General features: G+C 70.9%; 38 protein-coding genes (2 of these 38 running past the window's edge). 15 read left to right on the top strand and 23 right to left on the bottom strand.

The annotated features are described in order from the left end of the window. Window positions 1–309 carry the 3' portion of a pyruvate kinase gene (pyk, locus tag OG607_RS13800; protein WP_405723030.1) on the top strand. Its footprint begins 1,113 nt before the window's first position, so only the last 309 of its 1,422 coding nucleotides appear in the window; its start codon lies off the left edge, out of view; the stop codon is at window positions 307–309. Window positions 310–394: 85 nt separating this feature from the next. On the opposite strand, the gene OG607_RS13795 is transcribed toward pyk, so the two are convergent. The 3 genes from OG607_RS13795 to OG607_RS13785 all read right to left on the bottom strand — a co-directional run bounded on the left by OG607_RS13795 (window position 395) and on the right by OG607_RS13785 (window position 3,962). Next, the gene (locus OG607_RS13795; RefSeq protein WP_405723027.1) at window positions 395–1,381 is read right to left on the bottom strand and encodes a chitinase; all 987 of its coding nucleotides are present in this window, start codon (window positions 1,379–1,381) and stop codon (window positions 395–397) included. Window positions 1,382–1,617: 236 nt separating this feature from the next. Then, window positions 1,618–2,340, bottom strand: coding sequence for a response regulator (locus OG607_RS13790; RefSeq protein ID WP_405723026.1), 723 nt, complete (start codon window positions 2,338–2,340; stop codon window positions 1,618–1,620). Beyond that, complete coding sequence (locus OG607_RS13785) at window positions 2,337–3,962, bottom strand: ATP-binding protein (RefSeq protein ID WP_405723024.1); 1,626 nt, start codon at window positions 3,960–3,962, stop codon at window positions 2,337–2,339. Before OG607_RS13785 ends, OG607_RS13790 begins: the two co-directional genes overlap by 4 nt. 132 nt (window positions 3,963–4,094) lie before the next feature. On the opposite strand from OG607_RS13785, the gene OG607_RS13780 reads away from it, so the two are divergent. Together OG607_RS13780 and OG607_RS13775 are read left to right on the top strand one after the other, a co-directional pair. Further along, window positions 4,095–5,474 carry a cation:dicarboxylate symporter family transporter gene (locus OG607_RS13780; RefSeq protein ID WP_405723022.1) on the top strand — a complete coding sequence of 460 codons (1,380 nt, stop codon included), beginning with the start codon at window positions 4,095–4,097 and terminating at the stop codon, window positions 5,472–5,474. 130 nt (window positions 5,475–5,604) lie between these two features. Continuing rightward, complete coding sequence (locus tag OG607_RS13775; protein WP_405723020.1) at window positions 5,605–6,360, top strand: metallophosphoesterase family protein; 756 nt, start codon at window positions 5,605–5,607, stop codon at window positions 6,358–6,360. A gap of 62 nt (window positions 6,361–6,422) precedes the next feature. Here the strand turns inward: OG607_RS13775 and OG607_RS13770 are convergent, their stop codons facing one another. Then, window positions 6,423–9,197 (bottom strand): Tat pathway signal sequence domain protein, encoded by a 2,775-nt coding sequence (locus tag OG607_RS13770; protein ID WP_405723017.1) that lies wholly within the window; start codon window positions 9,195–9,197, stop codon window positions 6,423–6,425. Beyond that, window positions 9,190–9,909 carry a DUF6250 domain-containing protein gene (locus tag OG607_RS13765; RefSeq protein WP_405723014.1) on the bottom strand — a complete coding sequence of 240 codons (720 nt, stop codon included), beginning with the start codon at window positions 9,907–9,909 and terminating at the stop codon, window positions 9,190–9,192. Before OG607_RS13765 ends, OG607_RS13770 begins: the two co-directional genes overlap by 8 nt. Window positions 9,910–10,160: 251 nt before the next feature. On the opposite strand from OG607_RS13765, the gene OG607_RS13760 reads away from it, so the two are divergent. From OG607_RS13760 to fxsT, 6 genes are all read left to right on the top strand, one after another. Next, window positions 10,161–11,825 (top strand): rhamnogalacturonan lyase B N-terminal domain-containing protein, encoded by a 1,665-nt coding sequence (locus tag OG607_RS13760; RefSeq protein WP_405723011.1) that lies wholly within the window; start codon window positions 10,161–10,163, stop codon window positions 11,823–11,825. 374 nt (window positions 11,826–12,199) lie between these two features. Continuing rightward, a complete protein-coding gene (gene fxsA, locus OG607_RS13755) occupies window positions 12,200–12,394 on the top strand; it encodes an FxSxx-COOH cyclophane-containing RiPP peptide (RefSeq protein WP_405723009.1) in 195 nt (64 codons plus the stop codon). Window positions 12,395–12,460: 66 nt separating this feature from the next. Next, window positions 12,461–14,809: an FxsB family cyclophane-forming radical SAM/SPASM peptide maturase gene (locus OG607_RS13750; RefSeq protein WP_405723006.1), complete on the top strand. Its 2,349-nt coding sequence runs from the start codon at window positions 12,461–12,463 to the stop codon at window positions 14,807–14,809. After that, the gene (locus OG607_RS13745) at window positions 14,799–15,617 is read left to right on the top strand and encodes an aminoglycoside N(3)-acetyltransferase (RefSeq protein ID WP_405723003.1); all 819 of its coding nucleotides are present in this window, start codon (window positions 14,799–14,801) and stop codon (window positions 15,615–15,617) included. The genes OG607_RS13750 and OG607_RS13745 overlap by 11 nt, the downstream gene beginning before the upstream one ends. Window positions 15,618–15,728: 111 nt before the next feature. Next, window positions 15,729–17,135 (top strand): TIR-like protein FxsC, encoded by a 1,407-nt coding sequence (locus OG607_RS13740; protein WP_405723001.1) that lies wholly within the window; start codon window positions 15,729–15,731, stop codon window positions 17,133–17,135. Then, a complete protein-coding gene (gene fxsT, locus OG607_RS13735) occupies window positions 17,119–21,042 on the top strand; it encodes an FxSxx-COOH system tetratricopeptide repeat protein (RefSeq protein ID WP_405722999.1) in 3,924 nt (1,307 codons plus the stop codon). Before OG607_RS13740 ends, fxsT begins: the two co-directional genes overlap by 17 nt. Here fxsT and OG607_RS13730 read toward each other — a convergent pair. Both OG607_RS13730 and OG607_RS13725 read right to left on the bottom strand, forming a co-directional pair. Beyond that, the gene (locus OG607_RS13730; protein WP_405722997.1) at window positions 21,030–21,911 is read right to left on the bottom strand and encodes an alpha/beta fold hydrolase; all 882 of its coding nucleotides are present in this window, start codon (window positions 21,909–21,911) and stop codon (window positions 21,030–21,032) included. The two genes, fxsT and OG607_RS13730, sit on opposite strands and share 13 nt — an antisense overlap. 42 nt (window positions 21,912–21,953) lie before the next feature. After that, on the bottom strand, window positions 21,954–22,850 hold the full coding sequence (locus tag OG607_RS13725) for a DUF4231 domain-containing protein (protein WP_405722995.1): 897 nt from the start codon (window positions 22,848–22,850) through the stop codon (window positions 21,954–21,956). A gap of 183 nt (window positions 22,851–23,033) precedes the next feature. On the opposite strand from OG607_RS13725, the gene OG607_RS13720 reads away from it, so the two are divergent. The 3 genes from OG607_RS13720 to OG607_RS13710 all read left to right on the top strand — a co-directional run bounded on the left by OG607_RS13720 (window position 23,034) and on the right by OG607_RS13710 (window position 26,767). Beyond that, window positions 23,034–24,569: a cellulase family glycosylhydrolase gene (locus tag OG607_RS13720; protein WP_405722993.1), complete on the top strand. Its 1,536-nt coding sequence runs from the start codon at window positions 23,034–23,036 to the stop codon at window positions 24,567–24,569. An 85-nt stretch (window positions 24,570–24,654) separates the two neighbouring features. Further along, on the top strand, window positions 24,655–25,857 hold the full coding sequence (locus OG607_RS13715) for a YncE family protein (protein WP_405722991.1): 1,203 nt from the start codon (window positions 24,655–24,657) through the stop codon (window positions 25,855–25,857). 151 nt (window positions 25,858–26,008) lie between these two features. Next, window positions 26,009–26,767, top strand: a complete 759-nt coding sequence (locus OG607_RS13710; RefSeq protein ID WP_405722989.1) for an SDR family oxidoreductase — start codon at window positions 26,009–26,011, stop codon at window positions 26,765–26,767. On the opposite strand, the gene OG607_RS13705 is transcribed toward OG607_RS13710, so the two are convergent. The 8 genes from OG607_RS13705 to OG607_RS13670 all read right to left on the bottom strand — a co-directional run bounded on the left by OG607_RS13705 (window position 26,764) and on the right by OG607_RS13670 (window position 39,510). After that, window positions 26,764–27,207 carry a GNAT family N-acetyltransferase gene (locus tag OG607_RS13705; protein ID WP_405722987.1) on the bottom strand — a complete coding sequence of 148 codons (444 nt, stop codon included), beginning with the start codon at window positions 27,205–27,207 and terminating at the stop codon, window positions 26,764–26,766. The genes OG607_RS13710 and OG607_RS13705 overlap by 4 nt on opposite strands. A 32-nt stretch (window positions 27,208–27,239) precedes the next feature. Further along, window positions 27,240–29,597 (bottom strand): 1,4-alpha-glucan branching enzyme, encoded by a 2,358-nt coding sequence (gene glgB / locus OG607_RS13700; protein ID WP_405722986.1) that lies wholly within the window; start codon window positions 29,595–29,597, stop codon window positions 27,240–27,242. 118 nt (window positions 29,598–29,715) lie between these two features. Then, on the bottom strand, window positions 29,716–31,119 hold the full coding sequence (locus tag OG607_RS13695; protein ID WP_405722984.1) for a maltokinase N-terminal cap-like domain-containing protein: 1,404 nt from the start codon (window positions 31,117–31,119) through the stop codon (window positions 29,716–29,718). Between the two features lie 214 nt (window positions 31,120–31,333). Continuing rightward, complete coding sequence (treS, locus tag OG607_RS13690; protein WP_405722981.1) at window positions 31,334–33,034, bottom strand: maltose alpha-D-glucosyltransferase; 1,701 nt, start codon at window positions 33,032–33,034, stop codon at window positions 31,334–31,336. Further along, window positions 33,031–35,028, bottom strand: coding sequence for an alpha-1,4-glucan--maltose-1-phosphate maltosyltransferase (locus OG607_RS13685; protein WP_405722979.1), 1,998 nt, complete (start codon window positions 35,026–35,028; stop codon window positions 33,031–33,033). Before OG607_RS13685 ends, treS begins: the two co-directional genes overlap by 4 nt. A 379-nt stretch (window positions 35,029–35,407) precedes the next feature. Continuing rightward, on the bottom strand, window positions 35,408–36,616 hold the full coding sequence (locus OG607_RS13680; RefSeq protein WP_405722976.1) for a S8 family peptidase: 1,209 nt from the start codon (window positions 36,614–36,616) through the stop codon (window positions 35,408–35,410). 133 nt (window positions 36,617–36,749) lie between these two features. Next, window positions 36,750–37,541 carry a pectate lyase gene (locus tag OG607_RS13675; protein ID WP_405722974.1) on the bottom strand — a complete coding sequence of 264 codons (792 nt, stop codon included), beginning with the start codon at window positions 37,539–37,541 and terminating at the stop codon, window positions 36,750–36,752. Between the two features lie 70 nt (window positions 37,542–37,611). Continuing rightward, window positions 37,612–39,510, bottom strand: a complete 1,899-nt coding sequence (locus OG607_RS13670; RefSeq protein WP_405722972.1) for a rhamnogalacturonan lyase — start codon at window positions 39,508–39,510, stop codon at window positions 37,612–37,614. Window positions 39,511–39,713: 203 nt separating this feature from the next. On the opposite strand from OG607_RS13670, the gene OG607_RS13665 reads away from it, so the two are divergent. The 3 genes from OG607_RS13665 to OG607_RS13655 all read left to right on the top strand — a co-directional run bounded on the left by OG607_RS13665 (window position 39,714) and on the right by OG607_RS13655 (window position 44,851). Further along, window positions 39,714–42,332 (top strand): glycosyltransferase family 1 protein, encoded by a 2,619-nt coding sequence (locus OG607_RS13665; RefSeq protein ID WP_405722969.1) that lies wholly within the window; start codon window positions 39,714–39,716, stop codon window positions 42,330–42,332. Between the two features lie 204 nt (window positions 42,333–42,536). Then, window positions 42,537–44,150, top strand: a complete 1,614-nt coding sequence (locus OG607_RS13660) for a protein kinase domain-containing protein (RefSeq protein ID WP_405722967.1) — start codon at window positions 42,537–42,539, stop codon at window positions 44,148–44,150. After that, the gene (locus OG607_RS13655; RefSeq protein WP_405722965.1) at window positions 44,147–44,851 is read left to right on the top strand and encodes a hypothetical protein; all 705 of its coding nucleotides are present in this window, start codon (window positions 44,147–44,149) and stop codon (window positions 44,849–44,851) included. The genes OG607_RS13660 and OG607_RS13655 overlap by 4 nt, the downstream gene beginning before the upstream one ends. A gap of 18 nt (window positions 44,852–44,869) precedes the next feature. Here OG607_RS13655 and OG607_RS13650 read toward each other — a convergent pair whose 3' ends face one another. From OG607_RS13650 to glgX, 8 genes are all read right to left on the bottom strand, one after another. Continuing rightward, the gene (locus OG607_RS13650) at window positions 44,870–46,468 is read right to left on the bottom strand and encodes a DEAD/DEAH box helicase (RefSeq protein ID WP_405722964.1); all 1,599 of its coding nucleotides are present in this window, start codon (window positions 46,466–46,468) and stop codon (window positions 44,870–44,872) included. Continuing rightward, a complete protein-coding gene (locus tag OG607_RS13645; protein WP_329312023.1) occupies window positions 46,383–46,586 on the bottom strand; it encodes a cold-shock protein in 204 nt (67 codons plus the stop codon). The genes OG607_RS13650 and OG607_RS13645 overlap by 86 nt, the downstream gene beginning before the upstream one ends. Window positions 46,587–46,771: 185 nt before the next feature. Further along, window positions 46,772–49,159: a M4 family metallopeptidase gene (locus OG607_RS13640; RefSeq protein WP_405722962.1), complete on the bottom strand. Its 2,388-nt coding sequence runs from the start codon at window positions 49,157–49,159 to the stop codon at window positions 46,772–46,774. A 257-nt stretch (window positions 49,160–49,416) separates the two neighbouring features. Continuing rightward, a complete protein-coding gene (locus OG607_RS13635) occupies window positions 49,417–51,138 on the bottom strand; it encodes an ABC transporter ATP-binding protein (RefSeq protein ID WP_405722959.1) in 1,722 nt (573 codons plus the stop codon). After that, entirely contained in the window at window positions 51,135–52,892 is a 1,758-nt protein-coding gene (locus OG607_RS13630) for an ABC transporter transmembrane domain-containing protein (protein ID WP_405722956.1), read from the bottom strand. The genes OG607_RS13635 and OG607_RS13630 overlap by 4 nt, the downstream gene beginning before the upstream one ends. Next, window positions 52,889–54,784 (bottom strand): ABC transporter ATP-binding protein, encoded by a 1,896-nt coding sequence (locus tag OG607_RS13625; protein ID WP_405722954.1) that lies wholly within the window; start codon window positions 54,782–54,784, stop codon window positions 52,889–52,891. The genes OG607_RS13630 and OG607_RS13625 overlap by 4 nt, the downstream gene beginning before the upstream one ends. Further along, window positions 54,781–56,574 carry an ABC transporter ATP-binding protein gene (locus OG607_RS13620; RefSeq protein ID WP_405722953.1) on the bottom strand — a complete coding sequence of 598 codons (1,794 nt, stop codon included), beginning with the start codon at window positions 56,572–56,574 and terminating at the stop codon, window positions 54,781–54,783. The genes OG607_RS13625 and OG607_RS13620 overlap by 4 nt, the downstream gene beginning before the upstream one ends. Window positions 56,575–56,624: 50 nt before the next feature. Further along, window positions 56,625–57,671, bottom strand: the 3' portion of a protein-coding gene (gene glgX / locus OG607_RS13615; RefSeq protein WP_405736747.1) for a glycogen debranching protein GlgX. Its footprint extends 1,149 nt past the window's final position; only the last 1,047 of its 2,196 coding nucleotides appear in the window; its start codon lies off the right edge, out of view; it ends in the stop codon at window positions 56,625–56,627.

The raw sequence follows: 57,671 nt of genomic DNA, 5'->3' as shown, positions 1-57,671 counted from the left end.
CTGGTCGCCTTCACCAAGTCCGGCGACACCGCCCGCCGCCTCGCCCGCTACCGCGTCCCGCAGCCGGTCATCGCCTTCACCACCGACGAGTCGACCCGCAACCAGCTCGCGCTGACCTGGGGCGTCACCACCATCGTCGTCCCGCACGTCCAGACCACCGACGAGATGGTCCGGATCTGCGGCAGCGAGATGCTCAAGCTCAAGGAGTACGGCGAGGGCGACACCGTGATCATCACGGCCGGCTCCCCGCCCGGCATCCCCGGCACCACCAACATGGTCCGCGTGCTGCACCTCGGCGAGAACGTCTGACGCGGCGGGTTGCGCAGCCCGCCGGCTGCGCTGTGTCCTCAATCGCCGGACGGGCTGAATTCAGCCCGTCCGGCGATCTCGTCGGTCAGCCCGTGTAGCCCGCCAGGGCCTTCGTGAAGTCGTACGTGCCCTGGCTGATGCCGCTGCACGAGTCCGCGTCGGAGCCGGAACCGCAGGGGCGGTCGCGGTTGACGGACCAGAAGCTGACGCGGGCGAGGTGGTGGCTCTTGGCGTAGCCCAGCATCGACTTGAAGTCGGCCAGGGTGATCTTCTCGCCGTCGACGTCGGTGATGCCGTTCATGGACGAGAAGCCGACCTTGCGGTAAGCGGCGTCGGAGGACAGTCCGTAGGCGGCTGCCACGTCGTTCTTGAGGCCGTTGACCGCCGACTTGGTGGCGGCGGCCATGTCGATCGCGCCCTCGTCGTAGTCGAAGGGCATGACGGCCCAGCCGTCGAGGTTCAGGCCCTTGGCGGCGCCGCGCTTGATGAGGTCCTGGCCGTTGGAGTCCGGGCCGGTGGTCGTGGTGCCGAAGGTGATGTAGATCTTCAGGCCGGAGTTGTTGTTCCGGACAATCTTCAGGGCGTCGATCACCCGCTGGCGTACGGTCGCGCTCTCGAACTCCGTCGACTCGATGTCGATGTCGATCGACTTGAGCCCGTACGCGTCGATGACCTTCTGGTACGCCGCCGCCAGCTTCGAGGCCGACGAACAGCTCTCACCGAGCTTGTTGCCGCTCCACCCGCCGAAGGACACGGTGACGTCCCCGCCGGCGGCGCGTATCGCCTTGATCGTCGACTGGTCGGTGCCGCCGGTCAGCGGGCGGGAGCCGTCCCACGCGGGCTTGCAGGTGCCGTCGGAGAGGATGAAGGCCATCGTGAACTGCTGGATGCCGGTCGCCGACATCACCGAGGTCGCGGAGGGCGGATTGCCCCAGCCGAGGTAGAGGTAGGGCGCGGCCACGCCGCTGGGCAGCGCGGTGGCGTGCGTGGTGGCGGCGTGAGCGGTGGTCGTGCCGAGCGCGGCGACGGCGGTGACGGCTGCTGCCGCCGCCTTCAGGGCGTGACGATTCATCAGGCCTCCAGCCTGGGTGGGGGGAGTGCGTCTGTGGGCGCGCTGTGCACGCCAGGGTCTGGGCGCTCCGGCGCCTTGCGATCGCAGGCGCCGCAGTGACATCAGCCGCTGGCGCGGCGGGCCGCTCCTTCTCCCACGGAGACCCGCCGGACAGACCCTAGCCACCCCGTCATGCCCGCGACAAGGAGTTGGTTAGGAAAGTTTACTGTTGTTTACGGAGCCGGAGCTGCCAGGTGTCAACGCCCCCGGCCCGCCCACCGGTAGCTCAGCTCCGGCCGCCCCACCGCCCCGTACTGCGGAGCCCGTACCGCCTGCCCCGTGTCGACCAGGTGCTCCAGATACCGCCGGGCGGTGATCCGGGAGACGCCCACCGCCTGCGCCGCGGCATTCGCGGAGATGCCGTCGCCGTCCTCCGTGGCGCGCCGCAGGGCGACCGTGACGGCCTCGAGGGTCGGGCCACTGAGCCCCTTCGGGAGCACCGAGGCCTCCGGGTTGCGCAGCGCGGCCAGCGCGCGGTCGACCTCGTCCTGGCCGGAGGCCTCGCCGCCGGCGAGCTCGCTGCGGTAGCGGGCCCAGCGTTCGAGGCGGTCGCGGAGGGAGGGGAACGTAAAAGGCTTCAGGAGGTACTGGACGACGCCGACGGAGACGGCCTGGCGGACCACGCCGAGGTCGCGGGCGGAGGTGACGGCGACGACATCGGCGGTGTGGCCGGCGGCCCGCATCTTGCGGACGACCTGGAGCCCGTGGCCGTCCGGGAGGTTGAGGTCGAGCAGGATCAGGTCGACGGACTGCTTCTCCAGGAACCGCAGCGCCGCGCCGCCGGTGTGGACGACGGCGGCCACCTGGAAGCCGGCCAGCCGCTGCACGTAGAGGCGGTGGGCGTCCGCCGCTACGGGGTCGTCCTCGACGACGAGGACGGTGATGGGGCCGGGACCAGGTCCAGGGCCAGGGGTGCTCACGCGCGTACCTCCAGGTGCAGCGGCAACCGTACGGTGAACTCCGCGCCGCCGCCCGCCGCCCGGTCCAGCCCGACCGTGCCGCCGGCCCGGCGGGCGGCCTGCTCGACGAGGGCGAGGCCGAGGCCGCGGCCCTCGCTCTTGGTCGTCCAGCCGCGCCGGAAGACCTCGCGGATGGTGGCCGGGTCGACGCCGGTGCCGGTGTCGGTGACCCGGAGCAGCAGTTCGCCGCCGTCCACGCGGGCGGTGACCGTCACCAGTGGCCGCCCGCCGGCCCCGGCGCCCTCGATCGCCGCGTCGATCGCGTTGTCGATGAGATTGCCGAGCATCGTGACGAGATCCCGGGCCACCAGCGCGTCCGGCAGCACGCCGTCGTCGATCGAGCTGTCCTCGGTGACCGTCAGCTCGACGCCGCGCTCGCTCGCCTCGGCCGCCTTCCCCAGCAGCAGCGCCGCCAGCACCGGCTCACCGACCGCCGCGACCACCCGGTCGGTGAGCGCCTGGGCCAACTGCAGCTCGGCGGTGGCGAATTCGACCGCCTCCGCCGCCCGGCCCAGCTCGATCAGCGACACCACCGTGTGCAGCCGGTTGGACGCCTCGTGCGCCTGCGAGCGGAGCGCCTCGGCGAAGCCGCGTACGGAGTCCAGCTCGCCGGTCAGCGCCTGCAGGTCGGTGTGGTCCCGCAGGGTCACCACCGTGCCGCGCCGCTCCCCGCCCCGCACCGGCGAGGTGTTGACCACCACGACGCGCTCCGCGGTCAGGTGCACCTCGTCCACGCGCGGCTCGGCGGCCAGCAGGGCGCCGGTCAGCGAGGTGGGCAGCCCGAGCTGGTCCACGTATGAGCCGACCACGTCCTCGCCGAGTCCGAGCAGCTCGCGGGCGGCGTCGTTGCACAGCGCGACCCGGCGGTCGGCGTCCAGCAGGACCAGGCCCTCGCGCACCGCGTGCAGAGTTGCCTGGTGGTAGTCGTGCATGCGGCTGAGCTCGGCGGCCGACATCCCGTGGGTGTGCCTGCGCAGGCGGCGGTTGGCGACATACGTGCCCAGGCCGCCGACGGCGAGGGCGGCCAGCGCGACGGAGAGCAGGACGGTGAGCTGGCCGCGCACCTGGTCGCTGATCGCGGTGACGGTGATGCCGACGCTGACCAGGCCGACGATCTTCCCGTGGTCGCGGATCGGCGTCACGGCCCGCACGGAGGAGCCGAGCGTGCCGGTGAAGGTCTCGGTGAAGGTCTCGCCCTTCAGGGCCGGACCGATATGGCCGAGGAAGACATGGCCGATCTGCTTGGTGTCCGGGTGCGTCCAGCGGATGCCGTGCGTGTCCATGATCGTGACAAATGCCACACCGGTGTCCTTGCGGACCTGCTCCGCGTACGGCTGGAGCAGCGTGGTGGGCTTCGGGGTCCTGATGGCCGCCGCGACCGACGGGGCGTCCGCGACGGTCAGGGCGGCGGTCGTGACCTGCGCGACGGCCGCGTCCTCGGCCCTGTTTCCGGCGTTCACGTAGACGAGCGCGGCGAGCCCCGTGACCACCAGGGCCATGATCACGACCTGCAACGCGAAGAGCTGCCCGGCGAGGCTGCGCGGGCGCGAGGGGGTGTGGCGGACTGCTGACATGCGCGGCATGCCAACAGTGTGCACGCCGCGCGCGAACTCAATGAACGCAAACGTGACCCCGGTCACGACTCGAGCGCATAGTCACCGAGACCTATCCAATCGAGGGCGTTGGGGACGACGCCGGGTCGGACCGAGGAGACAATGGTGTCAGTGCCGGGCCAGAGCCGCAGTGAGAGCAGCACGGGTCGAAGAGACCGTACCCACTACCTCTACTTGGCCGTGATCGCGGCCGCGATCGCCGGTGCCGTGCTCGGCCTGGCCGCGCCGGACGTGGCGGTGGAACTGAAGCCGATCGGGACCGGCTTCGTGAACCTGATCAAGATGCTGATCGCCCCGATCATCTTCTGCACGCTCGTCCTGGGCATCGGCTCGGTGCGCAAGGCCGCGAAGGTCGGCAAGGTCGGCGGGCTCGCCCTCGGCTACTTCCTGGTCATGTCGTTCGTCGCGCTGGGCATCGGCCTGGTGGTCGGCAACATCCTGCACCCCGGTGCCGGACTGGACCTCACCAACGCCCTCAAGGAGGCCGGCCAGGCCCAGGCGACCGCAGCGCCCGCGGAGAGCGGCTGGGACTTCGCGCTCAGCATCATCCCCGCCACCCTCGTCTCGGCCTTCACCGAGGGCCAGACCCTCCAGGTCCTGCTGATCGCGCTGCTCGTCGGCTTCGCGGTGCAGGCCATGGGCAGCACCGGCGAGCCCATCCTGCGCGGTGTCGAGCACATCCAGCGGCTGGTCTTCCGGGTCCTCGGCATGGTCATGTGGGCGGCCCCGGTCGGCGCCTTCGGCGCGATCTCGGCGGTGGTCGGCTCGGCGGGCGTGGACGCGCTCAAGGCCCTGGCCACGATCATGATCGGCTTCTACATCACCTGCCTGATCTTCGTCGTGATCATCCTCGGCACGATCCTGCGGCTCTTCGCCGGGGTCAACCTCTTCCAGCTGCTCAAGTACCTCGGCCGTGAGTTCCTGCTCATCGTCTCGACCTCGTCCTCGGAGTCGGCCCTGCCGCGCCTCATCGCCAAGATGGAGCACCTGGGTGTCAGCCGCCCGGTCGTCGGCATCACCGTGCCGACCGGCTACTCGTTCAACCTCGACGGCACGATGATCTACCTGACGATGTCCTCGCTCTTCATCGCCGAGGCCATGGGCGACCCGCTCAACTACGGCCAGCAGATCTCGCTGCTGCTGTTCATGATGATCGCCTCCAAGGGCGCCGCCGGCGTCACCGGCGCCGGCATGGCCACCCTCGCCGGTGCCCTGCAGTCCCACCGCCCCGCCCTGGTCGACGGCGTCGGGCTCATCGTCGGCATCGACCGCTTCATGAGCGAGGCCCGCGCCGTCACCAACTTCGCGGGCAACGCGGTCGCCACGGTGCTGGTCGGCACCTGGACCAAGGAGTTCGACCGCGAGCGGGCCAAGAAGGTCTTCGCCGGCGAGCTGCCCTTCGACGAGGCCACCCAGATCGACGACCACGCCCCCGCCGACGCCCCGGCGGAGGCCTCCAAGGAGCCGGTGGCGGCAGTCTGACCCCTGCCCCCACTCGCCCACCGCCGGTCCCGCCGAGCCTTCCCCCTTCGCTCGGCGGGACCGGCGTTTCCGCGTTCCGCCCTGGGCGGACCGGCCGCCCCGGTGCGGAGAGCCGGTGCACGGTGGTGACATGCAGCCGTACGAAGTCGTAGCCGTCCTGTCCGACATCCACGGCAACCTGCCCGCCCTTGAAGCCGTGCTCGCCGAGCCCGACCTGCGGGCCGCCGACCGCGTCGTCCTCACCGGCGACCACGCCGCCGGGCCGCTGCCCGTGGAAACCCTCGACCGGCTGCACGCCGCGCTCGGCGACCGTGCCGTCTGGATCAGCGGCAACGCCGACCGCGAGCTGGTCCAGGCCCGCCGCGACGGCAAGCCCACCGGCTACCCGGTGGACGACTGGGCCGCCGCCCAGCTCCGCGACGACCAGGTCGCCTTCCTCGCCGCCCTCCCGCCCACCGTCGAACTCGACATCGGCGGCCGCACCCTCTTCTGCCACGCCACCCCGCGCGACGACGAGGAGATCGTCCTCGTCGACTCCCGCGCCGCCCGCTGGGCCGAGGTCATGTCCGGCGTCGACCCCGCCGTCGCCACCGTCATCTGCGGCCACACCCACATGCCCTACGCCCGCATCGCCCACGGCCGCCTCATCGTCAACCCCGGCAGCGTCGGCATGCCCTACGGCCGCCCCGGCGCCCACTGGGCCCTCCTCACCCCGGACGGGGCCCAACTGCGCCGTACGGTCTACGACTACGAGGCCGCGGCCACCCGCATCGCCGCGGAATCCGGATTCGCGGGGGCCGCGGAGTGGGCCCAGGAGTACGTCCGCGACACGTACACCGCGGAGGCGGTCCTGACCGCGTGGGGCGCCCGTGACGGGCGCCCCTGATCAGCCCGTCCGGCGATTGAGGACAAAGCGCAGCCGGCGGGCTGCGCAACCCGGCGAACGCACTAGCCCGGCAGCGCGTCACCGACCAGCGCCAGGTCCTGGATGGCTGCCAACCCGTACAGCGCCGTGGAATTCGTGCTGACCCACGTCGCGTCCGCACCGGCATTGAGTACCGTCGGGCCGCTGATCGCCGTGGTGGCCCATGCGGTGCCCGCGTCCGGGTAGCCGTCGCTCGCGGTGAACTTGGCCCAGGCGCGGGTGGCGAGGGCGGCGTCGCCGGTGAGGTTCGCGGCGTAGGCGTCGAGGCGGGAGTGGCCCTGGACGAGGCTGACCTTGAAGCTCGCGCCGTAGCGGGCCTTCTGTTCGGCGGAGGTGGCGTTGAAGTAGCGGCAGTAGTCCAGCCAGGCGGCCCGGAAGCCGGGGAGGTCGCTCTCGCCGAGGGCGGCGATGAGTTCGGCGGCCAGTTCGGGGAGGCCGAAGCTCGCGGAGAGGTGGGAGACCGCGATCACCGGGTCGGGCTGGATGGCGAAGCGGCCGGTGTCGAGGTCGTAGAGGCCGCTGCCCTGGACGAAGCCGTTGGGCTGGGCCGCGATGGTCGAGGCGCTGGCCAGCAGCTTCCTGCGCGCGGTCTGCCACTTGGGACCGCGCCGCTCCCACTCGGTCCACCAGGCCCAGCCCAGCCCGCTCCAGTCGGTGCCGAAGCCGATGGAGAGGGCGTGCCGGTCGCCGGGGAGGTAGCCGTCGGTGCGGACCTTGCGGTTGGGGTCGAGGGCCAGGAAGGTCTCGTCGGAGTCGACCTGGGCGTGCATCAGGTCGCCGGTGCGCTCGTCGGCGGTGAGGTAGTAGAAGAGCCGGCGGTAGACCGGCGTGGAGATACGCACCTGCTTCGCACTGTCGCCGAAGTGCTGTACGCCGTGCCGGGTGCCCAGGCCCGCCCACTGGCCGAGGTGGTAGACGTCGACCTCGCCGGTGTGGCGGGTCATGGCCTCGGCGAAGCGGTAGATGTCGGCGCGGCCGGAGCGCAGGTAGGCCAGCCAGAGCCAGAGGTCGGTGGAGAGCTCGGAGTTGTCCCAGGCGTACCCGCCGACGTCGTAGCACCAGGTGTGGCGGTCCGGGTCGTAGGTGTGCTGGACGTCGCCGTAGTCGAGGAAGCCGTACCAGCGGCGCTGCTCGCGCTGGTCCCGGTAGTAGGCGAAGAGCAGGTCGAGGCGGTCCTCGATGGTGGACGCGGCCTTGGTGGAGCGGTCCACGGGGGACCACATCCCGGCGAAGACGCCAGCCTTGTGCAGGGTCCCGGGGTCGGCGACGAGCTGCGGCGGGGTGGTGAGCGCGTCCTTCTGGGCGACGAGGGCCGCGGCGGTGGGGGTGGCGGCGTTGGCCCACAGCCAGAGCTCGGAGGTGCGGGCGATGCCGTACGGGGTGCCGAAGCCGGGTTCGTAGTCCTCGTAGGTGATGGCGAGCCCGGCGGTCTGCTCCTCGTACGTGTCCTGGCCGAGGCCGTCGTGGTAAAAGCGCAGGTCGAGCGGCTGGGCCTCCGGGGACCAGAGCCAGAGGGTGACCTCGGCCTCGTCCGTGTAAGCGTCGCGGATGTCGAGCTGGGCGGGGTGCTTCTGCCAGAAGTCGCGCAGGCCGAAGGAGAGCCCGCCGCTGACTCCGCCGAGGTAGCCGAAGCCGGGGGCGCGGGTGCCGCCGGTGGTGTGGATCCAGCCGTGGCCCGGCTTGGTGCGCTTGCGCAGCGTGAAGCCGTCGGCGGAGAGCTGGGAGAGGGTGAAGTCGCCCCAGGCGGGGACGTATTGCAGGGCCCCGGACACCCGGGTGTCCCAGGTGGAGAGGTCCGGCAGCTTCTCGCCCCTGACCTGCGCGGCGCGCACTTCACTGCCCGGGTCGCGGCGGAGCCCCGTGATGCCCTGGACGGCCTCGGTGAGGAAGCCGTCGTCGGCGCCGGCGAGGCGGATGTGCCGGTCGTAGAGCTCGTCGCGCAGCGGAACGCGCAGCCGCAGGCCCAGGCCCTTGATGAAGTCGCCGCTGTCCTTGCCGGCCTCCTGCTTGCCGTCGTACGTGATGGTGTGGAGGACCCGGATCGCCTCGGACCCGGCGTAGAAGTACAGGCGCAGCACGAACGGCAGCCAGGAGCGCTTGGCGCGCTCGTGCTTGCCCTCCAGGCGGATGACCGCCCGGACCGGGCCGGACTGCTCGACGGTGACGGTGTCGACCCGGCCGGTGAAGCGCTCCCAGCGGGCGGTCCCCTGGTCCTCGTCCTCGATCTCGTCCTGGCGCAGCACGATCAGCTCGCCCTTGCGCGCGATCTCGGTCCCGGTCCGCCTGATGCTGCGTACGACATCGTGGGCCCCGGCCTTGGCGATGCTGACCTGGACGACCCCGGTGTCGATGTCGATCGTGCCGCCCTTGGTGTCGACGGTCAGCCTGGTCTCTGCCTCGGCGGGCGTGCCGCCGGGGGTGACGGTGTAGCTCTCGGCCAGGCCTGCGGTGCGGCCCACCGCGTGGGCGGTCCACTTCAGCGTGCCGTCCGGCCAGTAGGCGGTGGGCCAGGTCTGCAGGGGGACCGCCGTGCCGTCGGCGGCGGTGACCGCGAATGTCTCATCGGCCTGGACGGCGCCCTTCGGCCAGGCCACGCCGAACGTGGAGCCCGGGGCCTCGGCGGGGGTGCCGCCTTCCAGCCAGGTGAGCTTCACGGGGCCGGCGGTGGCTGCCTGGGCGGCGGCCCCGGTGGCGGCCTCCGCCGCTGCCGGGGTGGCGGCGAGCGCCCAGGAGAGCTGGGTCGCCACGGCGGCCGCTGCCGCCGCCTTGAGGGCGTCTCTGCGGGATATCTCAGGCACCGTGGCCGCCCGTCCCGAGCCGCCAGACGCGGAAGTCGGTGATGTGGAAGTGGCTCCAGGTGGTGCGGAAGGCGAACCAGCCGCTGGTGTACGGGTCCTCGTCGGTGTAGTCGAAGACCAGCTCGCCGTTGTCCCAGTACTGGATGTGCTTGCCGTCGGAAACCAGCCGGATGCGGTTGGGCTCGTTCGCGGTGAGCAGCGGTGAGGTGTAGTCGTAGATCAGGGGCCGCTCGCCCGCGACGCCGACGTAGCGGCGCAGGCGGGTGGTGGTGTTGTAGTTCGCGCCGAGGCCCGCGTAGTACGTGGTGAGGTTGTCGTAGTCCGCGAGCGCGCCGCTGCGCGGCGTCGCGAACAGGTCCTCGGGGGAACGTGCGTCACGCGCGTTCCAGAAGGAGTTCAGGTCGCTGACCCGGTCGTTGGCACCGCCCTGCGACACCGGGGTCGCGGTGAAGTCGATCTCGTACCGCCCGGAGAACTCCCGCTTGAACCACACCGAGGCGCCGGCGGGCACATCGACGTCCAGCACGCCGTCCTTGGCCGTGACGCTGCCGCCCTTCTCCAGCTCGGTCGACCACTGGCCGGTGCCGTGCCGGAAGTCGTCGCGGGCCAGCAGCCGTTGGTGTTGCGGGGGCGGGCAGGCGGCGCCGGTGGTGAGGGCGGTGGTGGCAGCGACGGCGAGGCTCACCAGTGCGGCGGACCAGGTCTTGCGCATCGGGGGTTCCCTTTCTGTGGACGGGCAGAGCGTAGAGAACCGAACATTTTCCGAGCAATGGATGCCACAGAAGCGAAAGGAACCGTTCACAAACCATCGAATCGATCATCGAATCCCGCATGCTGGGACCGAATGTGACGTGCCGTTACGTGTGCGTGGCCAGGCGGCTCCAACCCTCGCGCGGGGGCTCCCACAGCAGCCAGTCTTGTGCTGTCCCCTCCCCCCCCACCAGCACCAGGAGCCGCACCCCCATGTCGTACGACGACCGCCAACTGCCCCGCCGTGCCGTCCTCGCCGGAGCCGTCGGGCTCGTTCTGGCCCTCGCCGCCCCCGCGACCGCCTCGGCCGCCTCGGCCGCGAACTTCGGCTACACCGACGACGGCACGAACTACGTCGTCAGCACCGGCGCCGACCTCGTCTTCAAGGTCAACCACAGCAACGGCGACCTGAGTTCCTTCGTCTACAAGGGGACCGAGTACCAGGGCTACGACGGCAAGAACTCCCACATCCAGAGCGGTCTCGGCGCCTCCACGGTGACGATCTCCCAGCCCGCCACCGGAGTTCTCCTCATCAAGGTCGTCAACGGCACCCTGATCCACTACTACGCGGCCCGCAGCGGCGAGAACAACATCTACCTCTTCACCTACAAGGCCGACACCTCTGTCGCGGCCAGCCGGTACATCGCCCGCCTCAAGCCCGGCATCTTCCCCACCACCTACCCCGACACCTGGTCCGACTCCGACACGGTCATCGAGTCCGCCGACGTCTTCGCCAAGGCCGACGGCACCACCAGGTCCAAGCACTTCTCCAACCTGCGGACCATCGACTACGACTACTTCGGCTTCACCAACTCCGCCTCCACCGCCGCGATCTGGGTCGTCCGCTCCAACAAGGAGAAGGACTCCGGCGGCCCCTTCATCCGCCAGCTCCTCCGCCACGGCAACGAGTCAGGCGCCGGCCTCTACGAGCACCTCTACTACGCCGAGGGCCAGACCGAGGACGAGCGCTTCGGCCTCCACGGCCCCTACGTCCTCGCCTTCACCGACGGCTCCGCCCCGGCAACCGCCGTCTCCGGCCGCAACACCACCACCTGGGTCGACGCCCTCGGCCTCACCGGCTGGACCGGCGCGAGCGGCCGCGGCCGGATCGTCGGCAACGGCCTGGCGGGCCGGGACACCTCCCAGCCCTACGTCGTGGGCGTCGCCAACGCCGACGCCCAGTACTGGGCCACGGTCAACGCCAGCACCGGCAAGTACACCGTCCCCGGCCTCCTCCCCGGCACCTACACCCTGACCGTCTACAAGGGCGAACTCGCCGTCCACACCCAGGACGTCACCGTCACCGCCGGCGCCGCCACCACCGTCCACACCATCACCATCACCGGCGACCCCTCCACCGCCACCCCCATCTGGCGCATCGGCGACTGGAACGGCACCCCCGCGGGCTTCAGGAACGCCTCTCTCGTCACCTACGCCCACCCCTCCGACTCCCGCGCCGCCGCCTGGGCCGCCGACCCGTACGTCATCGGATCCAGCACCCCGGGCGCCTGGCCCGCGTACCAGTTCAAGGAGATCAACCAGGGCCTGCTCGTCTCCTTCACCCTCACCGCCGCCCAGGCCGCCGCCGACCGCACCCTCCGGGTCGGCATCACCACCGCCAAGGCCAACGGCCGCCCCCAGACCACCGTCAACGGCACCTGGACCTCCGCCATCCCCGCGGCGGCGGCCGAGCCGAGCACCCGGACCCTGACCGTCGGCAGCTACCGCGGCAACAACCACACGTACGAGTACGTCATCCCCGCCGCGAACCTCGTGGCCGGCACCAACACGTTGCGCATCGACGCCGCCAGCGGCTCCGCGGGCGGTGGCGGCTACCTCAGCCCCAGCTACGCCTTCGACGCGCTCGACCTGCTCTGAGGCCGTCCCGTCGCCCGTTCGGCCCAGCGCGTGGCCACCGGTTGAGTGCGCGGGGCGCGGAGTGCTCGCTACGGGTGCAACTGGACTGTGCCGAGAGCGCGTTGATACCCAGAAGAAATGAAAATAACCATCGATTGTGTCCTCTGATCGGCCGTCGTATGGAAGGCTTGGGAAAGGCTTTCAGGCCCGGCCTTTGGGAGGGTGCTCCTGGGCGGCCGTGGTCGTACTCCAGTGGGATGACTCGAGTGTCGTCCAGGTGCGTCGCGTCGTTGTCAGGGGGCGGGTTTCTCAAAATCCGGGATTATGAAGTCGTAATCCGGACATTTGGTGCGCAAGCCAGCAAATGCCACCCTACGCGGAACAGGAAACGACCTATGAGTGCAACCGCCGCTTTGAAGGCCGAAACCGGCTCTTTCCCCCAGCGTCCGACGACCCGCCGGCGGATCCCGCTGGCGGAGCTGGCCTCCCGCGGCAGCGCTGCCGCCTCGCCCGCGCTCAACCGCGTGATGCCCGCCGCTGCCTCCTCCGGCGGTGTTCCGGTGGCGGCGTTCCAGTCGTTCAGCCGGTGAGCTGACTGAAACAAGGGTTCAAACAGGGGTTCTGGGCGTCAAGCCATGGATGGGTCGTCATCGTCATTGAGGCCGCTCTCGCAGTACGTCCTCAAGCTGCACAGCCGGTGTGATCTGGCGTGCGATCACTGCTACGTCTACGAGCACGCCGACACCAGTTGGCAGGGCCGCCCCCGGGCGACCGCCGACATGGTGTTCGAGCGGGTCGCGGAGAGAGTGGTGGAGCACGTCACCACCCATGGCCTGAAACGGGTACAGGTGGTGTTCCATGGGGGAGAGCCGCTGCTCGCCGGCCCGGCACGCATCCGCCGGGCCGCCGAGGGGTTACGCGGCGCCCTGGACGGCGTCTGCTCGCTCGAACTCGGCATCCAGACCAACGGGGTGCTGCTGAGCGAGCGCTTCTGCGATCTGTTCGACGAGTTCGGGATCACCGTCGGTATCTCCCTGGACGGTGACAAGGCATCAAATGACCGTCACAGACGCTTCGCCGACGGCAGAAGCAGTTACGACCGCGTTCTGAAGGCCGTCGGCCTGCTGCGGGAGCCCCGCTACCGACACCTCTACGGCGGCCTGCTCTGCACCATCGACGTACGGAACGACCCGCTGGCGGTGTACGACGCACTGCTGGCGCAGGATCCGCCCAGGATCGACTTCCTTCTGCCCCACGCCACGCATGACCAGCCGCCCGAGCGCCCCGACGGCGCCGAGGCGCCTTACGCCGACTGGCTTCTGGCCATCCATCAGCGCTGGACGGAGCAGGGCCGCCCGGTGCCGGTGCGCATCTTCGACTCGGTACGGCGGATGCTGCGCGGCGAGAGCAGTCTGGTGGAGTCACTCGGCGTCGATCCGGTCGATCTGGTGGTGATCGAGACCGACGGGACGTTCGAGCAGGCCGACTCGCTCAAGACCTCGTATGACGGGGCACCCGTGACGGGCATGGATGTCTTCGCGAACTCCCTGGACGAGGTGGCCGCCCATCCGGGCATGGTGGCCCGCACCCAGGGCGAGGCGGGGCTCTCCGAGACCTGCCGGTCCTGTCCGGTGGTCAGCACCTGCGGCGGGGGACTGTACGCGCACCGCTATCGCACGGGGAGCGGTTTCGCGAATCCCTCCGTGTTCTGCCCCGATCTGATGAAGCTGATTACCGGCATCCAGGATGTCGAGGAAGTGGAACGGGAAACGCCCATGACCGCCGCCGAAGCACGGCAACAGCCCTCCCCGGACGCGCTGTTGACGGATGATCAGATCGACCAGCTCGCCGCCGGATACGGTGACGCCGACACGGTGGCCGCCCTCGCGGCGGAGCAGCTGGAGATCACCCGCGGCCTGCTCGCCGCCGTCTGGGAGCAGGCCCCCCGTGACGCCAGGACCGCTGCCGCGTGGCGCGCGCTGGCGGAGGTGGACGCCGCCGCGCCGGACGCGCTGGACGCCGTGCTGGCACACCCGTACACCCGGCCGTGGGCGCGGCAGTGCCTGGAGACCCCCGGCGACGGGGCGGATGTGGCGGGCCTGGCCGAGGTCGCCGCCGCCGCGGTGCTGCGGGCTGGGGACCGCTATCCGGCGGTCGTGAGGGTGCCGCTGCGTGAGCGGTCGGTGCGGCTGCCGGGGCTGGGCCGGGTCCTGCTGGACGGCGCGGCCGGAGCGGACGAGGCGGAGATCGAGGCCACAGCCGACGGCTTCGTGGTGCGGGCCGCCGCTCAGGTACTGCGGATCGGCTGGGACGGCCCGGCGGACCGCCGCTGGCACCCCGTACGGCGGCTGGGCCCTGCCGAGTGGCCGGTCGCGCTGGAGGACACCGACCCGTACCGCGACGCTCATCAGTGGCCGCTCATGCCCCGGCACGACGAGGCAGGGGCCAAGGCCTGGCAGGAGGACCTGGCCGAGGCCTGGGCCTTCGTCAAGCGCGAACTGCCGCTCTACGCACCCGGACTGGCCACCGGGCTCCGCACCATCACCCCGCTGACCCGCCCGGCCGACGGAAGCGACGTCAGCGGCGCGGCCCGCCATGCCTTCGGCACGGTCGGTATCGCCCGGCCCCTCACCGCGCACCGGCTGGCGCTGCTGGTGGTTCATGAGTTCCAGCACGTGAAGCTCGGGGCGGTGCTGGACCTGATGGATCTGTACGACCCGCAGGACACCCGTCTCTTCGACGCGCCCTGGCGGCCCGACCTGCGCCCGCTGGAGGGGCTGCTCCAGGGGACGTACGCCCATGTGGCCGTCGCCGAGTACTGGCGCGCCCTCGCCCGCCAGGGCGACCCGGAGGCGGCCGTCGAGTTCCCCCGGTGGGCCCGCTACACGGCGGAGGCGGTCGACCGGCTCGTCGCGTCCGGTTCGCTCACCACGACGGGCGAACGCTTCGCGGCCGCGATGGCCCGGACCGTCAGCCCCTGGCTGGGAGAGCTCGATGAGATCTGAACCCTCCGGTGTGCATACCGTGGAGAGCCTGACCGACGATCTGCGCGAGCTGGGCGTCGAGCCGGGGGACGTGCTGCTGGCGCAGGGCTCGCTGCGCGCCGTCGGGCAGGTGAAGGGCGGCGGGCGGACCGTGGTCGACGCGCTGCGCGAGGCGCTGGGCCCGCGGGGCACCCTGGTGGCGTACGCGGCGACGCCCGAGAACTCGGACACCTCGCGGCTGGACCGGGAGCATACCGCGGGCATGGACGCGGCCCAACTCGCCGAGTACCGCGCCTCGATGCCCGCCTTCGATCGGCTCACCACGCCGGTGTCGCGCAGCATTGGACGGCTCGCCGAGGAGGTCAGGCTCACGCCGGGCGCGCTGCGCAGCGCGCACCCGCAGACGTCCTTCACGGCCGTGGGCCCGGCCGCCCCGGCCGTCCTCGACGGCCACGCGCTGGAGAGCCACCTCGGCGAGGAGTCGCCCACGGCCCGCCTGTACGACCTGGGCGCGCGGGCTCTGCTGATCGGGGTGGACCTCTGGGTCTGCACGGCTTACCACCTCGCCGACTACCGGGCGGATCCGCCGCCGTCCCGTCCCTACCGTGCGGTGCTGCCGACGGCCGACGGGGGCAAGGAGTGGGTGCCGTTCCAGGGGCTGGACATCGACGACAAGCACTTTCCGCAGCTAGTGCCGGTGGTGGCGCGCGAATGCGAGGTGCTGAACGGGCGTTTCGGGGACGCCGAGTGCCACCTGGTGCCCATCGCTGACGCGGTCGATGTGATCGAGAAATGGCTCATCGCGCACGGCCGGCAACCGAAGAACTGAAAAATCGGAGGTCATGCGCTATTCCACCGGAGAATCGGCGGTTCCTACACTGAGGTTCCCTCATCATGGGGCGAGGTGGGGACATGGACGGCCGGCCGGGGGAGATGGCGCATGGCAGTACCTGTGGGGCGGGATGGCGATTCGGACACGCCTTATTTCTTTCTGAGCTATGCGCACACGCCCAGGAACGATCCTTCCGACCCGGACCCTGACCTGTGGGTGGCCAAGCTCTACAACGACCTGTGCGCGCACATCCTGCAGATGACGACGCTCCCGGCAGGGGTGAAGGCCGGATTCATGGACCGGGGCATGAACCTCGGCGAGGGGTGGCCCGAGTCGCTGTCCGCGGCACTGGCCCACTGCCGCGTCTTCGTGCCGCTCTACTCGCCGCGCTACTTCCGCAGCCAGCAGTGCGGCAAGGAGTGGTTCGCGTTCTCGACCCGCGCGGTCAATCACCGGGCGGTGTACGACAGCCCGATGTCCGGCATAGTGCCCGCGTTGTGGGTGCCGGTGCCCACCACCGACCTGCCGGGACCGGCGGAGCGGCTGCAGTTCAATCACGCCGACTTCGGCGAGGACTACGCGACCGAGGGCTTCTACGGGCTGATCAAGCTCAGCTATCTCAGGCAGCAGTACGAGCTCGCGGTCTACCGTCTCGCCCAACGCATCGTCAACGTCGTGGAGCAGACCAGCATCCCCAAAGGGCGCCACGTGGACTATCACAAGGTCCACAGCGCCTTCGCCCCGCCGGGCGCCAGCCGGCCGCTCCAGATCACCGTGCTCGCGTGCTGCAACTCGGAGGATCTGCCGGACGGGCGGGGGCCGGACTGCTACGGGCCGTCGGCGCGCGACTGGAATCCGTACCATCCGCAGAGCACCCGGCCGCTGGCCGCCCACGCCGCCGATCTCGCGCGCAATCTCGACTACCAGGTCAGCGTAGGGCTGTTCGAGGAAGGACTGGACCGCTTACTGGACCCGGAGCCCAATGCTCCCGAAGTGCTGCTGCTGGACCGCTGGGCCATGGAGTCGCCGTACCGGCGCGAGTTGCTGGCCCGCTTCGGCAGGGAGCACCGGCCCTGGATAAGCGTGATGGTGCCCTGGAACCGGGCGGACCCGGAGTCCAACGGCCATGAGGAGAACCTGCGGGATCTCACCGACCAGGCCCTGGATCCCGGAGGCGTCAGCGGCTCCGCCAGCCATCGCTTCATCCGCACCGGCATCCCCAGCCTGGAGGCGTTCGGTGACGATCTTCCCGACGCCGTGGGGCGTGCCGCCCGGCACTACGCCGCCCACGCCAAGGTCTTCCCGCCGCAGGGACCACCCCAGGAGCGCCCCCGGCTGCGCGGCCCGTCCGTGGACACGTACGGCCATGAGCAACCACCCCCGCACGGCAGACCCGGTCGGCCCGACAGCCCAGGGAACCCGGAGGGTCCGACCCCACCGGTGAGCCTCAGAAAAGACGACCACGGCACGACTGAACCCCACAAGGCGGAGGGCCAGGATGACCGAGAGCCGTAATGGACGCGTGGTGACCTTCTACTCCTACAAAGGTGGCACCGGACGCACCATGGCTCTGGCCAACACCGCCTGGATCCTGGCGGCCAACGGCCATCGCGTGCTGACCGTCGACTGGGACCTGGAAGCCCCCGGGCTGTACCGCTTCTTCCATCCCTTCCTCGATCCCTCCGCGCTCGCCGCCACCTCGGGCATGATCGACCTGATCACCGAGTACCGCGAGGAGGCGTTGCGGGACGTGCCGCGCGCACCCGACTGGCACCGCAACTTCGCGCGGGTCCGGCCGCACGCCATCTCCCTCAACTGGGCCTTCCCCAAAGGCGGGAGCCTGGACTATCTGTCCGCCGGCCGGCAGGACCGCAACTACTCCACGGCTCTCACCGGCATCGACTGGGACGTCTTCTACGACCGTTTCGGCGGCGGCCAGTTCCTGGACGCGATGCGCGAGGACATGCGCCGGCACTACGACTACGTCCTCATCGACAGTCGTACGGGCCTGAGCGACATCGCCGACATCTGCACCGTCCACATGCCGGATGTTCTCGTGGTCTGCTTCACTCTCAGCGACCAGAGCATCTACGGTGCCGCCTCCGTCGCCCGCGACATCGAGGAGCGCTACAGCGGCCGGGGCATCCGCATCCTCCCGGTGCCGATGCGCATCGACGACGGTGAGAAGGAGAAGGCCGACGCGGGCCGGGCGCTGGCCAGGGCCCGCTTCGACGGCCTGCCCGCCGACATGGTGGACGAGGAGCGCACCGCCTACTGGGGATCGGTGGAGATTCCGTACCGGCCCTTCTACGCCTACGAGGAGATCCTCGCCACCTTCGGCGACGCCCCGGGCCTGTCCAGCTCCATGCTGTCCGCCTGCGAGCGGCTCACCTCCGTCGTCTCCGACGGGGCCGTCGCCGCCCTGCCGCCCCTCGACGAGGCGGAACGGGTGCGCTGGGCCGGCGAGTTCACCCGGCGTCGGCCCGTGCCGCCGTCCGGGCTGGTGCTCGCGTACGTGCCGGAGGACCGGATGTGGGCCGACTGGATGGAGTGGGTGCTCACCAAGGCCGGATTCGCCGTCGTGCCCTGGGACGTGGAATCCCATACCGCGCTCGGCGAGCAGCCGTCCGCCGGCGGCGCCGGCTCGCGCACGCTCGTGGTGCTCTCCGCCGCCTATCTGCGGTCCCGGCGGGCCATGCGGCTGTGGGAGTCCGCCGTGGACACCGATCCCACCGGCATCCAGCACCAGCTGCTCCCGGTCCGGGTCGGCGACGTACGTCCCGGACCGCCGCTGGCCCAGCGCAGCCCGGTCAGCCTGGTGCGGCTCGACGGCCAGGCCGCCGCCGCCACGCTGCTGCGCGCGCTCGGCCGCGAGGACACGGAGCTGAACGGCGCCTCCGGGCAGGGCGGCCCGCGCTTCCCCGTCGGCGACCCCCTGGTGTCCAACCTGCGGCCGCGCAACACCTTCTTCACCGGCCGCTCCGCGGTGCTGGACCGGCTGCGGGACCGGCTGGGCGGCGGGAACGACTCTCTCCAGCCTTTCCCGCAGACGCTGCACGGCCTCGGCGGCGTGGGTAAGACCCAGGTGGCACTGGAGTACGCGCACCGCTTCAAGGCCGACTACGACCTGGTGTGGTGGATCGAGTCCGAGCAGGAGGACCGGATCGCCACCTCACTGGCCGAACTCGCCCGACGGCTGGATCTGAGGGTCGGCGACAGCGTCTCCGAAGCCGCCCAGGCGGCCCGTGAGGAGCTGACCACCGGGAGCAGGCTGCCCCGCTGGCTGCTGGTGTTCGACAACGTCGAGGACCCGGAGACGGTACGCCGCTTCTTCCCCGGCGGACGCGGTCACATCATCGTGACCGCTCGCAACAAGCCGCCGACGGCCCATGCCGAGGCCCTGGAAATCGAGGTGTTCACCCGGGCGGAGAGCGTGGAGCACCTGAGCCGCCGGGTCAAGGGCATGACCCTTGAGGACGCTTCCCAGGTCGCCGAGGCGGTGGGCGACCTGCCACTGGCCGTCGAGGTCGCCGCCGCCTGGCTCGCGGAGACGGCCACCCCCGTGCAGGCCTACGTCCACCAGCTGAAGGACCAGGCCACCCAGGCACTGTCGGTCACCACCGCCGCCGGCTACCCCCGGGAAGTGGGGGCGACCTGGAACATCTCCATCTCCCGGCTGCGGGAGAGGTCCAAGGCCGCCGTCCGCCTGCTGGAGCTGTGCGCGTTCTTCGCGGCCGAGCCGATCTCCATGTCCCTCATCGACAGCGAGTCGACCATCCAGGCCCTGCTGCCCTTCGACCCCGACCTGCGGGACCGCTACATGCTGGGCAAGGTCATCCAGGCCGTCAGCCGTTACGCGCTGGCCAAGGTCGACCCGGCCGACAGCAGCATCCAGGTGCACCGGCTCGTACAGGCGGCCGTGCGGTCGGAGATGACGTTCGAACAGGAGGAGAACACCAAGCACGAGGTGCACCGAATCCTCGCCGAGGCTGCCAGCCGTCAACCCGAGGACGCCATCAACGACCCCGCCAACTGGCCGGCGTTCGAGATGATCTGGCCGCACCTGGGCCCCTCCACCGCCGAGGAGTGCCGCGAGGAAAAGCCCCGCCAGCTGCTGGTCGACCGAGTCCGCTACCTGTGGAAGCGCGGCGAGCTGGAACCCGCCCGGGTCCTCGCGGAGCAGCTGCTCGACGGCTGGGTGGTGTCCCTGGGTGAGGACGATCTGCAGACCCTCAACCTGAAGTTCGAACTCGCCAACGTTCTGCGCTCGCAGGGCAAGTACGACGAAGCCCGGGTACACGACGAGGACACCCTCGCCCGGCAGACCGCGCTGCTGCCCGACGGACACCCGCACACCCTGATCACGGGCGGCAGCCTCGCCGCCGACCTTCGGGCGCTCGGCAGGTTCCAGGAGGCCCGGGAGCGCGACCAGCAGATCTACGAGGGGTTCAAGGACGTGTTCGGCGAGGTGAACCCGCGTACCCTGGTCGCCGCCAACAACCTCGCCATCGACTACCGTCTCACCGGCGATTCCGAACTCGCCCGCCGTCTCGACCAGGAGACCCTGGAGCGGCGCATCCCGATGCTGGGCGACCGTCACCCCTACACGCTGTCGACCAAGGCCAACCTCGGCCGTGACCTGCGGGAGATCGGCGACTACAGCGGCTCCGTGGCCATGCTCGAAGAGGTCATGGACGTCTTCGAAGAGGTCCTCATCCCCGACGTCCCCGAGACGCTGCGCAACCGCAAGAGCCTGGCCGTCTCACTGCGCAAGGCCGGTCGCGCCGCCGAGGCGATGCGGCTCACCCAGGTGACGTACGACCGCTATCTCCAGCGCTACGGTCCCGATGTACCCGACGCGCTGGCCTGCGCACTCAACCTCGCGGCCGACTACTCGGCGGCCGGCGACAAGGAGCGGGCCCGGGACATCGCGACCGATGTCCTGGTCTCCTACCGTGAACTGCTTGGCGACGACCACCCCTTCACCCTGGCCTGCCAGAACAACCTGGTCATCTACCTGCGCGGCTGCGGCTTCGCGCTCGAAGCCGTCGACCTGGGCGCCCAGACCCTGGCCGGGCTGGAGCGCGCGGTCGGACCCGACCATCCGTACACGCTGTGCTGCATGGTCAACCTCGCCAACGCGCAGGGTGAACTCGGCAACCTGGACCGCGCCATCAACCTCCTGTACGCCGCGCTGCGCGGCCTCACCGACCGCTACGGTCCCGAGCACCCGGACGCGCTGGCCTGCGAGATCAACCTCGCCTACGCCCTGCGTCAGGCCGGTCAGGAGGGGCAGGCCCAGCAGATCCGTACCCGGGTGCTGGCCGAGTGCGTGCGGCTCATGGGCGAGGACCACCCGCTGACCAGGGCGAGCCGCGAGTGGTACCGGGTCAACCGCGACGTGGAGCCTCAGCCGGTGTGAGCGTCCGGGCCGATCGCCCAGCTGAGTACTTCCGGGACCATCGCCAGCGCGCCGAAGTGGGCGGCGTGGGGGTCGACGATCACGGTCGCGGTGGGGATGCGCGCCGCCAGCCAGCGCGAGTGCTCGACCGGTGAGAAGACGTCGGCGGCTCCGTGCCACAGCAGTACCGGCACGGAGATCCGCTCCAGGCTGAAGCCCCAGCCGCGGCTGAAGGCCAGGGCGTCGTCGACCCAGCCGTCGACCGAGGTGCGCAGCGCCTCCGCGTAGTTGCGGACCAGCATGGCCCGGATGCCCGAGTCCGCGAAGACCTTCCGGTCCGGCTCCGGGAGTTCGGGGCGCAGCTCGGCGATCAGACTGGCCGGGTCCTCGCGGATCGCCCGGCCCCGGCGCTCCAGGCCGACCGCCATCCGGTGCTTGGCCGCCTCGACCGTGGAGTACTCCTGCGTGTTGGACGGGGCCATGCCGCCGGACCAGTCCAGGCCGTGCGCGTCCTTGGGCGCCAGCCCCACCAGCACCGCCACCCGGGTCGTACGGTCCGGCAGCAGCGCGGCGCAGGCGAGCGAGTGCGGGCCGCCGCCCGAGCGGCCCACCACCGCGAAGCGGTCGAGCCCCAGGTCGTCCGCGATCGTCTGGACATCGGCGGCGGCGTCCGCCACCCGCCGCCCCGGCAGCCGGTCCGAGCCGCCGTAACCGGGCCGGTCGAAGGTGACCAGGCGTACCCCCAGCCGGTACAGCACCGCGCTGCGCGGCACCGGGCCGAGCCGGCTGCCGGGCGTGCCGTGCAGCAGGAACACCGGCTTGCCACGCGGATCCCCGCGCACTTCCACCGCCAGCTCCCGCCCGTCCCGCGCCTGTACGATTCGCAGCACAAGCAACCCCCTGTCCTTCTGTCTTTCTGTCTTTCCGCGGATCTACACGCGCAGCTCCCGCCGGGCCTGCCACGTGGTGTGCTCCCGGGACACGGCATCCTCCGCGTCCCGCGTCAGATGGGACCAGGTCTCCTCCGCGTCCGGCGCGGTCAGGTCCAGTGCCGCCAGATGCACCCGGATCAGCTCCAGTTCATCCGCCGCCACCCGGTACGCGGCCGCCAGCGGCCGGTACTGGCGCAACTGCGCCCACGCGGACACCGAGGCGGCTATCGCCGCGATGAAGCTCAGCGTGTTGACGGGAAACCAGCCGCCCATCTGGATGACCGGAGCGGCGATACCGCACACCGGCAGCAGGGTCGCGACCCGCCCGAAGCGCCGCCCGCGCGCCTCGCAGGCGGCCTCCTTCGCCGTGTACCAGTCGTGCTGGACCCGCACCCGCTCCCGCATGTACACGTCGTGCCGCACCCGCAGCGGCGCCTCGCGAAGCCGTCGCATCGCCGGGGTGATGTCGGCGTGTACGGGCAGCGGCAGCGCCGCGCTGTTGCGGAAGGTGTGCAGTACGTCGGCGAGCTGCAGCCGGTACAGCGCCTCGGGGTTCTTCTCGCCGCCGGGCGGCGTGAACGGATCGGCTCTTATGGCGTACTTCCACACCAGGGTCTTCAACGACTCCGCCACGGCCCGGCCTTCGTACCAGATCGCCTGCGGATTCCCCCGGTTCAGGAGAAAGGTGGCCAGCGCCGCCAGCGCGAACATCACCGCCGCCAGCCATGACGGCCAGTCGATGCCGAACAGCTGCGCGTCGAAGGAGCTGAAGATCGAGGCCAGCGTCAGCATGACCAGCTGCTGTCGTAAAAGGCGCACCGTCTTGCGCTGACCCTGCATTGAGGCCTCGTCGGCGGCCCAGAACAGTTCCGGAAGTAACTCGTCCTCACGAACCATCGGCACAGTCCCCCATCTGCTCAGTATGAGGGTGATCCGGCGGTCGGCCCAGACCGCGTCCTCGCCAACTTCCGCACCTGGTGGGGGAGTCCGGACGCAACAACCCTTGACAGGTGCCCCGTCCGCCTTCAGCATCCTCCACGCACACGCGAATGGGAGCGCTCCCATATCTGGAGGACCCGCATGCGAACACCGACCCCAAGAGCTTCCCGCTTCAAGGCCTTACGGGCTTTGGCCGCCGGCCTGCTGGCCGCCGCACTCGCGGCGACCGGCCTCCTGGTGACCTCGGGCCCCGCCCATGCCGCCGCGGGTGACGGTCCGTGGTCCACGTCCGGCGGCCAGATCGTCGATGCGACCGGAAGCCCCGTACGGATGACGGGCCTGAACTGGTTCGGGCTGGAGACGGCGAACTACTCGCCGCACGGTCTGTGGACCCGCGGCTACAAGGACCTGCTGGACCAGGTGAAGTCGCTGGGCTACAACACCCTGCGCCTGCCGTACTCCAACCAGCTCTTCGACGCCGCCTCGGCCCCGAACAGCATCGACTACGCCAAGAACCCGGATCTGCAGGGCCTGAACGGCCTGCAGATCATGGACAAGGTCATCGGCTACGCGGGCCAGATCGGCCTGCACGTCGTCCTCGACCGGCACCGCCCGGACAGCGGCGGTCAGTCGGAGCTGTGGTACACCTCCGCGTACAGCGAGTCGCGCTGGATCAGTGACTGGGTGATGCTGGCCAACCGCTACAAGGGCAACCAGACCGTCGTCGGCGCGGATCTCCACAACGAGCCGCACGGCCAGTCCACCTGGGGCACCGGGGTGCAGGCCACGGACTGGCGGCTGGCCGCCGAGCGGGCCGGGAACGCGGTCCTGGCCGCCAACCCCGACTGGCTGATCATCGTCGAGGGCATCGACTGCTACAACGGCGACTGCTACTGGTGGGGCGGGAACCTGCAGGGCGCGGACTCCGCCCCCGTACGCCTCAACAAGCCGAACAAGCTGGTCTATTCGGCCCACGACTACGCGACCTCGGTCTACCCCCAGCCCTGGTTCAGCGCCGCGGACTTCCCCGACAACCTCCCGGCGATCTGGGACAGGAACTGGGGCCACCTGAAGAAGTCCGGCACCGCCCCCGTCCTGGTGGGGGAGTTCGGCAGCACCCTCACTGCGGCCAAGGACCAGCAGTGGCTGGCCAAGCTGCTGGACTACATGGGCAAGGGCACCGCCGGCTTCGACTTCACCTACTGGTCGCTGAACCCCAACTCCGGTGACACCGGCGGCATCCTGAAGGACGACTGGACCACTGTCGACACGTTGAAGCAGGGCTTCCTCCAGCCCTACCTCCTGCCCGCCACCGGCGGGTCCGGCAGCGGAGGCGGGACGACGACACCGCCCGCCACCCTCTCCTGCCAGGTCTCCTACGCGCTCACCAGCAGCTGGACCGGCGGCTTCCAGGCGGACGTCACCGTCAGGAACACCGGCAGTTCGCCCATTTCCGGCTGGACGCTCGCCTTCGCCTTCCCCGGCGACCAGAAGATCGCCAGCAGCTGGAACGCGACCGTCGGCCAGTCCGGCCAGGCCGTCACCGCCAAGGACGTCGGCTGGAACGGCACCCTCTCCGCGAGCGGCGGCACGGCGAGCTTCGGCTTCACGGCCACCTACACCGGGACGAACGCCACCCCCGGCTCCTTCACGCTCAACGGAACGGCCTGCGCCTGACTCTTACCGCCGGTAACTCCTTCATGGCACCATGCGCCTTGTCATGAATCTTTCATGCTCAAAGTCGCGGGTGAAAGGACAACACATGAGACTCCGGGGTGCGTTCGGCAGCGCGGTGATCGCGCTGGGCCTCCTCTTCGCCGGTGCGGGTGCGTCGCCCGCAACGGCGGCGGACGCCACTGCCTCCTTGCGGAACGTCCTGCTCGTCGGCAACAGCTCGGACGGCACCGTCAGCTTCCTCGACGGCGCCACCTTCAAGAACCTCGGGACGCTCGACGTCGCCCCCGACAAGCAGGCCCTCTTCGACAGCTGGGACATCTTCCGCCAGGCCATCCACAGCATCGTCGTCGACCAGGCCAAGGGCGAGCACCTCGTGGACGACGCCCAGATCTCCCCCGACGGCCGCACGGTCTACGTCTCCCGTGGCACCCTCGGCGACGCCGCCGCCTTCGACGTCGCCACCGGCAAGGAGCTCTGGCGCACCGACATCGAGGGCTACAAGGCCGACCACGCCGCCCTCTCCCCGGACGGCACCCGCTTCGTCGTCTCCGCGATCGCCTCCGCCAAGGCCAAGGTGCTGGACACCGCCACCGGTGCGGTCGTCAACGAGTTCGCCACCGGCACGTACCCGCACGAGAACATGTACTCCGCAGACGGCAAGCACATCTACAACATGAGCATCGGCACGGTGAGCCTCCTCAAGGCCTTCAACTTCCTCAAGGGCGCCAAGCAGGTCACCGAGGTCGACGCCACCACCTACAAGGTCATCAAGACCTACCCCTTCGAGTACGGCGTCCGCCCGGCCGTCATCACCCCCGACGAGACCACGATGTACGCCCAGCTCTCCTACCTCAACGGCTTCGTCGAGTACGACTTCGCCACCGGCACCATCACCCGCACCGTCCAGATGCCCTTCAGCACCAAGGCCGCCGCCCTCAGCCCCGACGACTACCCGCAGAACTCCGCCCACCACGGCATGGCCTTCAACGGCGCGAAGACCAAGCTCTGCGACGTCGGCACCATCGACGACTACACCGCCATCGTCTCCCGCCCCGCCCTCACCACCGACGGCTTCGTCAACTACCCCACCGACGCCCTTCCCTACTGGGCCACCACCAGCGCCGACGGCAACTACTGCTTCGTGACCCTCAGCAACCTCGACCAGGTCTCGGTCGTCGACTACCGCACCGCCAAGGAGGTCGCCCGCGTCGACGTCGGCGACTTCCCGCAGCGCGAGCGCCTCGGCAAGGTCGACGAGTCCGCGCTGGGCGGTCTCACCGCCCCCTGACCCCGGACGCGGCCTCAAACGCCGGACGGGCTGGTTCGCAGCCCGTCCGGCGTTTGTCATTTCCGTCCACGGATATGGAGTTCTCGTCATCGGAGAGGTAGCCTCTCACCAGTCCGGTCCTGGACCGACACGTCTCGATGGGGAGGCCGCCTTGGCAGGCACCGTGCAGGGAAAGGTCGCTGTGATCAGCGGGGGCTCGACCGGCGTCGGCAGGGCGGTGGCCGAGCTCCTTGCCGACAAAGGCGCCCACGTCGTCCTCCTCGCCCGGCGCGCCGACCGGCTGGACGCGGCCGTCCGCGACATCAGCGGATCGGTCCTGGCGATCCCCACCGACGTCAGCAGCGGCCCCGCCGTCCGGGCCGCCTTCGAGCAGATCGAGTCCCGGTTCGGCCGCGTGGACATCCTGCTCAACAGCGCCGGTGTCGCCCGCGTCCGCGCCATAGAGGAAACCCAGGACGAGGACATCGCCGCCTGCATAGGCACCAACCTCCTGGGCCCCATCCACACGATCCGCTCCGCCGTGCCCCTGCTCCGCGCGGCCGGAGGCGGCGACATCGTCAACATCTCCTCCGAGATCACCCTGGACCACATGCCGCTGATGGCCATGTACGCGGCCAGCAAGCACGGCCTGAACGGCTTCACCGCCGCGATGCACAAGGAGCTGCGAGGAGACGGCATCCGCGTGGCCCTCGTCATCCTCGGCTCCATAGCCGACAGCGCCTTCAGCGAGAACTTCACCACCGAGGACCGCCAACGCGCCCACCCCGTCTGGGAAGCCGACGGCTACCTGACCCGCGTGGGCGCCATGAAGCCCCTCCTGTCGTCCACCGCCGCGAACGCCCTGCACCAACTGCTCACCAACCCGCCCGAGCTCGCCCAGGACGTGGTGCACATCCGCCCTGCGGGCTAGGCGAGAGCCTTCGCGTAGCTGCGGGTCAGCGGCTCGTGGACGTACTTGCCGTACGGCTCGACGCGGACGTAGCCGCTGCTCTCGTACAGGGCGATGGCCTCCGGCTGGCGCACCCCCGTGGTGAGGCGCAGGGCGTGGCAGCCGAGGTCGGTGGCCAGGGTCTCCAGGGCGGCGAGCAGGGCGCGGGCGATGCCGCGCCCCCGGTGGGCGGGCTGGACGTACATGCGCTTGACCTCGCCGAGGAAGGGGAGGTCAGGGCCGCAGGGCTGGATGGCGCCGCAGGCGACGGCGATGCCGTCGACCGCGGCGACGAGGTAGCGGGCGTCCGGGTGCACCTGGGAGCGGCCTTCGGGGCCGTACCGGTCGACGAGTTCCTGGTAGGCGGCGTCGATCAGCTTGGCCAGGGACTCGTCGGCCGCGGTGCGTTCCTCGATGTGCATCCGCCCAGCTTAAAGGGGCCGCCGGACGGGCTCTACGCCGGCCGCAGCCAGACCGTGGCCAGCGGCGGCAGGGTGAGGTGGATGCTGTCGGGGTGGCCGTGCCAGGGGGTGGGCTCTGATTTCAGCGGGTCGGGGTTGGTGACCCCGCCGCCGCCGTAGGCAAGGGCGTCGGTGTTGAGGACTTCGCGCCAGGCATGGACGTCGGGCGTGCCGAGGCGGTAGCCGTGGCGGACGACGGGGGAGAAGTTGCTGACGGCGATCAGCGGGTCCCCGGAGGCGTCGTAGCGGACGAAGGAGAAGGTGTTGTCCTCGGAGGCGTTGCCGTCGATCCAGGCGAAGCCCTCGGGGGAGGTGTCGAGCTGCCACAGCGCGGGCGTGCGCCCGTAGACCGCGTTGAGGTCCCTCACCAGGTCGCGTACGCCCCGGTGGTCGGCGGCGGCTCCGTACGTCGGATCGAGCAGCCACCAGTCGGGGCCGTGGTCGTGGGACCACTCGGCGCCCTGGGCGAACTCCTGGCCCATGAAGAGCAGCTGCTTGCCGGGGTGGGCCCACATGAAGCCCAGATACGCCCGGTGGGTGGCGCGCTGCTGCCACCAGTCGCCGGGCATCTTGCTGACCAGCGCGCCCTTGCCGTGGACCACCTCGTCGTGGGAGATCGGCAGGACGTAGTTCTCGCTGTACGCGTAGACCATCGAGAAGGTCATCTCGTGGTGGTGGAACTTGCGGTGGACGGGCTCGTGGGCGACGTACTCCAGGGAGTCGTGCATCCAGCCCATGTTCCACTTCAGGCCGAAGCCGAGGCCGCCGCTGTCGGTCGGGCGGGTGACGCCGTCCCACGCCGTCGACTCCTCGGCGATGGTGACGACGCCGGGGCAGCGGCGGTAGACGGTGGCGTTCATCTCCTGGAGGAAGGCGACCGCGTCCAGATCCTCCCGGCCGCCGTGGGCGTTGGGGGTCCATTCGCCCGCCTCGCGCGAGTAGTCGAGGTAGAGCATCGAGGCGACGGCGTCGACCCGCAGCCCGTCGATGTGGAACTCCTCGCACCAGTAGACGGCGTTCGCGACCAGGAAGTTGCGCACCTCGGTCCGGCCGAAGTCGAACTCCAGCGTGCCCCAGTCCGGGTGCTCGCCCCGGAAGGCGTGCTCGTAGCAGTGGGCGCCGTCGAAGTTGGCCAGCGCCCAGTCGTCCTTGGGGAAGTGGGCGGGGACCCAGTCCATGATGACGCCGATGCCGGCCCGGTGGAGGGCGTCGATCAGGTACTTGAAGTCGTCGGGGGTGCCCATCCGCGAGGTCGGGGCGTAGTAGGAGGTGACCTGGTAGCCCCAGGAGCCGCCGAAGGGGTGCTCGGCGACGGGCATCAGCTCGACATGCGTGAAGCCCAGGTCCTTCACGTACGCGGGGAGTTGCGCGGCCAGCTCGCGGTAGGACAGGCCCGGCCGCCAGGAGCTCAGATGCACCTCGTAGACGGACAGCGGCGCCTGGTGGACGGGGGTGCGGCCGCGCTGCTCCAGCCACTGGTCGTCCCGCCACTGGTGCTTGGACTCGGTGACGACGGACGCCGTGGCCGGCGGGACCTCGGTCCGGCGGGCCATCGGGTCGGCCTTGAGCCGCCGCCCGCCGTCCGGGGTGACGATCTCGAACTTGTAGCGGTCTCCCTCGCCGACCCCGGGGAGGAAGAGCTCCCAGATGCCCGTCGAACCGAGCGAGCGCATGGGGAAGCCGGTGCCGTCCCAGTAGTTGAAGTCCCCGACGACGCGGACGCCGCGCGCGTTCGGCGCCCAGACGGTGAAGCGGGTGCCGGTGACGTCGGCGTGGGTCATGGGATGGGCGCCCAGCGCCTGCCAGAGCTGCTCGTGACGGCCCTCGCCGATGAGGTGCAGGTCCACGTCGCCCAGGGTGGGGAGGAAGCGGTACGGGTCCTGGAGCTCGTGCTCGCCGTCGTCGTAGGTGACCAGGAGGCGGTAGTCGGCGGGGACCTCCTGGAGCGGGAGGATGCCGCTGAAGAGCCCGTCGCCCTCGTCGAACAGCTCGGTCCGCAGCCCGGCGGCGGCCACGGCCACGCCCAGCGCGTACGGCCGCAGCGCACGGAACAGCACGCCGCCGCCCGGCACCGGATGGGCACCCAGCAGCCCGTGCGGGTCGTGGTGGGAGCCGCCGAGGAGGCGGTGGCGGTCGTCCGTGCCCAGCGGCGGGGCCGCGCTCAGCTCGGTACGCACCTCGGTTGCCGGAGCCGGAGCCGGCACCGGGCTTACGGGGACGGGCTGGGGCGTGGCCGTGACCGGTCGCGGGGCCGTGCCCGAGGCGGGCGGGCGGTCGGTCCCGGCGGGGTCGTAGCCGCGGGCGGCGGCTTCCGGCTGGGTACCAGGACGCTGGCGCTGGCGGTCGGTCACGGGTGGGTCCTCCTCGGTGGTGATTACGGTCTGACTTGTCGGCTGCACGCCGGTGGTCCCGGTCGGGCCCACCCGTCCCGCCCTGCGGGACGGCTGCCCCCAACCGGGAGGGAGGGGGTTACCCGGGCGGCGATGCCAGGCGTCGGACCGCCGACATCGGGATCGGGAGCCAGCCGGGGCGGTGGCGGGCCTCGTAGAGCACTTCGTAGACGGCCTTGTCGGTCTCGAAGGCCCGTATGACGACCGGCTCCTCCCGCGGGTCGGTGCCGGAGGCGGCCGCGTAGCCGTCGCAGAAGGCGGCCCGGCAGCGGTCGGCCCAGGCGGCCGCGGCGACGGAGGCCGGGTCGCGGTGGCGGGCGGCGTAGTCGAAGGACCGCAGCATGCCGGCGACGTCCTGGACCGGGGGTGCGGGCCGGCGGCGCTCGGCCAGCGGCCGGGCGGGCTCGCCCTCGAAGTCGATGAGGACCCAGCCCTGGGCGGGGGTGCGCAGGGCCTGGCCGAGGTGGAGGTCGCCGTGGATCCGCTGGGCGGCCAGGACGGTGCCCCGGTCGCCCAGTTCGGCGAGGTCGTGGAAGGCGGTGCGCAGCTGCGTACGGAAGGGCCGCAGTGCCGGGACCGCCAGCGCGGCGGCGTCCAGGCGTTCGGCCATGGCGGCGGCCAGTACGGAGATCTGGGGCCGCCGGAGCACCGCCCGGGGCATCGCGGCGGCCAGCGCGAGGTGCACCTCGGCCGTGGCCTGCCCGAGGGCCCACGCGTCCGGGGTGAAATCACCGGCGTCGTCCACCGACCGCAGTGCCAGCGCCCAGGCGTCCGTCGAACCCGGCAGATACCGCTGCAGCACGCCCAGCGTGGCGGGCTCCTCGTACGCGCCGACGGCCTCGAACCACGCGGCCGGCGCCGCCACCCGCCGCGAGCCCGCCCGCCCCAGGGCAAGTGACAGCTCCAGGTCGGGGTTGGGGCCCGGGGCCACCCGCCGGAACAGCTTGAGGATGAACGTATCGCCGTAGACGATCGAGGTGTTGGACTGCTCGGCCGTGGACAGCCGGGGCGTAAGCCCGCCCGGGATGTCGGCCGAGGCCTCGTTCGCGAACCGCAGCCCTCCCGCCTGGCCCGGTGACCGCAGCCGCTCCAGCAGCACCGCGGCCAGCCGGGGGTCGTACAGGGCGTCGTAGACCGTGAGTCCGTCCAGCGGGCCGCCGACCGCGTGGCCGATCAACGCCGGGGCGAGCGGCGGGGGGAGAAGCGGGCGGGTGCCGAGGACGAGTTGATAGCACTCGGGGCGCTGGCCGGGCTGATGGACGTCGAGCAGCAGATGCAGCATCCCCGGGGTGCCGATCCGCCCGTCCCCGGGCAGCAGTTCGGTCGCGGAGACCAGCCCGAAGCCGGTGACCGGACGGCCCTTCCCGGCGAACCAGCGCTGTCTGGGCAGCCATTCCCGCAGGAGCGGGTCGAGCGACCCGAGCAGCCCGTCCGAGACAGGGGTCCAGGCAGGGGAGGAGTGAAGCCACGAGGTGTCCGACATGACGTCCTTTCCTCGGAAACCGGGCCGGCCTGCCGAGAGCCTGCAGAGTTCCCTCAGTGAAGGGGCGCGAGGTGGAGGACGTCCGGCGAAAGGACCGTGTCGGACGAAGACCATCCGAGCAGGTGGGGCAATTGGCGTACATACGCGAAGGCGTGGCGGGAGCCTGCCCTCGTTGCCCGGCACGAAACCGTGCCGGGCAACAAGGCCCCAGGAACTATGTCGCGTCGCGGCGCAGCCGGAACCAGTAGAAGCCGTGTCCCGCCATGGTCAGCAGATACGGCCACTCCCCGATGGCGGGAAAGCGCACCCCGCCGATCAGTTCGACCGGATGCCGGCCGCTGAAGGCGCGCAGGTCGAGCTCGGTCGGCTGGGCGAAGCGCGAGAAGTTGTTCACGCACAGCACCAGGTCGTCCTTGTACTCCCGCAGGAACGCCAGGACCGCCGGATTGGTGGACGGCAGCTCCGTGTAGGACCCGAGCCCGAAGGCGGGATTCTGCTTGCGGATCTCGGTCATCCGCCGCGTCCAGTGCAGCAGCGAGGACGGGCTGGACATCTGGGCTTCCACATTGGTGACTTGGTAGCCGTAGACCGGGTCCATGATCGTCGGCAGATAAAGCCGCCCGGGGTCGCAGGAGGAGAAGCCCGCGTTCCGGTCGGGCGTCCACTGCATCGGGGTCCGCACCGCGTCGCGGTCGCCGAGCCAGATGTTGTCGCCCATGCCGATCTCGTCGCCGTAATAGAGGATCGGCGAGCCGGGCAGGGACAGCAGCAGGGCCGTGAACAGCTCGATCTGGTTGCGGTCGTTGTCCAGCAGGGGCGCGAGTCGTCGCCGGATGCCGATGTTGGCCCGCATGCGCGGGTCCTTGGCGTATTCGGAGTACATGTAGTCGCGCTCTTCGTCCGTGACCATCTCGAGCGTGAGCTCGTCGTGGTTGCGGAGGAAGATCCCCCACTGGCAGCCGTCCGGAATGGCCGGGGTCTTCGCCAGGATTTCCGAGACCGGATACCGGGATTCCCGTCTCACCGCCATGAAGATGCGCGGCATGACGGGGAAGTGGAAGGCCATATGGGCCTCGTCGCCGCCGCCCCGGAATTCGCCGAAGTAGTCGACGACGTCCTCCGGCCACTGGTTGGCCTCGGCCAGGAGCACCGTGTCCGGGTAGTGGGCGTCGATCTCCTTGCGGACCCGCTTCAGGAAGTCATGGGTGCGCGGGAGGTTCTCGCAGTTCGTCCCCTCCTCCTGGTAGAGGTACGGCACGGCGTCCAGGCGGAAGCCGTCGATGCCGAGGTCGAGCCAGAACCGCAGCGCGGCGAGGATCTCCTCCTGAACCTTGGGGTTCTCGTAGTTGAGGTCGGGCTGATGGGAGAAGAACCGGTGCCAGTAGTACTGCTTGCGCACCGGGTCGAAGGTCCAGTTGGAGGTCTCCGTGTCGACGAAGATGATGCGGGCGTCCTGATACTGCTTGTCGTCGTCCGCCCAGACGTAGTAGTCGCCGTACGGGCCCTCCGGATCGGATCGGGACTGCTGGAACCACTCGTGCTGGTCGCTCGTGTGGTTCATGACGAAGTCGATGATCACCCGCATGCCGCGCTGATGGGTTGCGTCCACGAACTCCACGAAGTCGGCGAGGTCGCCGAATTCGGGGAGTACCGCGGTGTAGTCGGAGACGTCATAGCCTCCGTCGCGCAGCGGTGAGGCGAAGAACGGGGGGAGCCAGAGGCAGTCCACCCCGAGCCATTGCAGGTAGTCGAGCTTGGCGGTGATGCCCTTCAGATCTCCGACGCCGTCGCCGTTGCTGTCCTGGAAGGACCGCACGAGGACTTCGTAGAAAACCGCCCGCTTGAACCAGTCTGGATCGCGGTCCTTGGCGGGGGTGTCCTCGAAGGTGTCAGGGACGGGTTCGTTGACGATCAAGTGGGTGACCCTCCTGTCGCGGGAGTAGGTCGCAGAGAGAAGACGTGCGCCGGCGCGGGCCCTCGGCCCGGATCCAGGCGCACATAGTTGTCCCTGCCCCAGTGGTAGGTCTCTCCGGTGAGCTCGTCGCGCACCGGAAAGGACTCGTGCCAGGCGAGGCCGAGTTCCGGCATGTTCAACGACACGGTCGCCTCGTGGGTGTGGTGGGGGTCGAGGTTGACGACCACCAGTACGACGTCGTCGCCGCAGCGTTTGGAATACGCCAGCACCGAGTCGTTGTCCACGGGGTGGAAGCGCAGTTGCCGCAACTGCTGAAGTGCCGGGTGACGGCGCCGCAGCCGGTTCAATGCCGTGATGAGCGGGGCCAGAGACTGCCCCGCGGCCTCGGCCGCGGCCCAGTCGCGGGCCTTGAGCTCGTACTTCTCCGAGTGTAGGTATTCCTCGCTGCCCTCGCGCACGGGCGCGCTCTCGTACAGCTCGAATCCGGCGTACACGCCCCACGTCGGGACCAGCGTCGCGGCGAGCACCGCGCGGATGGCGAAGGCGGGGCGTCCGCCGTGCTGCAGATAGGCGTGGAGGATGTCCGGGGTGTTGACGAAGAAGTTGGGCCGCATGGAGTCCGCGGCCTCGCCGGACAGCTCGGTGAGGTAGTCGGTGAGTTCTTCCTTGGTGTTGCGCCAAGTGAAGTACGTGTACGACTGCTGGAAGCCGATCTGCCCGAGGGTGCGCATCATCGCGGGGCGGGTGAAGGCCTCGGCGAGGAAGATGACATCGGGGTCGGTGCGGTTGATGTCGCCGATCACCTTCTCCCAGAAGACCACCGGTTTGGTGTGCGGATTGTCGACCCGGAAGATCCGCACGCCGTGGTCCATCCAGTGCCGCAGGACCCGCTCGGTCTCCTTCACAAGCCCATTGAAGTCGGCGTCGAAGGCGATCGGGTAAATGTCCTGGTACTTCTTCGGTGGATTCTCGGCGTATGCGATAGTGCCGTCCGCCCGGTGGGTGAACCACTCGGGGTACTTGGACACCCAGGGGTGGTCCGGCGAGCACTGCAGCGCGAAGTCGAGGGCGACCTCCATCCGCAGCTCGCGGGCGCACTCCACGAAGTGGTCGAAGTCCTCGATGGTGCCCAGGTCCGGGTGGATGGCGTCGTGCCCGCCCTCGGGGGAGCCGATCGCCCAGGGGGAGCCGACGTCGTGCGGGCCGGGGGTCAGCGAGTTGTTGGGGCCCTTGCGGAAGGCTGACCCGATCGGGTGAATCGGCGGCAGGTAGACGACGTCGAAGCCCATCGCGGCGACGGCCGGCAGCCGCTTGGCGGCGGTGCGGAAGGTGCCGGACTTCGGCGGCTTGATGCCGCGCGGGTCCACGACCGCGCCCTCGGAGCGGGGGAAGAACTCGTACCAGGAGCCGAACAGGGCTCTCTTGCGCTCCACCATCAGCGCGGCGGGACGCGAGGCGCTCACGAGTTCGCGCAGCGGATAGCGGGCCAGGATCCGGTCGACCTCCGGGGCGATGACGGCGGCATGGCGCGCCGAGGGCGGGCGCGTCTCGTCGCGCAGGACGTCCACGGCGGCCAGCACCACCGCCCGCCCGTGCTTCTTGGGGACGCCGGCGGCCGCGCGCTCGTACAGCTCCGCGCCCTCGGCGAGCACCAGTTCGGTGTCCATGCCCGCCGGGATCTTGATGCCCGCGTTGTGCCGCCAGGTCGCGAGTGGATCGCTCCAGGCCTCCACGGTGTACGTCCACCGGCCCTCCGAGGCCGGGGTGACCTCGGCGCCCCAGCGGTCGGTGCCCGGGGCCAGCTCCCGCATCGGCGTCCAGGGACCGCTGCGCCCGGCCGGGTCCCGCAGCACGACATTGGCGGCCACCGCGTCGTGGCCTTCCCGGAAGACCGTCGCGGTCACCTGTAGGGTCTCGCCGGCGACCGCCTTCGCGGGCCTGCGCCCGCAGTCCACGAGCGGGCGGATGTCCAGGACGGGGATACGGCCGATCATTGCCTCACCTGTCGGTGCTGGGGGCTCCTCCTGGCGCTTCTTGCTCTTGCTGCTCTTCTTGCTCTTGCCGGGAGGTGGCGGTTGCGGATGGCGTGTCTTCGTCCTTTTTACTGGTATCTGCGCCTGAATGTTGCTCTGGTCGACCGCGTCGGGCATGGCGGCTCCTGTCCGCGCTGGCTGGGCTGGCTTGGGGCGGGAGATGTACCGGGGGTGCGCCGCGTTGCGCTTGGGGGAGCCTGCCCATTGGATGACGGCTGAATACCCCTAGGGAAGGGCTACGCGCGCGTAAGTTGCGAATGCCCCGAAATGGCCGGGCCCTGTCGCCCGGGCAAGCCTGGGGCCCCGCCGTTCGGCGGGGCCCTGCGGCGGCTTCTCGGGGTCAGCCGGTGACCTGAAGCAGGCGGTTCGGTGTCGCGAGTCCAGCCCCCGTGACCACGCCTTTCGCGGAGGCGTCGATCAGGGCCCGGCCGACCTGGGCCGGGGTTGCCGCCGGGTGGCCGGACAGGTAGAGCGCGGCGGCTCCGGCGACGTGCGGTGCGGCCATCGATGTACCGGAATAGGTGTCGCTCGCGGTGTCGCCGGTGTTGACGGACGAAGTGATGTCCACCCCGGGCGCGAAGAGATCGACTCGTGCCCCCCAGTTCGAGAAGCCCGCCCTGGCGTCGGTGTCGTCGCTCGCCGCGACGGTCAGCGCCTCGCTCACCCGGGCGGGTGAGTACAGCGAGGCCGGGAGTCCGTCGTTGCCCGCGGCGACCGTGAAGGTCACCCCGGCGGCGATGGCGTTGCGGACCGCGGTGTCGAGCTGGGTGTTGGCCAGGCCGCCGAGCGACATATTGGCCACCGCCGGTTTCCGGGCGTGCTGGGTGACCCAGTCGATGCCCGCTATCACCTGGGCGGTGGTCCCGGAGCCGTCCGCGTCGAGCACGCGGACGCCGACGATGCCGGCCTGCTTGGCCACGCCGTAGGTCTCGCCCGCGATGGTCCCCGAGACATGGGTGCCGTGGCCGTTCTCGTCCTGCGCGGTCGCGTCGTTGTCGACGAAGTCCCAGCCGTACGAGGCCCGGCCGCCGAACTCGTGGTGGGAGACGCGCACGCCGGTGTCGATGACGTACACGTTCACGCCTGCCCCGGCCGCCTCCGGCCAGCTGTAGGACCTGTCGAGCGGCAGGGCCGGCTGGTCGATCCGGTCCAGGCCCCACGAGGGCGGGTCGGGCTGGGTGTGGTCCAGCGACACTCTGGTGTCCTGGGTGACCGAGGCCACCGCCGGGTCGGCGGCGAGGCGTTTGGCCCCGGTCTCGTCGAGCTTGAGGGCGTAGCCGTTGAGCACCTCGCTGTAGGTCTGGCTGACCCTGCCCCCGTACTTGGCGGCGAGTTGTTTCCCGGCCGCGGACGGCGCCTCGATCCCGGAGTCCTGCTTGAGCGTGACGATGTAGCTGCCGCCCACGGAACCCGGCGAACCGGCGCCGAGTATGCGGCCCTCGACGGGCGCGGCGTGGGCGGGAAAGGTGACGGCGGACAGTACCGCGGCCGCGGTGGCGGCGGTCAGGGCGGCCGCGAGCCGCCTGATCCTGATACGTGGAATTGCCATGACGGAAGTCCCCTCCTCTTGCGTCACAGGAAAGGCTCTCGTGATGCGAGGGGCGCATACAAGGGGCCCACAGGGGCAGAATCGGCCAAACCGCCCCTGTGGGCCCTCAGTTGGGCAACCCTTACCTATTGGGTCACTGATAGGTGATGTCGGAGGTGCTGTAGTTGCAGTAGGTGCCGTCGGCGCTTGTGCCGTTGGTGGTCGGCTCGGCGCCGGTGTTGTTCCCGATGTACTTCTGGCAGGGGATGATCTTCTTGCTGGTGTCCCCGATGATGGTGATGGCCCGCAGGGCCACCGAGTCGCCGTAGTTGGTGTTGATGCCGGCGATCCTGCTGCCCTTGTAGGTCACCTCGACGGTGTTGAGGATGATCGACCGCTTGTACTGCGTCTTGCAGTTGCCGCACGAGCGGACGAGGGTGCCGAAGTTCTTCGCCGCGAACTTCGTGATGACCAGCTTGCCGGCGCCGTTGAACTGGAAGACCTTGTCCGAGGCCTCCTTCGCGCCGCCGCCGTAGACGGTGTGGACGGTCGAGGAGGAGGAGCCCAGGAAGGTGGCCGCGTCCTCGCCGACGTCCTCCCACCACACGTTCTGCAGGGTGCAGCTGCCCAGGCAGTGCACCCCGTCGGCGGCCGGGGAGCCGATGATGACGTTCTTCAGCGTCGCCCCGTCGGCGAGCTCGAAGATCGGGCCCTGGTCCTCGTCCTGGCTGCCCGTGCCCAGGTCACCGGTGCCGTAGTAGCGGGCGTAGCCGTAGTCCTTGGTGCCGGACACCGAGATGGTGGAGCCGGTGCCGACCGAGCTGGTGGCCGTGGGCCAGGTGGCGGCGTCGGCCGTCGACAGGGCGGTCCCGGTGATGAGCGCGGTGACGGTGAGCGCGATCGCCGAGAGGATCCCGGTGAAAGCGCGCATGCGTAACTTGTGCATTCGTCCCTACCTCCAGTGGGGGTGGATGGATTTCCGCGAGGGGACGGAGTTGTGAGGTCTGTGGGGTGGATCAGGGGGTGTAGATCAGCGGGCGCGGGGCGGTGGCCATGCCGTTGCCGATGAAGAAGCTCGGGTGGGGCGGCTGGTTGTAGGCGGTGTTCTGCCAGGCCAGCGCGGTCCGGTACTGGGAGTCGTGCAGCAGCGTGGTGATGCGGGTGCCGGTCTCGTACGGGGTCGAGTAGATCCGCAGCGCCGTGTTGTCGGTGGTCGGCCAGACCACCTCCTCGCGCCAGTCGCCGAGGATGTCGCCGGACAGGGACGGGGTCGCCTTGGTGCTGTTGTTGGAGTGCACGCTCGCGCCGGTCAGCAGCCGGGTGTCGGCGCTGGTGCCGTACTTGTCGATGTGCGTGCCGTCCAGCAGTTCGCGGGTGGTGTCGCCGTCCCACCAGGACAGGAAGTTGACGGAGGACGGCTCGCGGCCCTTGGTGGCGCCGGCCTCGTCGCGGATGTAGCTGTCGGAGGCGGACCAGACCTCGGCGCCGTCGTTGCCGGCGTAGATGTCGCCCGCGACGCCGCGGCCGTTGTCGCAGCCGCAGGAGGCGAGCTGCCACAGGATCTGGCCGTTGGCCGGGTCGATGTACAGCTCGGCGGGCTGGGAGGTGGACTCGGAGACCTTGAAGTACTCCAGGCCGGGGTTGGCGGGGTCGAGGTCGCCGAGGTGCTGGGCGTCGCCGTGCCCGGTCTTCGTCGTCCACAGGCCGCTGCCGTTGTCGTCCACGGCCATCGCGCCGTAGACGATCTCGTCCTTGCCGTCGGAGTCGACGTCGCCGATGGACAGGCTGTGCGAGCCCTGGCCGTCGTAGCCCTTGCCGGTGTTGGTGGAGCTGTTGGTGTCGAAGGTCCAGCGGCGGGTGAAGGCCCCGCCGCGCCAGTCCCAGGCGGCGATCACGGTACGGGTGTAGTAGCCGCGCGCCATGATCAGGGAGGGGCGGGCGCCGTCCAGGTAGGCGGTGCCGGCCAGGAAGCGGTCCACGCGGTTGCCGTAGGAGTCGCCCCAGGAGGAGACGGTGCCCCGGGCGGGGACGTAGTCCACGGTGGCCATGGCGGCGCCGGTCAGGCCGTTGAACATGGTCAGGTACTCGGGCCCGGACAGGACGTAGCCGCTGCTGTTGCGGTAGTCGGCGGAGGCGCTGCCGATGGTGGTGCCGACGCCGTCGACGGTGGCGTCGGCGGTCTTCATCGCGACCTCGGCGCGGCCGTCGCCGTCGTAGTCGTAGACCTGGAACTGGGTGTAGTGGGCGCCGGAGCGGATGTTGCGGCCGAGGTCGATGCGCCACAGGCGGGTGCCGTCGAGCTTGATGCCGTCGATGACCGTGTTGCCGGTGTAGCCGGACTGCGAGTTGTCCTTGGCGTTGGTGGGGTTCCACTTCAGGACGAAGTCCAGGGCCCCGTCGCCGTCGAGGTCGCCGACGCTCGCGTCATTGGCCTCGTAGGTGTACGCGACCCCGTCGGGGGTGGTGCCGCCGGCGGGCGGGGTGATCGGGACGTCCTTGTAGCCGGTGCGGAACTGGACGGCGTGGACGGAGTCCGTCTGCTCGACGCCGTTCACGACGGCCCGGACGGTGTAGTCCGCCTGGGAGGGGGCTCCGGAGTGGAAGTAGTTCGTCGAGCCGGTGATGGGGGAGGAGTTCACTTTGGTGCCGGCGCGGTAGACGTTGAAGGCCACGTCGTCCGGGTCGGTGGCCAGCCATCGCCAGCTCACCAGGTTGCCGGAGTCGGTGTGCACGCTTACTACGCCACGGTCCAGGGCCTCCATCTGACGGGCCGTCGCGGCGGGCGCGGCGGGGGCCAGCGCGACCAGTCCGCCGGCCGCGAGCAGGCCGGCGAACAGGGCTCTGAGCAGCGAACGGGTGAATAACGGGGTGGAGCTCGGGCCGGGCGCGGGCACGTGCGGGTGCGGGCGTCGCATGGCACCTCCTAGGGGGGAAAGCCCTTACTAATGTGAGGGTCGCCACCGCGATGCGGAAGGTTGCCGGTCCAAGATTTTTGTTGCGTACCCGCCAGAACTGGCGATTCCCGGCCGACATCGTGCCGACCCACCGGCCGACACCGGCCGACCGGAATGCGCGGATGTGCGGGAACCCGACGGGGTAGCGGAGCTACCTTCGAGTCGTGAAGGCTATTCGTCGATTCACCGTGCGAACTGTCCTGCCCGAACCTCTACGTCCGCTCCAGGAACTCGCGCAGAACCTGCGCTGGTCCTGGCACCCCGAGACCCGTGAGCTCTTCCAGTCCGTAGACCCGGACGGATGGCGGGCCGCTGCCGGGGACCCGGTGCGGCTCCTCGGGGCCGTGTCCAAGCAGCGGCTGAGTGCCCTCGCCCAGGACCGCCGGTTCCTGCGGCGGCTCAGCACCGCCTCGGAGGACCTGAGCGACTACCTCACCAACCCGCGCTGGTACCAGAGCGCGGAAGCGGAACCGGCCGAACTCCCCTCCGCCATCGCCTACTTCTCGCCCGAGTTCGGGATCACCGCCGCCCTGCCGCAGTACTCCGGCGGGCTCGGAATCCTGGCCGGGGACCACCTGAAGGCCGCCAGCGATCTGGGTGTGCCCCTGATCGGCGTCGGCCTGCTCTACCGCCACGGCTACTTCCGCCAGTCCCTGTCCCGCGAGGGCTGGCAGCAGGAGCAGTACCCCGTCCTCGACCCCAACGAGCTTCCGCTGGGCCTGCTCCGGGAGGACGACGGCAGCCCCTGCGTCGTCGTCCTCGCCCTCCCCGGCGGCCGCAGCCTGCGCGCGCACATCTGGAAGGCCCAGGTCGGGCGCGTACCGCTGCTGCTCCTCGACTCCGACGTCGAGGAGAACCACCCCAACGAGCGCGATGTCACCGACCGCCTCTACGGCGGCGGCAGCGAGCACCGGCTCCTCCAGGAGATGCTGCTCGGCATCGGCGGCGTGCGCGCAGTGCGCACCTACTGCCGGCTCACCGGACACGCCGCTCCCGAGGTCTTCCACACCAACGAGGGCCACGCCGGCTTCCTGGGCCTGGAACGCATAAGGGAACTCGGCGGGGACTTCGACTCCGCCCTCGAAGCGGTGCGCGCCGGCACCGTCTTCACCACCCACACCCCCGTCCCGGCCGGCATCGACCGCTTCGACCGCGAACTCGTGGCCAGGCATCTGGGCGACGGCGGCGAACTGGCCGGCGTCGACGTCCAGCGGGTCCTGGAGCTCGGCATGGAGACCTACTCGGGCGGCGACCCGAACGTCTTCAACATGGCCGTGATGGGCCTGCGCCTCGCCCAGCGCGCCAACGGCGTCTCCACCCTGCACGGGGCCGTCAGCCGGGAGATGTTCGCCGGGCTCTGGCCAGGCTTCGACCCCGACGAGGTGCCGATCAGCTCCATCACCAACGGCGTCCACGCCCCCACCTGGGTCGCGCCCGAGGTCTTCCGGCTCGGCGCCCGGCAGATCGGCGCGCAACGGGCCGAGGACGCCATGATGATCGGCCTGTCCGACCGCTGGGAGTCCGTCGCCGACATCCCGGACGCCGCCGTCTGGGAGACCCGGCGGCTGCTGCGCGAGCAGCTCGTGGAGGACGTACGCCACCGCGTGCGCGCCTCCTGGCGGCAGCGCGGCGCCGGGCTCGCCGAGCTGGGCTGGGTCGACGACGTCCTGGACCCCGACGTCCTCACCATCGGCTTCGCCCGCCGCGTCCCCTCGTACAAACGCCTCACCCTGATGCTCCGCGACCAGGACCGGCTGATGGAGCTGCTGCTCCACCCCGAGCGGCCGATCCAGATCGTCGTCGCGGGCAAGGCCCACCCCGCCGACGACGGCGGCAAACGGCTCGTCCAGGAACTGGTCCGGTTCGCCGACGATCCCCGGGTCCGGCACCGGATCGTCTTCCTGCCCGACTACGACATGGCCATGGCCCAGCATCTCTACCCCGGGTGCGATGTCTGGCTCAACAACCCGCTCCGCCCGCTGGAGGCCTGCGGCACCTCCGGCATGAAGGCCGCCCTCAACGGCTGCCTCAACCTGTCCGTCCTCGACGGCTGGTGGGACGAGTGGTTCGACGGCAACAACGGCTGGGCCATCCCCACCGCCGACGGCCTCACCGACGAGGACCGCCGGGACGACCTGGAGGCCGCCGCCCTCTACGACCTGCTGGAACAACAGGTCGCGCCCCGGTTCTACGACCTCGGCGGACACGGCGGCGGGCTCCCCAAGCGGTGGATCGAGATGGTCCGCCACACCCTCACCACCCTCGGCCCGAAGGTTCTCGCCGGGCGCATGGTGCGCGATTACGTCTCGCAGCTCTACGCCCCCGCCGCCCGCGCGCACCGGGCGGTCAGCGGTGACGCCGCGCGGGAGCTCGCCGTGTGGAAGCGGCGGCTTCGCGAGCAGTGGCCCCGGGTCTCCGTCGAGCACGTCGAGGCGGGCGCGGTCGGGGACTCCCCGGAGCTGGGATCCACGCTCACGGTGCGGGTCCAGGTCGCCCTGGGCGAGCTGGAACCGGGCGATGTGGATGTCCAGGCGGTCTCGGGCCGGGTCGACGACTCCGACCGGATCGCCGACCCGACCGTTGTCTCGCTGAAGCCCGGCGGGCGGCCCGACGTCGACGGCCGCTGGCACTTCGAGGGCCCCCTCACCCTCGACCGCACCGGGCCCTTTGGGTACACGGTGCGCGTCCTCCCGACGCACCGGCTGCTGGCCTCCCCGGCCGAGCCGGGGCTCATCGCCGTACCGGCGGAGTCGGAAGGCATGACGGCGGGCGTCCTGCGGTAGCGCGGTGACGCGGTTCACCGGGTCCCTCCGGGTCCCGGTTCCGTCCTCAATCGCCGGACGGGCTGAATTCAGCCCGTCCGGCGATTGAGGGCACAGCGCAGCCGGCGGGCTGCGCAACCCGGCCATCCGGGAACCGGACGTGGCCGGAAGTTGTCTGTGAAGGGGACGGCCGCCGGGGCGGGCGGCCTGGGGGAGGACAGCGAGATGAGCGGTTGGGCGGTCCCCGGGTACACCGAGGTCAGAGAGCTCGGCGAGGGGTCGGGCGGGCGGGTCGTCCTGGCGGTGCACGAGGTGACGGGCACGCCGGTGGCGGTGAAGTACCTCGGCGAGGAGCTGCGGACGGACTCCGGCTTCGTGCTGGAGTTCCGCGGCGAGGCCCAGCTGCTCGGTGACCTGCGATCGCCGTACGTCACCGGCCTGTACGAGTACGTCGAGTCGCCGGACGGCGCGGCCATCGTGATGGAGCTGGTGGACGGGATCGCCCTGCGGGCCCTGCTGCGGCACGAGGGGGCGACCGGCCCCGAGGCGGCGCTGGCCGTGCTCAAGGGCTCGCTGCTGGGGCTGGCGGCGGCGCACCGGGCAGGGGTGGTACACCGCGACTACAAGCCGGAGAACGTTCTGGTGGCCGCCGACGGGGCCTCCAAGCTGGTCGACTTCGGCATCGCCGTGCGCAGTGGCGCGACGTCGTCGGGCATCGCCGGGACCCCGCCGTACATGGCCCCGGAGCAGTGGAACGGCGGGGCCGCCTCACCGGCGACGGACGTCTACGCCGCCACCGCCACCTTCTTCGAGTGCCTGACCGGCGAGAAGCCGTACACCGGCGACAACTTCGCCGAGCTGGCGCTGCGTCACGTCACCGCGCCCATCCCCGCCGAGCGGGCGCCGGAGGAGGTGCGCCCGCTGATTCTGCGCGGGCTGGCCAAGGACCCGGCGGACAGGCCGGCGGACGCCGCCGCGTTCGTCACCGAGCTGGAGGAGATCGCGGGAGCGGCGTACGGCGAGGACTGGGAGGAGCGCGGGCAGCGCAAACTGGCCGCCCTGGCCGCACTGTTGCCGCTGCTCTTCCCGTCGGCCGGAGGCGGGACCGGGGCCGGGAGCACCGCGCTGGCCACCACGGTGCTCGGCGGCGGCGCCGGGTTCGGCCGATGGTCCGGCCGACGCGGGCTGCTGGTCGGAGCGGGCGTCCTCGTGCTGGCCGGCGCGCTCACCTTCACGGCCATGGCCACGGGCGGCGGACCCGGCCAGACGACGACCGAGACCGTGGCCATGACCACTTTCGCGCCCACCGCGTCGCCGTCGGCGAGCACGACGGACTCCGGATCGCCCTCGCCCTCGGCGTCGGCGGCGGCCACGGATTCGGCCACGCCGACACCCACGGCCACGGCCGCCGAGACCTTGGCGGCACCGCCTTCGACGTCCGGCACGCCGTCGGCGACCCCGTCATCGTCGGCCTCGGCCTCGCCCTCGTCGAGCACCGCCCCCGCCGTGAAGGTGACGTCCATTTCGCTGACCGCGCTGCAGCAGACCGGAGCGGCGACCGCGAGTGCCTCCGTGACCGTCGGCACGGACGGCGCCGGACCGGTGACGCTGACCGTCACCTGGTACGTCAGCGACACCAAGGGCACCTTGGGCACGCAGGACGGCAGCCCGCAGACGTACACCCTCAGCGGCAGCACGCAGTACACCGTCAGCCCCGCCCCCACCCACACCTACAGCGGGGCCGGCTGCTACTGGGGTGCGCTGGCCACCACCAGCCCGGCGGCTGCGGCAGGCGGTTCCTCCCAGCAGATCGTCACCCGGCAGTGCGGCATCCGATGAACGAGCCCCAGGACAAGGTGCCGGACGACGCCACGGTGCACCTGGCCAGGGTGGACAGGGCGGACACCGGTGCGCCGGTGGCGGACGCCGCGCCCGAGTACAGCGCGACCGTGCTCGACGACTCGTGGTTCCGCATTCCGGAGGAGGGGCCGACCAGGCGGGCCGAGCCGGAAGCGGAGCCCGAGCCGGAGCGCACCGTCGTGCTTCCCGACCGCGTCGAGGGCGCGGTGCTGCGCTTCGGCCCGGGAGTGACCGCCACCCTGCCGTTCCCGGTCCCCCTCGGCGGACCGCCCGGGGGTGGGCGACGCCGCGCCGGGCTCCGGCGTTACGCCCTGGCGGCGGCTGTCCTCGTCGTCGTCCTGGCGTTCCTGGCCTGGCAGCGGATCGGCCCGGACCTGGCGGTCCGTGAGGTGACCGTGGCCACCGAGTCCGGGGCTCCCGGCTGCGACGGGACGGCCCGCGTGGTCGCCGCGGTGCGCACCAACGGCGCGGGCGGCACCATCGACTACCGCTGGTTTCGCAGTGACGGCACCCGATCGGGACTGCTCCACGAGAAGGTGCCGGCCGGCCGGAAGCAGACGCGGCTGCGCCTGCTGTGGACGTTCCACGGGCAGGGGACGTACCGCGCCCGCGCGGAGCTGCGGATCGTCTCCCCGGCGGCCCGTACGGCCGGCACCTGGTTCACCTACATCTGCCCCTGACCCTGGGCCCTCCCAGGGTCAGCCGTCGCGCCGCGCCCTGCGGCCCGCCGCGCCGCCGCGCCCGGCGGACGAGGCGGACTTGCCGCGGGTCTGGCCGACGCCGAAGCCGGCGCCGGGGGCCGCGGCGGGGCGGCGGGGGCGCCGGCGCCGGGTGGCGGCGGCGCCGGGGGCGGCGGCGGGAGCCGTGGGGGTGAGGTCGGCCACGACGACGGCCGTGCCGGAGGGGCGGCGGGCGCCGGTGACCTTGATGAGCTCGGGGTCGCCGGGGCGGACGCGGGCGGTGTTGGGGCGGATGCCGGCGGCGGTCATGAGGCGGGCGGTCTCGCGGCGCTGCTCGGGCAGGACGAGGGTGACGACCGTGCCGGACTCACCGGCGCGAGCCGTACGGCCGCCGCGGTGCAGGTAGTCCTTCGCCTCGGTCGGCGGGTCGACGTTCACGACCAGGTCGAGGCCGTCGATGTGGATGCCGCGGGCCGCGACGTTCGTGGCGACGAGAGCCGTGGCCCGGCCCTCGCGGAAGTGGTCCAGGGCCCGGTCCCGCTGCGGCTGCGACTTGCCGCCGTGCAGGGCGACAGCGCGTACGCCCTGGCCCAGCAGGTGCTTGGTGAGCCGGTCCGCGCCGCGCTTGGTGTCGACGAACATGATGACGCGGCCCTCGCGGTTCGCGATCTCCGCCGTCGTGGCGCGCTTGGTGCCGTCGTCCACGTGCAGGACGTGGTGGGTCATGGTCGTGACCGTCGCGGCGGACGGGTCCACGGAGTGCGTGACCGGGTTGGACAGGAAGCGCTTGACGAGCTTGTCGACCTGCCGGTCCAGCGTCGCGGAGAACAGCATCCGCTGGCCGTTCGGGTCGACCTGGTCCAGCAGCCGGGTGACCTGCGGAAGGAAGCCCATGTCGGCCATCTGGTCGGCCTCGTCGAGGACGGTGATGGTGACCTTGTCGAGGGCGACGGCGCGGCGGTCGATGAGGTCGAAGAGCCGCCCGGGGGTGGCGACCAGGATCTCGGCGCCCTTGCGCAGGGCGTCGATCTGGCGGTTGATCGAGGTGCCGCCGAAGACGACGGCGGTACGCAGGCCGGTGGCGGCCGCGTACGGGCCGAGGGCCTCGTTGACCTGGGTGGCGAGCTCACGCGTGGGGACCAGCACCAGCGCGAGCGGGCGCTTGGTGTCGGCGCGGTGCCCGGCCAGCCGGTTGAGCATGGCGAGGCCGAAGGCGAGGGTCTTGCCGGAGCCGGTGCGGCCGCGGCCGAGCACGTCCCGGCCGGCCAGCGAGTCCGGCAGGGTCGCGGACTGGATCGGGAACGGCTCGGTGACTCCGTTCTCGGTCAGCGCGGACACCAGCGCGGGATCGAGGGGCAGCTCGGAGAACGACTGCAAGATGGGGACCTTTCGTGGATGCGACAACGGGCGCGCAGCGACCCGCGGTGACACCGGTCCCCCGCGCGGCGGGCCGCGAAATTGCGCGAGGGGCGCAGAAAGAGCGAGGCGGCCCGCACCCAGTGGTGCGGGCCGCCCGGCGCTGAGCGTCGGCTCAGAGGGCGCGGATGTTCTCCGCCTGCGGGCCCTTCTGGCCCTGCGTGACGTCGAACTCGACCTTCTGGCCCTCGAGGAGCTCACGGAAGCCCTGAGCCGCTATGTTCGAGTAGTGGGCGAAGACGTCGGCGCCGCCGCCGTCCTGCTCAATGAAGCCGAAGCCCTTTTCCGAGTTGAACCACTTCACGGTTCCGGTGGCCATAACTGTCTCCTTCAGGGGGATGGGTTCCCACACCGGACACAGCCGGAAAAACAAAAGTGCGCCAGATCGCATTCAATCTGGCGCACACAAAGTTCATGGGTACCACACGAGCAACGTGGACCACCTTAGCATGGTGGTCCACGTCGCCCAGTGTGATCTACGTCGCTACCAGGTGTTTACGACCCTTACGACGTGGTGACCGCCGTGTCGTCGATGACGAAGCTGGTCTGGAGCGAGGAGTCCTCGACGCCGCTGAACTTCAGGGCGACGGTCGTCCCGGCGAAGGCCGAGAGGCTGAAGGACTTCTGGACGTACCCGGTGGCCTTGTTCAGGTTGGAGTAGGTGGCCAGGGTGGTGGATCCGGCGGTGACCGTCAGCTTGTCGTACGCGGTGCTGGTGGTGGTCTCTGCCGAGTCGATGTGGATGTAGAAGGTGAAGGTGGTGCCGGTGCAGCCGCTCGGGATCGTCACCGACTGGGACAGGGTGTCCGTGTGCGTCGATCCGTAGCCGTCGAGCCAGGCCTTGTACGAGCCGGTACGGGCCGCCTGGCTGGTGGAGCTGGTGATGACGCCGCTGGACGCGGTCCAGGTGGTGGCCCCGGACTCGAAGCCCGCGTTGCCCAGCAGTTGCGCCGAGGTGCAGGTGCTGCTGCCGGCGGCGGTGACCGTCCAGGTGAAGGCGGCCGTGCCGGTGGCGCCGGTGCTGTCGGTGACCGTGACGGTGGTGCTGTAGCTGCCCGCCGTGGTCGGGGTGCCGGTGATCGCGCCGGTCGAGGAGCTGATCGACAGGCCGGTGGGCAGGCCGGTGGCGGCGTAGGTCAGCGAGCCGCTGTTGGTGCTGCTGGCCGTGATCGACAGGCTGACCGCAGTGCCGACGGTGGCGGACTGGCTGCCCGGGTTGGTGACGGTCACGCCCGAGGTCGGGACGGTGATGTGGGCACCGACGTTGATACCGGCGAAGGCGTTGCCGACACCGGCGTACTGGGCGGAGCTGGCGCCGTACAGCGACGAGGCGGCCGACAGCGCGGCGGTGCGGGCACCGGCGTAGTTGGTGGTGCTCGTCATGTAGGTGGTGAGCGCCTTGTACCAGATCTGCAGCGCCGCGGCCCGGCCGATGCCGGCGACGGCGACGCCGTCGGAGGTCGGGCTGTTGTAGGTGACGCCGTTGATGGTCTTGGAGCCGCTGCCCTCGGAGAGCAGGTAGAACATGTGGTTCGCCGGGCCCGAGGAGTAGTGGACGTCCAGGTTGCCGACGCCGGAGTACCAGCTGTCGGCGGAGCCGCCGTCCTTGTCGGGCTCGTCCATGTAGCGCAGCGGGGTGCCGTCGCCGTTGATGTCGATCTTCTCGCCGATGAGGTAGTCACCGACGTCGCTGCTGTTGGCGGCGTAGAACTCGACGCCGGTGCCGAAGATGTCGGAGGTGGCCTCGTTGAGGCCGCCGGACTCACCGGTGTAGTTCAGGCCCGCGGTGTTGGAGGTGACGCCGTGGCTCATCTCGTGGCCCGCGACGTCGAGCGAGGTGAGGGCGTGGGTGCTGCTCGCGCCGTCGCCGTAGGTCATGCAGAAGCAGGAGTCGTCCCAGAACGCGTTGACGTACGCGGTGCTGTAGTGGACGCGGGAGTAGGCGGCGACGCCGTCGTTCTTGATGCCGCTCCGGCCGAAGGTGTTCTTGTAGAAGTCCCAGGTCGTCTGGGCGCCGTAGGCGGCGTCCACACCGGCGGTCTGGGTGTTGGAGCCGGAGCCGGTGCCCCACACGTCGTCCGCGTCGGTCATCAGGGTGCCGGTGCCGGACGTGCCGTTGCTGAGGCTGTACGTCTTGTGGCCGCCGCGCGTGGTGTCGTACAGCTGGTACGTCGACCCGGACAGCGTGGTGGAGAGGTTGACGGTGCCGCTGTACTGGCTGTTGCCGGTGCTGGTCTCGATGCCCTCGAACTGGGAGAGCTTCGCGCCGGTGGCGGCATCGGTGATGACGTGCAGCTGACTCGGCGTGCCGTCGTCCTGGAGACCGCTGACGATGGTCTCCCAGGCGAGCTTGGGAGTGCCGGTGGCGGCCCAGACGACCTTGCGGGCGTTCTTGACGGCCGGGTGGACGGCGTCGGCGGCCTTGGCGGCGGCTATCGCCTTGGTCTTGGCGGTGGCCACGGCGACAGTGGCGGTGGTCGTGGGGACCGAGACCGTGTGCCGGTTGTTGTTGTACGTCGTGCTGTACGTGCCCGTGTCGAGCGGCGTGTGCACGACGAGGTCGCCACCGAGCACCGGGAGTCCGGCGTAGGTGCGCTCGTAGCGGGTGTGGACGGTGCCGTCGCCGTCCTTGACGACGTCCTTGACGACCAGCTTCTCCTTGGCGCCCAGGGCCAGCGACTTGGCGGTGACGCCGGTCTTGGCGTCGGCGGCCTTGATCAGCGCGGTGCGCTGGGCGGGGGAGAGCTGTGCCTGCGTGGCGCCTGCGCGGAGGGGACTGAGGTGGGGGGCGGGCTTCGCGTTGGCGGCGGTCGACGGGAGGCCGACGGCCAGGAATGCGGCGGAGGCAACCAGCGATGCGGCTGCGACAGCCTTGCGGGGGGATCGTCTCACTCTCGTACTCCTACGACTGTGACGGTGGAGTTGAGCCGTGCGGGGGGAATGACCAATTGCTATGGCGCTGCTGTTCGAGTCCTGTGCGATAGCTGGCTGAAGGCTGCCACTCTTTACCCGTACATGTCATTGGCCCGAGGAAGACTTGAGGGTTATCCCTCTGTCGCAAAGCCCCTGCATAGGGGCCGCATGGGTGGCGCAAACCGTACGCAAAATTTGCGGCGGTGACACGCCCGTGGAACCGGGCTGAAATCGGCTCAGACCGTCGGGTCGCCGTGCCAGGAATGCCACAGCGCCGCGTACGCCCCACCCGCCGCCACGAGCGCGTCGTGCGTGCCGAGTTCCGTCAGCCGGCCGCCCTCCATGACGGCGACCCGGTCCGCGTCGTGCGCGGTGTGCAGCCGGTGGGCGATGGCGATGACGGTGCGCCCCGCCAGTACGGAGACCAGCGCGCGCTCGGTGTGGCGGGCGGTACGGGGATCGAGCAGAGCCGTGGCCTCGTCGAGGATGAGCGTGTGGGGGTCGGCCAGGACGACGCGGGCGAGGGCAAGTTGCTGGGCCTGGGAGCCGTCGAGGCTGGGGGAGGAGTCGAGGTCGGTGGCCCAGTCGGCGCCGACGGTGGCGAGGGCGGCGAGGAGCTCGGGGTCGGTGGCGGAGGGAGCGGCGATGAGCAGGTTGTCGCGCAGGGTGCCGAGGAAGACGTGGTGTTCCTGGGTGACCAGGACGACGTGGCGGCGCAGTTGCTCGGGGCCGAGGTCGCAGACGGGGACGCCGCCGACCGTGACGGACCCGGACACCGGGGCGTCGATGCCGGCGAGCAGCCGGCTGAGCGTGGACTTGCCGGCGCCGGACGGGCCGACGACGGCGAGGCGTTCGCCGGGGCGGACGGTCAGGTCGATGCCGTGCAGGACTTCCGGGCCGGCGCCGTCGTCGTAGGCGTAGCGGACACCGGAGACCTCGATGAGGTCGCCGTCCGGCACCGGGGAGGCCGCCGAGGAGGCGCGCGGGGCCGCGGCCAGGCCCTCGATGCGGGCGAAGGAGGCGCTGCTGGACTGGAGTTGCTCGAAGTACATCAGGATCTGGTCCAGCGGCTCGGCGACCTGCCGCAGGTACAGCGCGGCGGCGGCCACCGCGCCCACGCTGACCGCGCCGTGGGCGTGCAGGAGAGCCCCCACGACGAGCACGCCGGTCACCGGGACGAGATACGAGATCTCCACGGCCGGGAAGAACACGCTCCGCAGCGCCAGCGTGGCGAACCGCTTGCGCCGGCTCTCCTCGATGGCGTCCCCGCTCGCCGCCAGCCGCTGTTCCTGCAGGCCGAAGGCCTCGACGGTACGCGCCCCGGCGGCTGTGGCCGCCAGGATCCCGGCGACCTCGGAGTTGGTGGCGCCCTCGGCGAGATACGCGTCCCGGGCGCGCCGCAGGTACCAGCGCAGTGCGTACCGGATGCCGATCAGGCCGAGCAGGCCGATGCCGCCGAGCACCGGGTCGATCACGAAGACCGCGCCGAACAGGAACAGGCACTGCACGGCCGAGACGAACATCGTGGGCCCGACATCGCGCAGGCTCGACGCGATCGACGTGACATCGCCGGTGCCCCGGGCCGTCAGATCACCGGCCCCGGCTCGTTCCACCACTGAGGCCGGCAGTGCGAGAGCCCGGTCGACGAACTGCTCGCGGACGCCGGCCAGAATACGTTCGCCGAAGCGGAAACCGATGTAGCGGGCGTATCGGGCCAGCAGCAGCTGGACCAGCGCGCCGGCGACGATGACCAGCGCCAGCCGGTCCACCGCCCCGGTCCCGGAGCCCGCCCGGACCTCGTCGATGATGCGGCCGAGCAGCCACGGCCCGGCCAGCCCGGTGCATGCCGAGAGGGAGTTGACGGCCAGGAGGGTGGCGAAGGTGCGGCCGTCGGCGCGGATCAGGCGCAGCACGGCCCGGCGCACGTCGGCCGGTCCGGCGATCGGCAGGGCGGTCATGCCACGGTCTCCTCGGCGTCGACATCGGAGTCCCTGGCCACCAGGGCCCGGTATCCCGGCTCGGCGTCCAGCAGTTCGCGGTGGGTGCCGACCGCGGCGGCCCTGCCCTCGACCAGGTAGTACACGGCGTCCGCCCGCTCCAGCAGCAGTGGCGAGGTACCGGTCACGACGGTCGTACGGCCCTCGCGGTACGTATGCAGCCGGGCCGCGACCGCCGCCTCGGTGTGCGCGTCCAGGGCCGAGGTCGGCTCGACCGCCAGCAGCACCTCCGGGTCGGCCAGCAGCGCCCGGGCCAGGCGTACGCGCTGCCGCTGGCCGCCGGACAGGCTGCGGCCCTGGGCGTCGACGCGCGAGTCCAGCCCGTCCGGCAGCGCCTGGACGATGTCCTCCGCCACGGCGGCGTGCAGGGCCCGGGCGATCGCGGAATCGGTGTGCTCACGGCGGCCGGTCACCATGTCCCGCAACGTCCCGGCGAACAGGTCGGCTTCGTTGTCGGCGACCAGCACCCGGGCCCGTACATGGCGCAGCTCGATCTCGTCCAGGCGTACGCCGCCCCACGCGGCCGCCGATCCGCCGAAGCGTCCGAACCGGTCCACGATGTCGGCGGAGTCGGCGGGCCGGGCGCTGACCAGGGCGGTGAGCCGCCCCGGTGCCACCTCGACCCCGGACGCCGGGTCGTGGAAGGGGGCCTGCCCGCCGGGGGCGTCCCGGGTGCCGGTATCGGCGGCGGGCTCCAGGGTCAGGAAGCGTACGACCCGTCGGGCCGCCACCAGGCCCCGATTGAGCTGGTAGGAACCCTCGATGAAGAACGCCACCGGCCCCACCAGCACCGCCACATAGCCGTACACCGAGACCAGTTGGCCCACCGTGATGTCCCCCCGGGCCGTCAGCCGCGCCGCCAGCCAGGTCACCAGGGCCAGGAACAGCGTCGGCAGGCCCGTGCCCAGCGCCTGCACCCAGCTGGTCACCGCCCCGACCCGGTACCCCTGTTCCCGCAGGTCCCGCGAGGCCCGCCGGAAGCCGTCCGCGTACAGCTCCTTGCCGCCCAGGCCGTTGAGCACCCGCAGGCCCCCTGCCAGGTCCCCGATCCGGGCCGTCAGCCCGCTCTGCCGCTCGCGGTACGCCCCTTCGGTGCCCTGCAGCCGCCGCAGCAGCGGTCCGAGAAGCAGCGCCATCAGCGGCAGGCCCAGCAGGATGACGGCAGCCAGCGGCGCGGAGATCGCCGTCAGCACCCCGGCCACCACGAGATACGCGACCACCGCGCCGACTCCGGGGCCCACCATGGTCAGGGACTCGGAGATGGTCTGCACATCGCTGACCCCGACCGTCACCACCTCCCCGGCCTGCGCCTGGCGCGGCAGCGCCGCTCCCAGCCGCACCGCGTGCCGCATCACGACCTTGACCACCCGGAAGCGCGCGTCCATCCGCAGCCGGGTCATGGTGCGGTGCCGCATGATGCTCACCCAGGCGTTGAACACCCCCACCGCCAGCAGGACCGCCGTCCAGCCCAGTACGTCCGGCATGCGGCCCGGCACCAGCCCGTCGTCGATCGCCCGCGACATGAAGTACGGCGGCAGCGTCAGCAGCACCATCCACACAGTGCCGTACATCGCCCCGCCCGCCGCCCGGTGCGGCTGGCTGGCCAGCAGCCACCACAGGAACCGCCCCGGGCCCCGGTCCCCGGGATCGCCCGGCTCGGCGTACGCATCGATCTTCGGCAGGCGCTTCATCCGGCCCTTCGCCCGCTCCCTCATACGAGGCTGTCCCGCCACGCCTGGTGCAGCCCGGCGAACCGGCCCTCACCGGCGATGAGTTCGGCCGGAGTGCCGTCCTCCACCACCCGCCCGGCGTCCATCACCAGCACCCGGTCCGCGATCTCGACCGTCGACAGCCGGTGCGCGATGATCACCGCCGTACGGCCGCTGAGCACCGTACGCATCGCTCGCTGCACCGCCCGCTCGCCCGGCACGTCCAGTGACGAGGTCGCCTCGTCCAGGATCAGCACCGCCGGATCGGCCAGCAGCGCCCGCGCGAACGCCACCAACTGCCGCTGCCCCGCCGAGATCCGGCCACCGCGCTTGCGCACATCCGTGTCATAGCCATCCGGCAGCGCCGCGATGAAGTCGTGTGCCCCGATCTCCTTCGCCGCGTACTCGATCTCCTCCCGCGAGGCGTCCGGCTTCCCGATCGCGATGTTCTCCGCGACCGTCCCCGAGAACAGGAACGCCTCCTGCGTCACCATCACCGTCCCCCGTCGCAGCTCCGGCAGCGCCAGCTCGCGCAGATCCACCCCGTCCAGCAGCACCCGGCCGCCCGTCGGGTCGTAGAACCGCGCCAGCAGCTTGGCCAGCGTCGACTTCCCCGCTCCCGTCGCCCCCACCACCGCGACCGTCTGACCGGCCGGCAGCCGCAGATCGAAGCGCGGCAGCACCTCGCCGCCCGTCCGGTACGCAAAGCGGACCGCGTCGAAGACCACCTCCCGGCCCGGCACACCCTCCGCCGTCGCCGGCAGCGGGCGCGGCTCGGCCGGTTCCGGGACGGCCGGCCGCTGGGCCAGCAGGCCGGCGATCTTCTCCAGCGAAGCCGCCGCCGACTGGTAGGAGTTCAGGATCATCCCCAGCCGGTCGATCGGGTCGTACAGCCGCCGCAGATACAGCACGGACGCGGCCAGCACCCCCAGCGCCAGCCCGCCGCCCGCCACCCGGTACGCCCCCCACAGCACGATTCCGGCCACCGCCGTGTTGGCGATCAGCCGCGAGCCCACCACATACCGGGCCATCTCCAGGATCGCGTCCCCGTTCACCCGCTCGTGCGTGCGGTTCAGCGCCCCGAACGCCGCGTCGTTCTTCCCCTCGCGCCGGAAGACCTGCACCGGCCGGATGCCGTTCATCGTCTCCGCGAACTTCACGATCACGGCCGCGATCGCCGTGGACCGCCTCCCGTACACGGTCATCGAACGCCTCCGGAACGACCGGATCATCCCGTACAGCGGCACGAACGACACCAGCGCCGCCGCGCCCAGCTCCCAGTCCAGATACAGCAGCACCGCCGCGATGTACACGGCCGACAGCACGACGCCGAGCAGCTCCTGCAGTCCCTCGTTCAGCAGCTCCCGCAGCGACTCCACATCCGAGGTCGCGCGCGAGATCAGCCGCCCCGACGTATACCGCTCATGGAAGTCCAGGCTCAGCGCCTGCGCATGCCGGAACATCCGCCCGCGCAGATCCAGCAGCACATCCTGGCTGATCAGCGCCGCCACCCGGATGAACCACCGCTGCAACAGCCCCGACGCCAGCGCACACCCCACATACCCGATCCCCACCGCCACCACCGGACCATGCCGGCCCTCGCGCAGCGCCGGGATCGCCCGGTCGATCGCATACGCCACCAGCAACGGCCCCGCCTGCACGGCAGCCTGCTGCACGAGCAGCAGCACGCTCGCCAGCCAGACCGCTGCGCGGTGCGGCGCGAGGAGCGACCCGAGCAGGGCGCGCGACGCGCCCTCGGGCGAGGGCAGCAGATCCTGCGAGAACGCGTCCAAATTCAGCCCGTCCGGCGTTTGAGGACCGGGGTCCAGGGGCGGAGCCCCTGGCGGGTCCGGGCGGAGCCCGGTCGAGGTAGGGGAGTCAACCCCCGGCGCAGTCATGCCGCACCGGCCATCAGGTGCCGGTAAGCCGCGCTGTCGCGCAGCAGCTCGCCGTGCGTGCCCACCGCCGTGATCCGCCCCTCCGCAAGCAGCGCCACCCGGTCGGCCAGCATGACCGTGGAGGGCCGGTGCGCGACCACGACCGCCGTGCTTGCGGCAAGCACCTCCCGCAGGGCGGCTTCCACCAGGGCCTCCGTATGGACGTCGAGCGCGGACAGCGGGTCGTCCAGGACCAGGAAGCCGGGGCGGCCGACGACCGCGCGGGCGAGGGCGAGCCGCTGGCGCTGGCCGCCGGACAGGCTCAGGCCCTGCTCGCCGACCTGGGTGTCGAGGCCCTGGGGGAGGTCGTGGACGAAGCCGCACTGGGCGATGTCCAGGGCCCGCAGGATGTCGGCCTCGGTCGGCTCGTCGACCCCGGCGCCCATCGCCACGTTCTCCCGCACCGTCGCCGAGAAGAGCGTCGGCTCCTCGAAGGCGACCGCCACCAGCTCGCGCAGCCGCTGCCGGGGCAGGGCCGCGATGTCCGCGCCGTCCAGGGTGATGCGGCCGCCCGTGATGTTGTGCAGCCGGGGGACGAGCGCGGTGAGCGTGGTCTTGCCGCAGCCGGTGGCGCCGACCACGGCCATCGTCTCGCCGGGGCGGACATGCAGGTCGATGCCGTGCAGCAGGTCGGGGGAGTCCGGTGGCGCGTCCGGGTAGCGGAACCGTACGCCCTCGAACCGAAGCCCGTCCTGGGACGGTTCGGCGTCCCGGCCCGCCGGGTCCGTCTCGGGCGCGTCCATCGCCTCGAAGAAGCGGTCGGCGGCGGTGGCCGCCTCGTTGCTGATGGCGATGAGAAAGCCCATGGACTCCACCGGCCAGCGCAGCGCCAGTGCCGTCGTCAGGAAGGCGACCAGCGTGCCCGCCGACAGCCCGCCGTCCGCGACCTGCATGACGCCGACCACCAGCGCCGCCCCGATCGCGAACTCCGGCAGCGTCATGATCAGCGCCCAGATGTCCGACAGCAGCGCCGCCTTGCGCAGCTCGGTGCCCCGCAGCTCCCCCGCCTGCCCGTGGAAGGCCAGCTCCTGGCTGCGGTGCCGTCCGAACGCCTTGATGATCCGCACCCCCAGCACCGACTCCTCGACGACGGTGGCCAGATCGCCGGCCTGGTCCTGCGCCAGCCGCGACTTGACCGCGTACCGGCCCTCGAAGACCGCGCACAGGATCACCAACGGCACGATCGGCAGCAGCAGTACCAGCCCGAGGGTCCACGCCTGGTCGAACAGGATGCCGAAGCCGATCAGGATCGTGACCGTGTTCACCAGCAGGAACACCAGCGGGAAGGCCAGGAACATCCGCAGGATCTGCAGATCCGTCGTGCCGCGCGACAGCAGCTGTCCCGACGGCCACCTGTCGTGGAACGCGATCGGCAGCCGCTGCAGATGCCGGTACAGATCCGCCCGCATCCCCGCCTCGACCCCCGCCAACGGCCGTGCCACCAGCCACCGCCGCAGCCCGAACAGCACCGCCTCCGCCAGTCCGAGGAGCAGCACGATCCCCCCGCCCAGCCACACCCCCGACGGGTCCTGGTCCGCGACCGGCCCGTCCACCAGCCACTTCAGGGCGAGCGGGATCAGCAGCCCCATGCACGCGGCCACCACGGCGACCACCGTGGCGGCGACCAGCCTCATCCGTACGGGTCTCACATACGGCCACAGGCGCAGCAGCGAGCGCACGGCTGAGCGCGATCGGGGTGATTCGGCTGATCGGGGACGGTCGGGCTCGGGTTGTGTGGTCGGCTCAGGCATCAGTTCTGAGACTAGGGGTGACCACTGACAGCCTTCACCTGGATTTTCGGTCAGGCGCCCCGCACCTGGTACACCCGCACCGACCGCCCGCCGACCACCACTGCCTGCTCAGCCGTCTCCCGGGTCCCGGGCGGGCCGGTCTGGTCCTCCAGGGCCGTGTCGAGCACCAGCTCGTACTCCTCCGCCCAGGGCAGCCCGGGGAGGGTGAAGGACACCGGCAGATGGCCGGAGTGCAGGACGACGAAGAAGCTCTCGTCGATGATCTCGCGGCCCAGGGCGTCGCGTTGGGGGATGTCGCAGCCGGAGAGGTACATGCCGAGGGTGGCGTTGGGGGAGTGCCAGTCGCCGTCGGTCATCTCGTGGCCGTCGGCGGTGAACCAGGCGAGGTCGCGCAGGAGGCCCTGGGCGGACTGGGCGCGGCCGGAGAAGAAGGCGCGGCGGCGCAGGACGGGGTGGTCGCGGCGCAGGGTGATGAGGCGGACGACGAGGTCGTGGAGGGAGCGCCATTCGGGCTGGTCGAGGAGGGACCAGTCGAGCCAGCTGATCTCGTTGTCCTGGCAGTACGCGTTGTTGTTGCCGCCCTGGGTACGGCCCAGCTCGTCGCCGGCGACGAGCATCGGGACGCCGGTGGACAGCAGGAGGGTGGACAGGAGGTTGCGGAGCTGGCGGCGGCGCAGGGCGGTCACGTCGGTGTCGTCGGTCTCGCCCTCGTGGCCGCAGTTCCAGGAGCGGTTGTCGTTGGTGCCGTCGCGGTTGTCCTCGCCGTTGGCCTCGTTGTGCTTGTGCTCGTAGGAGACCAGGTCGCGCAGGGTGAAGCCGTCGTGGGCGGTGATGAAGTTGACGGAGGCGTACGGCCGCCGGCCGCCCCAGGCGTAGAGGTCGCTGGAGCCGGAGAGGCGGTAGCCGAGGTCGCGTACGTCGGCCCGGGCGCCGCGCCAGAAGTCGCGGACGGTGTCGCGGTAGCGGTCGTTCCACTCGGTCCACAGGGGCGGGAAGGCGCCGACCTGGTAGCCGCCGGAGCCGACGTCCCAGGGCTCGGCGATCAGCTTGACGCGGCGCAGCACCGGGTCCTGGGCGATGACGGCGAGGAAGGGGGA

It is taken from the genome of Streptomyces sp. NBC_01537 (assembly GCF_045040445.1).
In the GTDB taxonomy this organism is placed as follows: Bacteria; Actinomycetota; Actinomycetes; order Streptomycetales; family Streptomycetaceae; genus Actinacidiphila.
The sequence above is the reverse complement of the archived record's forward strand: the minus strand, read 5'-3'. Positions and strand labels throughout refer to the sequence as shown.

Bases quoted from the DNA above. Each gene is read 5' to 3' on its own strand.
- OG607_RS13795 (WP_405723027.1), bottom strand. From the start codon at position 1,381: ATGAATCGTCACGCCCTGAAGGCGGCGGCAGCAGCCGTCACCGCCGTC.
- OG607_RS13785 (WP_405723024.1), bottom strand. From the start codon at position 3,962: ATGCCGCGCATGTCAGCAGTCCGCCACACCCCCTCGCGCCCGCGCAGC.
- OG607_RS13780 (WP_405723022.1), top strand. From the start codon at position 4,095: ATGGTGTCAGTGCCGGGCCAGAGCCGCAGTGAGAGCAGCACGGGTCGA.
- OG607_RS13775 (WP_405723020.1), top strand. From the start codon at position 5,605: ATGCAGCCGTACGAAGTCGTAGCCGTCCTGTCCGACATCCACGGCAAC.
- OG607_RS13765 (WP_405723014.1), bottom strand. From the start codon at position 9,909: ATGCGCAAGACCTGGTCCGCCGCACTGGTGAGCCTCGCCGTCGCTGCC.
- OG607_RS13760 (WP_405723011.1), top strand. From the start codon at position 10,161: ATGTCGTACGACGACCGCCAACTGCCCCGCCGTGCCGTCCTCGCCGGA.
- fxsA (WP_405723009.1), top strand. From the start codon at position 12,200: ATGAGTGCAACCGCCGCTTTGAAGGCCGAAACCGGCTCTTTCCCCCAG.
- OG607_RS13745 (WP_405723003.1), top strand. From the start codon at position 14,799: ATGAGATCTGAACCCTCCGGTGTGCATACCGTGGAGAGCCTGACCGAC.
- OG607_RS13740 (WP_405723001.1), top strand. From the start codon at position 15,729: ATGGCAGTACCTGTGGGGCGGGATGGCGATTCGGACACGCCTTATTTC.
- fxsT (WP_405722999.1), top strand. From the start codon at position 17,119: ATGACCGAGAGCCGTAATGGACGCGTGGTGACCTTCTACTCCTACAAA.
- OG607_RS13725 (WP_405722995.1), bottom strand. From the start codon at position 22,850: ATGGTTCGTGAGGACGAGTTACTTCCGGAACTGTTCTGGGCCGCCGAC.
- OG607_RS13720 (WP_405722993.1), top strand. From the start codon at position 23,034: ATGCGAACACCGACCCCAAGAGCTTCCCGCTTCAAGGCCTTACGGGCT.
- OG607_RS13715 (WP_405722991.1), top strand. From the start codon at position 24,655: ATGAGACTCCGGGGTGCGTTCGGCAGCGCGGTGATCGCGCTGGGCCTC.
- OG607_RS13705 (WP_405722987.1), bottom strand. From the start codon at position 27,207: ATGCACATCGAGGAACGCACCGCGGCCGACGAGTCCCTGGCCAAGCTG.
- OG607_RS13695 (WP_405722984.1), bottom strand. From the start codon at position 31,119: ATGTCGGACACCTCGTGGCTTCACTCCTCCCCTGCCTGGACCCCTGTC.
- OG607_RS13685 (WP_405722979.1), bottom strand. From the start codon at position 35,028: ATGATCGGCCGTATCCCCGTCCTGGACATCCGCCCGCTCGTGGACTGC.
- OG607_RS13680 (WP_405722976.1), bottom strand. From the start codon at position 36,616: ATGGCAATTCCACGTATCAGGATCAGGCGGCTCGCGGCCGCCCTGACC.
- OG607_RS13675 (WP_405722974.1), bottom strand. From the start codon at position 37,541: ATGCACAAGTTACGCATGCGCGCTTTCACCGGGATCCTCTCGGCGATC.
- OG607_RS13670 (WP_405722972.1), bottom strand. From the start codon at position 39,510: ATGCGACGCCCGCACCCGCACGTGCCCGCGCCCGGCCCGAGCTCCACC.
- OG607_RS13660 (WP_405722967.1), top strand. From the start codon at position 42,537: ATGAGCGGTTGGGCGGTCCCCGGGTACACCGAGGTCAGAGAGCTCGGC.
- OG607_RS13655 (WP_405722965.1), top strand. From the start codon at position 44,147: ATGAACGAGCCCCAGGACAAGGTGCCGGACGACGCCACGGTGCACCTG.
- OG607_RS13645 (WP_329312023.1), bottom strand. From the start codon at position 46,586: ATGGCCACCGGAACCGTGAAGTGGTTCAACTCGGAAAAGGGCTTCGGC.
- OG607_RS13635 (WP_405722959.1), bottom strand. From the start codon at position 51,138: ATGACCGCCCTGCCGATCGCCGGACCGGCCGACGTGCGCCGGGCCGTG.
- OG607_RS13630 (WP_405722956.1), bottom strand. From the start codon at position 52,892: ATGAGGGAGCGGGCGAAGGGCCGGATGAAGCGCCTGCCGAAGATCGAT.
- OG607_RS13625 (WP_405722954.1), bottom strand. From the start codon at position 54,784: ATGACTGCGCCGGGGGTTGACTCCCCTACCTCGACCGGGCTCCGCCCG.
- OG607_RS13620 (WP_405722953.1), bottom strand. From the start codon at position 56,574: ATGCCTGAGCCGACCACACAACCCGAGCCCGACCGTCCCCGATCAGCC.